General features: G+C 69.4%; 38 protein-coding genes and 1 pseudogene (1 of these 39 running past the window's edge). 17 read left to right on the plus strand and 22 right to left on the minus strand.

The window, feature by feature from the left end; translation table 11 throughout:
• Window positions 1–70 precede the first annotated feature (70 nt).
• The 6 genes from QMO14_RS19405 (at window position 71) to QMO14_RS19430 (ending at window position 21,763) form a co-directional block, all read left to right on the plus strand.
• Window positions 71–13,951: an Ig-like domain-containing protein gene (locus QMO14_RS19405; protein ID WP_301509084.1), complete on the plus strand. Its 13,881-nt coding sequence runs from the start codon at window positions 71–73 to the stop codon at window positions 13,949–13,951.
• Between the two features lie 75 nt (window positions 13,952–14,026).
• Window positions 14,027–15,562, plus strand: a complete 1,536-nt coding sequence (locus QMO14_RS19410; RefSeq protein WP_301509085.1) for a tryptophan halogenase family protein — start codon at window positions 14,027–14,029, stop codon at window positions 15,560–15,562.
• Entirely contained in the window at window positions 15,559–17,019 is a 1,461-nt protein-coding gene (locus tag QMO14_RS19415) for a TolC family outer membrane protein (protein ID WP_301509086.1), read from the plus strand. Before QMO14_RS19410 ends, QMO14_RS19415 begins: the two co-directional genes overlap by 4 nt.
• Window positions 17,016–19,148 carry a type I secretion system permease/ATPase gene (locus tag QMO14_RS19420; protein ID WP_301509087.1) on the plus strand — a complete coding sequence of 711 codons (2,133 nt, stop codon included), beginning with the start codon at window positions 17,016–17,018 and terminating at the stop codon, window positions 19,146–19,148. The genes QMO14_RS19415 and QMO14_RS19420 overlap by 4 nt, the downstream gene beginning before the upstream one ends.
• Window positions 19,120–20,460 carry an HlyD family type I secretion periplasmic adaptor subunit gene (locus tag QMO14_RS19425; protein ID WP_301509088.1) on the plus strand — a complete coding sequence of 447 codons (1,341 nt, stop codon included), beginning with the start codon at window positions 19,120–19,122 and terminating at the stop codon, window positions 20,458–20,460. The genes QMO14_RS19420 and QMO14_RS19425 overlap by 29 nt, the downstream gene beginning before the upstream one ends.
• A gap of 34 nt (window positions 20,461–20,494) precedes the next feature.
• Window positions 20,495–21,763, plus strand: coding sequence for a tetratricopeptide repeat protein (locus QMO14_RS19430; protein ID WP_301509089.1), 1,269 nt, complete (start codon window positions 20,495–20,497; stop codon window positions 21,761–21,763).
• Window positions 21,764–21,787: 24 nt separating this feature from the next.
• On the opposite strand, the gene nadE is transcribed toward QMO14_RS19430, so the two are convergent.
• The 4 genes from nadE to QMO14_RS19450 are packed head-to-tail and all read right to left on the minus strand — an operon-like array spanning window position 21,788 to window position 26,439.
• Window positions 21,788–22,627 carry an ammonia-dependent NAD(+) synthetase gene (nadE, locus tag QMO14_RS19435; RefSeq protein ID WP_301509090.1) on the minus strand — a complete coding sequence of 280 codons (840 nt, stop codon included), beginning with the start codon at window positions 22,625–22,627 and terminating at the stop codon, window positions 21,788–21,790.
• A gap of 25 nt (window positions 22,628–22,652) precedes the next feature.
• Window positions 22,653–23,837, minus strand: a complete 1,185-nt coding sequence (locus QMO14_RS19440) for a phospholipase A (protein WP_301509091.1) — start codon at window positions 23,835–23,837, stop codon at window positions 22,653–22,655.
• A complete protein-coding gene (locus QMO14_RS19445; RefSeq protein WP_301509092.1) occupies window positions 23,834–24,331 on the minus strand; it encodes a hypothetical protein in 498 nt (165 codons plus the stop codon). Before QMO14_RS19445 ends, QMO14_RS19440 begins: the two co-directional genes overlap by 4 nt.
• Before the next feature lie 5 nt (window positions 24,332–24,336).
• Window positions 24,337–26,439, minus strand: a complete 2,103-nt coding sequence (locus QMO14_RS19450; protein ID WP_301509093.1) for an ATP-dependent helicase — start codon at window positions 26,437–26,439, stop codon at window positions 24,337–24,339.
• A 157-nt stretch (window positions 26,440–26,596) separates the two neighbouring features.
• Between QMO14_RS19450 and QMO14_RS19455 the strand changes: the two genes are divergently transcribed.
• The gene (locus QMO14_RS19455; RefSeq protein ID WP_301509121.1) at window positions 26,597–27,616 is read left to right on the plus strand and encodes an AEC family transporter; all 1,020 of its coding nucleotides are present in this window, start codon (window positions 26,597–26,599) and stop codon (window positions 27,614–27,616) included.
• Between the two features lie 22 nt (window positions 27,617–27,638).
• Here the strand turns inward: QMO14_RS19455 and QMO14_RS19460 are convergent, their stop codons facing one another.
• Complete coding sequence (locus QMO14_RS19460; protein ID WP_301509094.1) at window positions 27,639–28,355, minus strand: hypothetical protein; 717 nt, start codon at window positions 28,353–28,355, stop codon at window positions 27,639–27,641.
• A gap of 239 nt (window positions 28,356–28,594) precedes the next feature.
• Between QMO14_RS19460 and QMO14_RS19465 the strand changes: the two genes are divergently transcribed.
• Window positions 28,595–28,804: a hypothetical protein gene (locus tag QMO14_RS19465; protein ID WP_301509095.1), complete on the plus strand. Its 210-nt coding sequence runs from the start codon at window positions 28,595–28,597 to the stop codon at window positions 28,802–28,804.
• A 17-nt stretch (window positions 28,805–28,821) separates the two neighbouring features.
• Here the strand turns inward: QMO14_RS19465 and QMO14_RS19470 are convergent, their stop codons facing one another.
• From QMO14_RS19470 to QMO14_RS19510, 9 genes are all read right to left on the minus strand, one after another.
• The gene (locus QMO14_RS19470; RefSeq protein WP_301509096.1) at window positions 28,822–29,736 is read right to left on the minus strand and encodes a hypothetical protein; all 915 of its coding nucleotides are present in this window, start codon (window positions 29,734–29,736) and stop codon (window positions 28,822–28,824) included.
• A 49-nt stretch (window positions 29,737–29,785) separates the two neighbouring features.
• Window positions 29,786–31,861 carry a primosomal protein N' gene (gene priA, locus QMO14_RS19475; protein ID WP_301509097.1) on the minus strand — a complete coding sequence of 692 codons (2,076 nt, stop codon included), beginning with the start codon at window positions 31,859–31,861 and terminating at the stop codon, window positions 29,786–29,788.
• Between the two features lie 487 nt (window positions 31,862–32,348).
• On the minus strand, window positions 32,349–33,458 hold the full coding sequence (gene hemE / locus QMO14_RS19480; RefSeq protein ID WP_301509099.1) for a uroporphyrinogen decarboxylase: 1,110 nt from the start codon (window positions 33,456–33,458) through the stop codon (window positions 32,349–32,351).
• Window positions 33,459–33,492: 34 nt separating this feature from the next.
• Window positions 33,493–33,930 carry a type II 3-dehydroquinate dehydratase gene (gene aroQ, locus QMO14_RS19485; RefSeq protein ID WP_301509100.1) on the minus strand — a complete coding sequence of 146 codons (438 nt, stop codon included), beginning with the start codon at window positions 33,928–33,930 and terminating at the stop codon, window positions 33,493–33,495.
• Between the two features lie 22 nt (window positions 33,931–33,952).
• On the minus strand, window positions 33,953–34,774 hold the full coding sequence (gene aroE, locus QMO14_RS19490) for a shikimate dehydrogenase (RefSeq protein WP_301509101.1): 822 nt from the start codon (window positions 34,772–34,774) through the stop codon (window positions 33,953–33,955).
• A 10-nt stretch (window positions 34,775–34,784) separates the two neighbouring features.
• Complete coding sequence (locus QMO14_RS19495) at window positions 34,785–36,014, minus strand: CaiB/BaiF CoA-transferase family protein (protein WP_301509102.1); 1,230 nt, start codon at window positions 36,012–36,014, stop codon at window positions 34,785–34,787.
• Window positions 36,011–36,463, minus strand: a complete 453-nt coding sequence (locus tag QMO14_RS19500) for a MaoC family dehydratase (RefSeq protein ID WP_258355227.1) — start codon at window positions 36,461–36,463, stop codon at window positions 36,011–36,013. The genes QMO14_RS19495 and QMO14_RS19500 overlap by 4 nt, the downstream gene beginning before the upstream one ends.
• Before the next feature lie 41 nt (window positions 36,464–36,504).
• Window positions 36,505–36,888: a VOC family protein gene (locus tag QMO14_RS19505; protein WP_301509103.1), complete on the minus strand. Its 384-nt coding sequence runs from the start codon at window positions 36,886–36,888 to the stop codon at window positions 36,505–36,507.
• Window positions 36,885–37,814, minus strand: coding sequence for a ketopantoate reductase family protein (locus tag QMO14_RS19510; RefSeq protein WP_301509104.1), 930 nt, complete (start codon window positions 37,812–37,814; stop codon window positions 36,885–36,887). Before QMO14_RS19510 ends, QMO14_RS19505 begins: the two co-directional genes overlap by 4 nt.
• Before the next feature lie 102 nt (window positions 37,815–37,916).
• On the opposite strand from QMO14_RS19510, the gene QMO14_RS19515 reads away from it, so the two are divergent.
• Window positions 37,917–38,882: a LysR family transcriptional regulator gene (locus QMO14_RS19515; protein ID WP_301509105.1), complete on the plus strand. Its 966-nt coding sequence runs from the start codon at window positions 37,917–37,919 to the stop codon at window positions 38,880–38,882.
• 199 nt (window positions 38,883–39,081) lie between these two features.
• Here the strand turns inward: QMO14_RS19515 and QMO14_RS19520 are convergent, their stop codons facing one another.
• Window positions 39,082–40,017 carry a LysR family transcriptional regulator gene (locus QMO14_RS19520; protein ID WP_301509106.1) on the minus strand — a complete coding sequence of 312 codons (936 nt, stop codon included), beginning with the start codon at window positions 40,015–40,017 and terminating at the stop codon, window positions 39,082–39,084.
• Window positions 40,018–40,118: 101 nt separating this feature from the next.
• Here QMO14_RS19520 and QMO14_RS19525 point away from each other — a divergent pair, with 101 nt between their 5' ends.
• From QMO14_RS19525 to QMO14_RS19540, 4 genes and pseudogenes are all read left to right on the plus strand, one after another.
• Window positions 40,119–40,841 (plus strand): SDR family oxidoreductase, encoded by a 723-nt coding sequence (locus QMO14_RS19525; protein WP_301509107.1) that lies wholly within the window; start codon window positions 40,119–40,121, stop codon window positions 40,839–40,841.
• A gap of 153 nt (window positions 40,842–40,994) precedes the next feature.
• Window positions 40,995–42,017, plus strand: a complete 1,023-nt coding sequence (locus QMO14_RS19530; protein ID WP_301509108.1) for an alpha/beta fold hydrolase — start codon at window positions 40,995–40,997, stop codon at window positions 42,015–42,017.
• 21 nt (window positions 42,018–42,038) lie between these two features.
• Window positions 42,039–43,471 (plus strand): annotated as a pseudogene (locus tag QMO14_RS19535) (aldehyde dehydrogenase family protein).
• A 44-nt stretch (window positions 43,472–43,515) separates the two neighbouring features.
• Complete coding sequence (locus QMO14_RS19540; protein ID WP_301509109.1) at window positions 43,516–45,048, plus strand: YgcG family protein; 1,533 nt, start codon at window positions 43,516–43,518, stop codon at window positions 45,046–45,048.
• Window positions 45,049–45,055: 7 nt separating this feature from the next.
• Here the strand turns inward: QMO14_RS19540 and QMO14_RS19545 are convergent, their stop codons facing one another.
• The 4 genes from QMO14_RS19545 to QMO14_RS19560 all read right to left on the minus strand — a co-directional run bounded on the left by QMO14_RS19545 (window position 45,056) and on the right by QMO14_RS19560 (window position 50,380).
• Window positions 45,056–46,396 carry an MFS transporter gene (locus QMO14_RS19545; RefSeq protein ID WP_301509110.1) on the minus strand — a complete coding sequence of 447 codons (1,341 nt, stop codon included), beginning with the start codon at window positions 46,394–46,396 and terminating at the stop codon, window positions 45,056–45,058.
• 135 nt (window positions 46,397–46,531) lie between these two features.
• Window positions 46,532–47,224 (minus strand): thioredoxin family protein, encoded by a 693-nt coding sequence (locus tag QMO14_RS19550; protein ID WP_301509111.1) that lies wholly within the window; start codon window positions 47,222–47,224, stop codon window positions 46,532–46,534.
• A 94-nt stretch (window positions 47,225–47,318) separates the two neighbouring features.
• Window positions 47,319–49,502 (minus strand): protein-disulfide reductase DsbD, encoded by a 2,184-nt coding sequence (locus QMO14_RS19555; RefSeq protein ID WP_301509122.1) that lies wholly within the window; start codon window positions 49,500–49,502, stop codon window positions 47,319–47,321.
• 104 nt (window positions 49,503–49,606) lie between these two features.
• Entirely contained in the window at window positions 49,607–50,380 is a 774-nt protein-coding gene (locus tag QMO14_RS19560) for an alanyl-tRNA editing protein (protein WP_301509112.1), read from the minus strand.
• A gap of 164 nt (window positions 50,381–50,544) precedes the next feature.
• On the opposite strand from QMO14_RS19560, the gene QMO14_RS19565 reads away from it, so the two are divergent.
• Window positions 50,545–51,918 (plus strand): sorbosone dehydrogenase family protein, encoded by a 1,374-nt coding sequence (locus tag QMO14_RS19565; protein ID WP_301509113.1) that lies wholly within the window; start codon window positions 50,545–50,547, stop codon window positions 51,916–51,918.
• Between the two features lie 25 nt (window positions 51,919–51,943).
• Here QMO14_RS19565 and QMO14_RS19570 read toward each other — a convergent pair whose 3' ends face one another.
• A complete protein-coding gene (locus tag QMO14_RS19570; RefSeq protein ID WP_301509114.1) occupies window positions 51,944–52,993 on the minus strand; it encodes a LacI family DNA-binding transcriptional regulator in 1,050 nt (349 codons plus the stop codon).
• Between the two features lie 146 nt (window positions 52,994–53,139).
• On the opposite strand from QMO14_RS19570, the gene QMO14_RS19575 reads away from it, so the two are divergent.
• The 3 genes from QMO14_RS19575 to QMO14_RS19585 are packed head-to-tail and all read left to right on the plus strand — an operon-like array spanning window position 53,140 to window position 56,666.
• Window positions 53,140–54,474: a uracil-xanthine permease family protein gene (locus tag QMO14_RS19575; RefSeq protein WP_301509115.1), complete on the plus strand. Its 1,335-nt coding sequence runs from the start codon at window positions 53,140–53,142 to the stop codon at window positions 54,472–54,474.
• A 42-nt stretch (window positions 54,475–54,516) separates the two neighbouring features.
• On the plus strand, window positions 54,517–55,956 hold the full coding sequence (locus QMO14_RS19580; RefSeq protein ID WP_301509116.1) for an amidohydrolase family protein: 1,440 nt from the start codon (window positions 54,517–54,519) through the stop codon (window positions 55,954–55,956).
• Window positions 55,953–56,666, plus strand: coding sequence for a sulfite exporter TauE/SafE family protein (locus QMO14_RS19585; RefSeq protein ID WP_301509117.1), 714 nt, complete (start codon window positions 55,953–55,955; stop codon window positions 56,664–56,666). Before QMO14_RS19580 ends, QMO14_RS19585 begins: the two co-directional genes overlap by 4 nt.
• Here the strand turns inward: QMO14_RS19585 and QMO14_RS19590 are convergent.
• Entirely contained in the window at window positions 56,658–57,236 is a 579-nt protein-coding gene (locus tag QMO14_RS19590) for a GNAT family N-acetyltransferase (protein ID WP_301509118.1), read from the minus strand. The genes QMO14_RS19585 and QMO14_RS19590 overlap by 9 nt on opposite strands.
• An 18-nt stretch (window positions 57,237–57,254) precedes the next feature.
• Window positions 57,255–57,671 carry the 3' portion of a zinc-binding alcohol dehydrogenase family protein gene (locus tag QMO14_RS19595; RefSeq protein ID WP_301509119.1) on the minus strand. It continues 594 nt past the right edge of the window, so only the last 417 of its 1,011 coding nucleotides appear in the window; its start codon lies beyond the right edge, outside the window; the stop codon is at window positions 57,255–57,257.

Raw genomic sequence — 57,671 nt, forward strand, 5'->3', positions numbered from 1 at the left:
AGATGGCCTAGATGGCCTCTACACCGTCACGCCTGCCAAGCCGCTGGAAGACGGCGCGAAGATCACCGCGGTGGCCACCGATGCAGCGGGCAACGCCAGCGCCGCGGCCTCCGCCACTGTGGACGCCCTGCCTCCGGCAAGACCCACGGTCGCCCCGACCAACGGTGCCTCGATCACTGGCACGGCCGAATCCGGCTCGGTGGTCACCGTCAAGGACGGTGCCGGCAAGCTGATCGGCAGCGCGACGGCCGATGCGAACGGCAACTACGCCGTCAAACCCGCGACCCCCGTGGCGCATGGCACGACGCTCGGCGTCTCGGCCACCGATGCGGCGGGCAACACCGGCCCTGCTGCCACGGCCACGGTGGACAGCGCCGCCCCGAACGCGCCCACCGTCAAGCCCACGAGCGGCGGCACCATCACAGGCGCGGCCGAAGCGGGCTCGCTCGTTCTCGTCAAGGACGGCGCCGGCAACAGCGTCGGCAGCGCGACGGCGGACGCCAACGGCAACTACGTCGTCAAGCCCGCAACGCCCCCGGCGCACGACACCGAGCTGAGCGTGACCGCCACCGACGCGGCTGGCAACACCAGCGCGCCCGCCACGGCCAAGGTCGACAGCAAGGCCCCCGATGCCCCGACGGTCAAGCCGACCTCGGGCAGCACCATCGCCGGCACCGCCGAAGCAGGCTCGCTGGTCACCATCAGGGACAGCGCGGGCAACCTCGTCGGCAGCGCGACCGCAGGCAGCAATGGCGAATACAGCATCACGCCCGCGACACCCGCGATGAACGGCACCCAGCTGCGCGTGATTGCCACCGACGCGGCCGGCAACGCCAGCCAGCCCGCCATGGCCACGGTCGACAGCGTGGCGCCCGTCATCGCCGTGACGATCGTCAACGACGTCGACAACGACGGCTTCATCAACGCCAAGGAGAAGGGATCCGACGTGACCGTGCGGGTCACCCTCGTCTCCGGCGCCGCTGAAGGCGATGCGATCAGCATCACCGACGGCACCCGCAATCTCGAGCTGAAGCTGTCCGCGACGGATGTCGCCAAGGGCTTCGTCGATGTCTCGTTCCCCAACCCGGCCGAAGGCGCGCCGATCCGCGTCGCTGCGATCAGCCAGGACCTGGCGGGCAATGCCTCCAGGCCGACGGCGAGCGACAGCGCCGTGCTCGACACCACGGCACCGGCCGCGCCGGCCACTGTGTCCGCCTCGGACAACTTCGGTCCGGTGCAGGGCGCGTTCGGCAACGGCGGCTCCACCGACGACACCACGCCGACCTTCGCCGGCAGCGGGGCGACGCCGGGCGATATCGTCAAGGTCTACGACGGCGCGACGCCGATCGGCAGCGCGACCGTCAAGTCCGACGGCAGCTGGGAACTCACGCCGACCGGCCTCGGCCAGGGCGCGCACAGCATCACGCACACCATCACCGACGCGGCCGGCAACACCAGCGCCGCCAGCGCACCGCTGTCCTTCACCGTCGACACGTCGGCGGTGGCCGTCAGCGTCACCAAGGCGGGGGAAACCAGGCAAGGGCAGCAGATCAAGACGCGCCCGGCCGGCTTCACCGACGACGTCATGCCCACGATCGTCGGCACCGCCACGGCTGGCGCCGTCGTGACCATCAAGGAAGGCTCCACGGTCCTCGCCTCCACCACGGCGGATGCCAACGGCAACTGGAACCTCATGCTGCCCACGCAGGCGGAAGGCGCGCACAGCTACAAGGCCACCGCGGTGAACGCCGCCGGCACCAGCAGCGAGACCACGTTCTCGCTGACCATCGACACCACGCCGCCGGCCGTGCCGGTGATCGCGTCGGTCGTCGACGACACCGGTTCGGTGCAGGGCGCGCTTTCCAGCGGCGCCGCGAGCGACGACACCAGGCCCACGCTCAGCGGAAGCGGCGCGACGCCGGGCGACCTCATCACCGTCTTCGACAACGGCAGCGCCATCGGCAGCACCACGGTGCAGTCCGACGGACGCTGGAGCTTCACAACGGCCAGCCCGACCTCGCCGCTGGGTGAGGGCGAGCACAAGCTCACCGTGACGGCCACCGACCCGGTGGGCAACCAGAGCCAGCACTCGGCCGCCTTCGTGGTCAACGTCGACACCACGCCGCCGGCCCGCCCGGACGCCGTGGCCGGCTACGTCGACGACGCCGGCGCGGTCCAGAACGCGGCCAGCACCGCGTCCTTCACCGACGACACCACGCCGGGCTTCAAGATCGCCTCCGTCGCAGCCGGCCTGACGCCGTCGCTGTACGTCGACGGCAACAAGGTCGCCGCCACCTACGACCCGACCACCGGCACGCTCACGCCCGCGTCCCCGCTCGCCGAGGGCGCGCACAGCATCGGCTACACGCTCACCGACGCGGCAGGCAACGAGAGCCCGCGTTCGAATGACTTCCGGCTCACCGTCGACCTCACGCCGCCGCCCGCGCTCGATTCGTCCCTTATCCAGGTGCTGGACGACGTGGGCCCGGTGCAGGGCACCCTGGCCGCCGGCGCGAAGACCGACGACAGCAAGCCCGAGTACACCGGCAAGGCCGACCCGGCGCAGGTCTCGGTCATCAACGTCTACGACAACGGCACGCTCATCGGCAGCACGGCGGTCAACGCCGACGGCAGCTGGCGCTTCACGCCCGACCTGCCGCTGGCCCTGGGCGCGCACAGCCTCACGGCACGCGCCGTGGACGCGGCGGGCAACATCGGCGCCGCCACGCCGGCATCGACCTTCACGCTGGTGGGCGATCCGCCCGCAGCGCCGGCCATCATCGGCGTGATCGACGACAGGGGCAGCGTCACGGGCAACGTCGCTCGCGACGCCAGCACCGACGACACCACGCTCACGCTCAACGGCACCGGCACGGCCGGCACGGTGGTCACCGTGTATGCCGACGGCGTGGCCGTGGGCTCCACCAGCGTCGCCGCCAACGGCACCTGGAGCGTCACCACCAGTCCGCTGAGCGGCGACGGCGTCAAGAACCTGAGCGCCCAGGCGGTCGATGGCGCAGGCCAGGCCAGCCCGCGCACGGGCCTCTATCCGGTCGTGCTCGACACGACGGCTCCGGCCACGCCCGACACGGTCGTCGCCTTCGACGACCAGGGCCCGGTGCAGGGCGCGATCGTGGCCGGTGCCACCACCGACGACACCACGCCCACCTTCAGCGGCAGCGGCCTGAAGGCCGGCGACACCGTGCGCCTGTATGACGGCGGCGCGCTCATCGGCAGCTTCACCGCCGCCACCGACGGCGCCTGGAGCATCACGCCCAGCACGCCGCTGGGGCGTGGCACGCACCGCATCACGCATACCGTCACCGACGCCGCGGGCAACACCAGCGCCGCCAGCGCGGTGCTGGACTTCACGGTCGACTCGAGCGACGTCGTCGTCAGCATCGAGCAGATCGCCGACGACCAGGGCAGCATCAAGGGCAACCTCGCGCCCGGCGCCCGCACCGACGACACCACGCCCTCGCTCGTAGGCAAGGCCACGGCCGGCGCGATCGTGACCGTCAAGGAGGGCTCGACCGTCCTCGGCTCCACCGCGGCGGACGGGGGCGGCAACTGGCGCTTCACGCTGCCCCTGCAGAAGGAAGGCACGCACAGCTACACCGCCACCGCGGTGAACGCCGCGGGCAAGCAGGGCGACGCCACCATCGCGCTGACCATCGACACCACCGCGCCCGAGGTGCCGTCCATCGCCGGCGCCGTCGACGACGTCGGCCTGGTGCAGGGTCCGGTCGCCAACGGCGGTCCCACCGACGACGCCACGCCCACGCTCACGGGCAGCGGTGCCACGCCGGGCGATGTGATCAAGGTCTACGACAACGGCAGCGTCCTCGGCAGCACGACCGTCAAGGCCGACGGCAGCTGGAGCTTCACGCCGACCACGCCGCTGACCGAGGGCACGCACCGCCTCGGCGCCACGGCCGTCGACCCCGTGGGCAACGAGAGCCCGCAGTCGGGCTCCTTCACCGTCAACGTGGACACCACCCCGCCCACCACCAAGGCCACGCTCGCCGCCATCGGCGACGACACCGGCTCGAGCGGCAGCGACTTCATCACCAGCGACCGCACCCTGGTGCTCACCATCAAGGTCGACTCGGCCGTGGAGGCCGGCGCCAAGGTGCAGGTCTCGCTGGACAACGGCAAGACCTGGAACGACGCCACGCCGTCGGGTGGCGGCAGCTACCAGTTCGACAACACGGCCGTCTCGCTGGCTGATGGCAGCTACACCGTGCTGACGCGCGTGGTGGATGCGGCCGGCAATGCGACCCAGCCGGGCTCGCAGCTCGTGGTCATCGACGCAAGCGGCCCCACCACCGGCAATGCCGTCGACATCACGGCCTACACCGACGACGTCGCGCCCAACCTGGGCGACTACGGCAGCGGCACCAGCACGAACGACACCACGCCGGTGCTCAAGGGCACCGTCTCGGGCCTGAAGGCGGGCGACGTCGTGCAGATCTTCGAAGGCTCGGTGCTGCTGGGCACGGCCGCCGTGAACGGCACCGCCTGGACCTTCGCATTGCCGACGCTGGCCAACGGCAGCAGGCACACCTACGTCGCCGTGATCGCCGATGCGGCGGGCAACAAGGGCACGGCCTCGGCCGACTTCTCGCTGGCCGTGAACACCGCCGCGCCCTCGCAGTCCGTCGCGATCGTCAGCTGCACCGACGACCAGGCACCCCAGACGGGCACCTTCGCGTCGGGCAGCGCCATCAACGACACCTCGCCGCTGCTGAACGGCACGATCAGCGGAACGCTCAACGCCGGCGACTCGGTGGTGATCTACCGCGACGGCGTGCGCCTGGGCACCGCCACCCTGTCCGGCGGCTCCGCCTGGACCTTCCAGGACGCCGGCCTCGTCGACGGCAACAGCTACAGCTACACGGCCCGCATCGAGGATGCCGCGGGCAACCAGAGCGGAGCCTCGGCGGTCTTCGCGCTCACGATCGACCAGCGCGCGCCCACCACGGCGCCGGTCGTCGAGAGCTTCCTGGACGACGTGGCACCGGTGACCGGGTCCATTGCCCAGGGCGGCACCACCAACGACGCGCGCCCCGAACTCAAGGGCTCGGGCGCCGAGCCGAACGGCACCGTCAGGATCTACGACAACGGCACGCTGATCGGCACTGCCACGGCGGACGCCACCGGCAAGTGGAGCTTCACGCCCGAAGCCGGCAAGGAGCTCGCCAACGGCGCCCACAGCCTCACGACGAGCAACGTCGATGCAGCCGGCAACGAAGGCCCGCAGTCCGCGGCGCTGGCGTTCACGGTCGACACCGTCGCGCCCTCGCAATCGACCGCGATCGTCTCGATCAACGACGACCGCGGCACGCTGCAGGGCGCCGTGGCGGACGGCGGCTTCACCGACGACGCCGCGCCGCAGGTGGCGGGCACCGTCTCCGCGCCGCTGCAGGCCGGCGAGAAGGTGGTCGTGCTGCGCGACGGCGCCGTCATCGGCACCGCGAAGATGACCGACGCCACCCACTGGACCTTCGACGACACCGGCCTGAGCGACGGCCGCACCTACACCTACACAGCGCGCGTGGAGGACGCGGCCGGCAACCGGGGCGCCGTCTCGGGCAGCTACGCCATCACCGTCGACACCTCCGTGCCGACGCAGGCGGCCACGATCTCGACCGTGTTCGACAACGCAGACCCGGTGCAGGGCGACGTTGCCAGCGGCGGCACCACCAACGACTCCCAGCCTGAACTCAGAGGTACCGTGTCGGGCAGCCTGGCCGGCAACGAGTTCGTCGCCGTCTATCGCGACGGCGTCAGGATCGGCACCGCGTCGATCTCGGGCACGAGCTGGTCCTACACCGACACCAGCGGCCTCGCCAACGCCTCGACCTACAGCTACACCGTGCGCGTCGAGGACGCCGCGGGCGGCGGCGGCACCGCCTCCTCGCCCTACGTCATCACGCTGAAGCTCTCGGGTCCGTCCACCAAGGCCAGCATCACGGCCGTGAACGACGACGTCGATCCGCAGCAGGGCTCGGTGCCGAACGATGGCTACACCAACGACACCGCACCGCAGGTCACCGGCACCATCTCGGCCGCGCTGCAGGCGGGCGAGAAGGTCGTGGTGCTGCGCGACGGCAAGGAAATCGGCTTCGCGACCATGACCGACGCCACGCACTGGAGCTATGCCGACAGCGGCCTCTCCGACGGCGCCACCTACGTCTACACGGCCCGTGTGCAGGACGCGGCTTCCAACTCGGGCGCCGAATCGAACGCGCATGCGATCCGCATCGACACCGCAGCGCCGGCGCCGACGGTGAAGCTGGTCCGCGCCATCGACAACGTCGACCCGGTCTCGGGCGACATCCCCGCCAACGGCACCACCAACGACGACACGCCGACGCTGGAGGGCACCCTCTCTGCGCCGCTGAGCGGCACCGAGCGGCTGAACGTGTTCCGCAACGGCCTGCTCGCCGGCGTCGCCAAGGTCACCGGCACCGCCTGGACCTTCGAGGACGCGGGCCTCGCCAGCGGCACCACCTACACCTACGAGGCGAGGGTCATGGACGCGGCCGGCAATGCCGGAGCCGCCTCCAACAGCCTGCGCTTCACGGTCAACACCTCGGGCGTCACGCAGACCGTCCAGATCCTGAGGGTGGACGACCAGGCCGCTCCGGTGAAGGGCAACGTGCCCAACGGCGGCACGACCAACGACACCGCGCCGACGCTCGGCGGCTCGATCTCCACCGTGCTGAACGCGGGCGACGTGGTCGAGGTGCTGCGCGACGGCAAGGTGGTCGGCAACGCCACCGTGACGGGCACGACCTGGAGCTTCCGCGACACGGGCCTTTCCGACGGAACGACCTACAGCTACGCCGCGCGCGTCGTCAACTCCGGCGGCAACGAGGGCGCGAAGAGCGCGGCCTACGCGATCACGCTCGACCTCGTCGCGCCGAGCCAGACGGCGGCCATCACCGGCTACACCGACGACCAGGCCCCCCAGCAGGGCAGCTTCGCCTCGGGCAGCATCACCAACGACACCACGCCGCAGCTCAACGGCACGCTGAACGCCGCGCTCGCGGCGGGCGAGGCCGTGGTGATCTACAGGGACGGCAAGCGCATCGGCACCGCCACCATGGCCGGCGCCACGGCCTGGAGCTTCCAGGATGCGGGCCTCTCCGACGGCGCCACTTATAGCTACACCGCCAAGGTCGAGGATGCGGCAGGCAACGAAGGCCAGGCCTCGGCCGCCTTCACGCTGACCATCGACCGGACCGCGCCCGCCGCGGCACCTTCAATCGACAGCGTCATGGATGCAACGGCACCGGTCGTCGGCCCGATCACCTCCGGCAGCACGACCAACGAAACCCGTCCCCAGATGAAGGGCGCAGGGGCCGAGCCCAACGGCACGGTGAAGGTCTACGACAACGACACGCCGATCGGCACCGCGGTCGCCGACGGCTCGGGCAAGTGGAGCTTCACGCCCGACGCCGGCAAGCCGCTGGCCAACGGCGCGCACAGCCTGACGGCGAGCAGCGTCGATGCGGCCGGCAACGAAGGACCGAGGTCGGCACCGCTGGCCTTCACGGTCGGTACCACCGCACCGACGCAGGCGGCAACGATCACCGCGATCAGCGACGACACCGGCGCCAGCGCGAGCGACTTCATCACCAGCGACACCACCCTCGTCGTGACGGTGACGCTGGACGCCGCGGCCGGAACCGGCGAGAAGGTGCAGGTCTCGCTCGACAACGGCACGAGCTGGCGCGATGCGACGCTGGTCTCGGGCAACACCTACCGGCTCGACAACACCTCCGTGCCGCTCGCGGCGGGCGACTACGTCTTCCAGGCACGCGTCGTCGATGCCGCCGGCAATGCCGGCAAATCGGCCAGCCAGCGCGTGGTGATCGACACCCAGCACTCGGCGGGCGTCGCCATCGACATCGCGTCGATCAGTACCGACACCGGCGTCGCGGGCGACTTCATCACCAGCGATACCAGCCTGACCATCAACGGCAGGCTGACCGGCACGCTGGCTTCCGACGAAACCGCGCAGATCAGCGTCGACGGCGGCGCCACCTGGGCCAACCTGATCGTCAGCGGCGGAAGCTGGAGTTACGTCGACGGCCGGGTGCTCACCGACGGCAGCCACGAGTACAGGGTGCGCGTGGTCGATACCGCCGGCAACCTCGCCGCGCTCGATGCCCGCACCGTGGCCATCGACACCTCGACGCCGACCGCCGGCAATGCGGTGGCCATCACCGCCTACGCCGACGACATCGAGCCGAATGCCGGCGACTACGCCAGCGGCACGAGCACCAACGACACCACGCCGGTGCTCAAGGGCACCGTCTCGGGCCTGAAGACCGGCGAGGTCGTGCAGATCCTCGAAGGCGGCGTGCTGCTTGGTACCGCTGCCGTGAACGGCACCGCGTGGGAGTTCAAGCTGCCGACGCTGGCCGACGGAAGCACGCACACCTACACCGCGGCCATCGCGAGCGCCGCCGGCACCAAGGGCACCACCTCGGCGAACTTCACGCTGACGGTGGACGCCGTCGCCCCGTCGGCCGCACCGGCGATCGACAGCGTCACCGACAACGTCGATCCGGTCCAGGGCCCGATCGCCCAGGGCGACACGAGCAACGACGCGCGTCCGGAGCTCAAGGGTTCGGGCGCCGAGCCCAACGGCACGGTGAACGTCTACGACAACGGCGTGCTGATCGGCAGCACCAAGGCCGATGCCTCCGGCAAGTGGGGCTTCGAGCCCGCATCCGGCAAGGAGTTGGCCGAGGGCGTGCACAGCCTCAGGGTGAGCAGTGTCGACGCGGCCGGCAACGAAGGGCCGAAGTCGGCGCCGATGGTCTTCATCATCGACACGGTGACACCGTCGCAGACCGTGACGCTCTCGCGCGCCATCGACAACGTCGACCCAATCTCGGGCAGCATTCCTGCCAACGGAAGCACCAACGACGATTCGCCCAGGCTGGAGGGCACCCTCTCCGCCGTGCTGGCCAGATCGGAGCAGCTGCGCGTGTTCCGCAACGGCGTGTACGTGGGCAACGCGACCGTCAGCGGTACCGACTGGGTCTTCAACGACATCGGCCTTTCGAACGGCACCACCTACACCTACGAGGCCAGGGTCATGGACATGGCCGGCAACGCCGGCGCCGCCTCGAACAGCCTGCGCTTCACCGTCATCACCTCCACGGTCACGCAGACGGTGCAGATCGTGCGTGTGCAGGACAACGTCGAACCGGACCGCGGCGCAGTGGCCGACGGCGGGACGACCAATGACGCCGACCCGGTGCTCATCGGTTCGATCTCCGCCGCCCTGAACACGGGCGAGGTGGTCGAGGTGCTGCGCAACGGCGCCGTGATCGGCACCGCCACGGTGACAAACACCAGCTGGCGTTTCTTCGACAAGGGCCTCACCGACGGCGCGACCTACAAGTACACCGCCCGAGTCGTGAGTGCCGGCGGCAACCAGGGGGCGGAGAGCGTGGCCCACTCCGTCACGCTCGACCTGACTGCCCCCGTGCAGAAGGTGGCCATCACCGACTTCTCCGACGACCGCGATCCGCAGAAGGGCAACTTCGCATCCGGCAGCACGACCAACGATGCGACGCCCCAGCTCAACGGCACGCTCTCGGCGCCGCTCGCGGCCAACGAGGTGGTTGCGGTCTACCGCAACGGCACGCGCATCGGCATCGCCGCGGTGAGCGGCAACGCCTGGAGCTTCGAGGACAAGGGCCTCGACGATGGCAGCACCTACCGCTACACCGCCCGCGTCGAGGACGCGGCGGGCAACCAGGGCAGCGCTTCGGCGGAGTTCACGCTCACCGTCGACCGGACCGCGCCCGCGACGACGCCTTCCATCGACAGCGCCATGGACGACGTCGCACCGGTCACGGGAGCCATCGCATCGCGCGGCACGACCAACGATGCGCGTCCCGAGCTGAAGGGCTCGGGCGCGGAGCCGAACGGCACCGTTCACATCTACGACAACGGTACGCTGATCGGCACCGCGACGGCTGATGCGTCAGGCAACTGGAGCTTCACGCCCGCGGCGGGCAAGGAGCTCGCCGATGGCCTGCACAGGCTCACGGCGAGAAACGTCGATGCGGCGGGCAACGAGGGCTCGCAGTCGACGGCGATGGTCTTCACGGTCGACACGATCGCGCCGACGGGCACACCTTCCATCGATCGTGCCGTGGACGATGTCGCTCCGATCACGGGCTCCATCGCGTCAGGAGGCATGACCAACGACGCCCGCCCCGAGCTGAGAGGGACGGGAACCGAGCCCAACGGCATGGTGAACATCTACGACAACGGCAAGCTGATCGGTTCCACGACGGCGGACAGCTCCGGCAAGTGGAGCTTCACGCTCGAAGCTGGCAAGGAACTGGCCGACGGCGCCCACAGCCTGACGGCGCGCAACGTGGATGCCGCCGGCAACGAAGGCCCCGCGTCGGCAGTGCTCGCCCTCACCATCGATACGGTCGCTCCCGCGACCGCGCCTTCCATCGACCGCGCCGTGGATGACGTGGCTCCCGTCGTCGGCGTCATCGCCGCTGGCGGTGCAACCAACGACGCCCGCCCCGACCTGAGCGGCGGAGGTGCCGAACCCAACGGCGTGGTGAAGGTCTACGACAACGGCACGCTGATCGGCTCCGCGACGGCGGACGGCTCCGGCAAGTGGAGCTTCACCCCCGACGCCGACAAGAAGCTGGCTGACGGCGCCCACAGCCTGACGGCGAGCAACGTCGATAGCGCTGGCAACGAAGGCCCGAAATCGGCACCGCTGAGCTTCACGGTCGACACGAAGGTGCCGGCCACCGAGGCAAAGATCACCGGCTACATCGACGATGCGGGCCCGGTCAAGGGCACCTTCGGCAGCGGCACCACCACCGACGACGCGAACCCGGTGCTCACCGGTACGCTGACGGCGGCGCTCGGCACCGGTGACACCGTGAATGTCTACGAAGGCTCCACGCTGCTGGGAACGGCGACGGTGAGCGGCACCGCCTGGACCTACGACCTCGGCGTTCTCGCGGACGGCTCGACCCACACCTATCGCGCCGCCGTGGCGACCGCCGCGGGCACGCAGGGCAGCCTGTCCGGCAATTTCAGCCTGACCGTCGACTACGCCATCACGGTCAACCGCCAGACGACCGTCGACACCACGCCGCTCGTCTCGGGCAGCATCCCCTTCAAGCTGGCCAATGGCCAGTATCTCGAGGTCACGATCGCCGGCAAGACCTACAGCTCGGCCGATGGCTCGGTGGTGGTCGACTCGCAGCACGAGACCTGGTATGTGCAGGTTTCCTCGGCCATCGCAGTGGGGACCTACGACGTCCGCGCGGTGGTCAAGAATGCCGCGGGAGCACAGCTTACCGACGACGCCACCACCGGCGAGCTGATCGTCGCCGCGGCACCGACGGTGACTGTCGGATCGGTGGCGAGCGATCCGAACCAGAAGGCGACCGCGTACACGCTGGGAGAAAACGGCATGTGGCGCATCCACAGCAACCAGACGATGCTCGACGCCAACGGGAGCGACAGTGCTTCGCTGGGCAGCTTCCAGCAGACCTCCCTCTTCAGCAACTACGGCAGTCCCTATGCCGGACGCAACTACGTACAGAACGCCACGTTCATGGACTTCAACCGCGACGGGCACATGGACCTGTTCGCGGAAGACAGCACCTATGACGACGGCCAGCAAGCCTTCATCTTCGATGGCAGCAGGTATACGGCAGTGCAGGTCGGCGCACCGTCCGCGGCGGGCGGCGACAAGCTCACCGCAGGCAGCGCGAACACCTACAGCTGGTTCGGCGGCGTGGTGGCCTTCGACAAGACCGGCGATGGCTTCGTCGACATGGCCTACGGCGACCAGACGCCGAACGACGCCACCAGCGGCGGCGGCTACGACTCGCAGATCGTGCTGAACATGGACGGCAGCATCCTGGGCATGGTGAAGGATGGCGGCTACACCGACGCCAAGGCGTCCAGCTCGAGCGCGCCGTATTCGAGCAACTACTACAACGCCACCTTCGACATGGAACTGTCGGGCGTCGACCTGAACAATGACGGCAAGATCGACCTGGTCTATCACGCGACCGCTGGCACCACGAAGCTCGGCGGGCCGTACGACGACCCCGGCGCCAACGCCTACGTGGCCAGGAGCACGAACCAGTACCGCCTGGTCGTCGCCACCAACAAGGGCGATGGCACTTGGGAGAACACCCAGATCATCGAGAAGACCTTCCAGCGCGCGGACGACGATCCGGGCTATGGCAACGGCATCTCCATGACCTGGGCCGACTTCAACGGCGACGGCTACATGGACCTTTTCCTCAGCCGAGGCTACGGCACCACGACCGATGCGCAGTACCAGAGCCGCATCCTCTTCAACGATGGTGCCGGCAAGCTGAAGATGGACTACGGGTCGAAATATGCCGGTGTCGGCGAACAGCCGTCGGGCATGTACTTGCTCAACGACTCCTACTTCGGATGGAATGGCACCACCCCGGCGATGAAGCGACTGCAAGGCGGACCCTCGATCGCGGTGGACTGGAACGGCGACGGCAAGATGGATGCCATCGAGCTGCCAGGCTTCGGCCCTACCGGTGGCCAGACGATCTATGGCATGTCGGGACCGATCAATCTCTACACGAACACGAGTTCGGCGAGTCAGGTCAAGTTCGACACCACCAACCTGCTCGGTGGGCAGAACGAGATCGGCTTCTGGAACGGCAGCGCGGCGAAAAGCAACCTCGTCACCGGCGCCGTGGCGGTGGACATCGACTGGGACGGGGACCGCGACCTGCTGGCATTCACGCAACTGGGCACCACGAAGTTCATCACCAACACCAACACGGTGGCCGACGGCACGTCGCTGCACTTCCGCATCCTCGATGCGCAGGGCATCAATGCGCTGTACGGCAACACGGTGCAGCTCTTCGATTCGAAGGGCAAGCTGGTGAGCACGCAGATGATCAACCCGCAGTCCGGCAACCAGACCAACGACAGCTCGGCGATCGTCGATTTCTACGGGCTCGATGCGAGCGAGACCTACACCCTCGCACTTCTGCGCATCGCCAACGGCAAGGCGGCGGACGTCGGGGGTGCGGACAGCCTCGGCGGCAACACGATCGAGAACGTCAATACGGCCTGGACCGGCCTGAAGACCGGCGCGGCGAACCATGCCTTCGTGCTGACCGCCGAGTCCGGGACCAACGTCACCAATGCCGACATCGGCAACGGCATCGTCGGCACCGGCTACAACGACACCTTCTTCGCCACCCTCGGCAACGACAAGTACGAGGGCGGCGGGGGCACGGTGACGGTGTCTGGCGTCAGGGCATGGAGCAACACCGGCGGCGTCGACGTCGTTGACTACAAACTCGCCGGCAACACGCCGCTGACGATCGACCTGAGCAAGGGCGGCGCGCAGAACACCGGCTTCGGCACAGCGACCTTCAGCAACATCGAGGGCCTTGCCGGCGGGAGCGGCGCAGACGTCTTCACCGACAACGCTGCCGACAACCAGTTCGAGGGGCGTGGCGGCAACGATGTCTTCAACCTCACGGGAGGAGGCCGCGACACGCTGCTCTACAGGCTGCTCGCCTCCAGCGATGCCACCGGCGGCAACGGCGCCGACTCTGCGAACTCGTTCACGGTCGGAACCTTCGAGGCCACGGCCAATGCGGACCGCATCGACCTGCGGGAACTGCTGGTGGGCTATCAGGCGGATGCCGACGGCGCGGCGCGCTACATCAATGGCGTGGCCACGATGGACGCGGGCGAGACCATCGGCAACTACCTGAGCGTGGTTGTCAGCGGCGGAAATACCACGCTGTACATCGACCGCGACGGATCGGGCGGCGCCTACTCGGCGACGCAGCTGATCACGCTCAACGGCGTGACCACCGACCTCGCGACGCTGCTGGCCAACCACCAGCTCGTGCTGGCCTGAGGCTCCTTGCCGGAAGGGAGAAGGGTGCGCTCCGTGCGCGCCCTTCTTCTCGGCCGGGCCCATGAACCCACGCATATGCTGAATCTTCGCAACATCTCCCGCGCCGTCGTCATCGGCGGCGGGACCGCAGGCTGGTTCTCGGCACTCACGCTGCGCCGTCTGTTCGCGCCGCAGGTCGAGGTGCGCGTGATCGAGTCGCCCGCCATCGGCATCGTCGGTGTCGGCGAGGGCGGCCTGCTCAACCTGATCGATGCGCTGCGCTGCAACGGCATCGGACTCAACGAATTCGTGCGGGAGACCGGTGCTGCCTTCAAGCTGGGCTTCTGCTACGAAGGCTGGCGCACCGGGGACGACGACGACCGCTACTACCATCTCTTCGGCCGGCCCGGCCTGCAGGAGATCGACTGGATGGAAGCCGGCTTCCATCCGCTTCTCTCGGGCATGGTGCACGAGGGCATCGAGCTTCACCGGTACATACCGGGTTTCGCGTCGATCGCCGTCAATGCGTCGCAGCAGCAGGCCGCGGCGATGCTCCAGCTCGGTGCGAGCTCCGGCCTGTCAGCGTCTTTTCATTTCGACAGCCACAAGCTGGCCGACTACCTGCGTCGCGTGGCCGTCTCGCGCGGCGTGGTGCACCAGCAGGCCCGCGTCGAGGAACTCGTTTGCGACGCGCAAGGCATGGCGCGGGCCGTGCGGCTCGAAGGCGCCGAGGAGACCGTCGAACTCGACCTGCTGATCGATGCCTCCGGGCTGGCGCGGCTGGGCATCGGCGGCAAGCTGGGCGTGCGCTGGCGATCGTTCTCCGAGTACCTGCTGCTCGATCGCGCCGTGCCCTTCCACATGCCGCATCCACAGCCCAATCCTTCGCTGGTCACGCGAGCGATCGCGATGCCCGCGGGCTGGATGTGGCAGATACCGCTGGTGGATCGCGTGGGCGCAGGCTACGTCTTCAGCAGCGCCCATGCCGACGAGGCACAGGTCGTCGACGAGATCCATCGCCGCATCGGCCCCGGGATCGAGCCCATGCGCACGCTCAGGTTCGAGCCGGGCCATTTCGAGCAGGTCTGGGTCGGCAACGTCATGGCGGTCGGGCTGGCATCGGGCTTCGTCGAGCCGCTGGAAGCGACCTCCATCGGCCAGATGCTGGAGCAGCTGCGCAACTTCGAGCGCATCGTCGCGGCCGGCGACGGCGTGGTGGCGGGGCACCTGATCGACGACTTCAACGAAGCCAATGCGCGGTGCTGGTCGGGCATCCGCGACTTCCTGCGCATGCACTACGACTGCCCGCGGCGCGACACCGCCTTCTGGCGCGACGTGGCGGAACTGCCGCTGCCGCCCAGTTACGCGGAGCTGTGGGCGTGCTTCCAGCAGCGCACGCCGCGGATGGTCGACGTTCAGAACTATGCGATCAACGGGTGGCAGGGAATCTTCCACGTCATCAACTGGCTTTTCGTGGCCGCGCCGCTGGGCGTGGTGCCGCGCGAGGCGGCCGCTGCCGAACTGCGGGGCCTGCCGTCCGCCAGCCGTGCGCGCGTGGCGGCCTACATCACCCGGATGCGCGAACTCGGCGCAGCCGGCAATTTTTCTTCCAAGGAGGACCGATCCGCGTGAAACCAGGCACACACCTCTGCGCAGCCGCATGGCTGGCCCTTGCGGGCCTGCCCGCGGCGGCGCAGGAATCCGTCGAACTCAAGCCATCGCGGCAGCTCGCACCGAGCGCGCTGGCACGCGAGCTGGGGGCGCGGTCCGGCTCTGCGCTGTCGTCCACGTCGCAGGCCTCGCAGCCCTCGCAGGCCCTGCAGGCCGAGCAAGACTCGAAACCGCTGGAGCTGGCCGATGCCGTGCGCCGCGCGGTGGCGCGCCATCCCTCGATCGCCGATGCCATCGCCACGCTGGCGCAGCAGTCGGGAGGCGTCGAGGTGGCGCGCGCCGGCTACTACCCGCAGGTGAAGCTGGGCATGGGCGCCGGCCTCAACAACAGCGGCGGCTCGGGCGCCGGCCGGGGCCGCGGCAACGGCCTTCTGGCTAGTGCTTCGCTGTCGCAGATGCTCTACGACTTCGGCAAGGTCTCGGGTGCGGTCGAGCAGTCCGAGGCGCAGGTGCGGCGCCAGCAGGCCGTCGTGCTGCGGCAGATCGACGCCGTCGCACAGCAGACCGCCGAGGCCGTGGTGAGGGCGCATCGCTACCAGTCGCTCGCGGCGATCGCGCAGGAGCAGGTCAAGGCCGTCGAGAAGGTGCTCGAAACCGCGCGGCTGCGCGCGAAGTCGGGCCTGAGCACCAAGGCCGATCCGCTGCAGGCGGAGTCGCGCGTCGAGAGCGCTCGCGCCAACCTGCTGCAGGTGAAGTCGCTGCTCGCGCAGTCGCGTGAACGCCTGGCGACGCTGCTGGGCGGCGCGGCTCCGGCGCTGGTCGCGCCGCTTCCGCAACAGCTGGCCAGCGAACTGCGCATCGACCAGGCGCCGGACACCAGCCTCCTTCCCGACGTGCTGACCGCGGAGGCCGACCGGCGCGTTGCCGCCGCCCAGCTCGACATGGCGAAGGCGCAGCGCTATCCGACGCTCAGCCTCGACGTCTCCGCCAACAAGGCCATGGGCGGCGTCAACCCCTCCACGATGGAACGCAATGGCATGCACCACACGGTGATGTTCAACCTCTCCAGCGCGATCTACCAGGGCGGCGCGATGGATGCGCAGGTGCGCTCGGCGACCGCCGCCGAGGAGGCCGCGCGCATGCGCATCGATACCGCCCGCCTGAATGCGGGCGACCAGGCGCGCAGCTTGCGCGAGCAGGTCGCCGGCGCGCAGGCAAGGCTGGGCGTGCTGGCCGAGCGCCGCCGCAGCATCGGCGAGGCGCGCGACCTCTACCGCGAGCAGTACACGCTCGGCACGCGCTCCATCCTCGACCTGCTCAACGCCGAGCAGGAAATCCACCAGGCCGCGGCCGACCAGGAGGCCGTGCTGCACGACCTCTGGGAAAGCCGCATCGGCTACATCGGCGCGACCGGACAGGGCCGCGCCTTCTACGGCCTCGACAACACCACTGTCCAGGGAATGGAACTGCTTCCATGAATCTGCCCCCGCAGTACACCAGCTGGCTCGATGCCATGCTCTACGTCGCCCGCCACTACGGCATCGGCGCCTCGCAGGAGAGCGTGCGGGTCTCGCTGGCCTGGGAACGCGGCGCGCCGCTGGACACGCTGCTCGACCACATGGCGCGGCACCTGGGGCTCGCGCTGCGGCTCGATGCCTTCTCCAGGGCGCAGCTCGACCCCTGGCGGCTGCCGTTGGTGGTGGAGTTCGACAACGGCGAAGTCGGCGTGGTGCGCACGGCCGACGGCAACGGAAAGCTGGGCGTGCTGCTCGGCGGCGACCATGGCCTCGAGACCTCGCTGTCGGCCGACGAACTGAGCCGGCGCGCGAAGCGGGCCGCCATCCTGCGGCCCAACACCGCGGTGCCCGACGCGCGCGTGGACGACTACGTCCGGCCCTACCGCAAGGACTGGTTCTGGGCCATCGCCCTGCGCGACTGGCGCCGCTACGGCGACATCGTGCTGGCCTCGGTCTTCGCCAACGTGCTGGCGCTGGCCTCGACGATCTTCTCGATGCAGATCTACGACCGCGTGGTGCCCGCGCAGTCGGAGGCCACGCTGTGGGTGCTGTTCGGCGGCGTCATGCTCGCCGTGGCCTTCGAGTTCCTGCTGCGCATGTCGCGCACGCACATCTCCGACGTGATCGGCAAGCGCGCCGACCTCAAGGTGTCCGATCTCGTCTTCGGCCATGCGCTGCGGGTGCGCACCGACGCACGCTCCAAGTCCACCGGCTCCTTCATCGCGCAGGTGCGCGAGGTAGAGCAGGTGCGGGAGCTGCTCACCTCCACCACCATCGGCGCGGTGGCCGACCTGCCATTCTTCGTGCTCTTCCTCGTCGTGCTGTGGCTGGTGGCCGGGCCGCTCGCGCTGGTGGCGCTGGCGGCGGTGCCGCTGTTGGTAGTGCCGGGGCTTCTCATCCAGAAGCCGCTGGCGCGGCTGGCCGGCGAGGGCATGCGCGAATCGGCGCTGCGAAACGCGCTGCTGGTGGAGGCCGTCGAGGGCCTGGAGGACATCAAGCTCATGCGCGCCGAGCCGCGCTTCCAGAACCAGTGGAACCACGCCAATGATGTCGCGGCCGGCGTCAGCATGCGCCAGCGCTTTCTCACGGGGCTGCTCATGACCTGGACGCAGGAGGTGCAGACCATCGTCTACGCGGTGATGCTGTTGGCGGGCTGCTTCCTGGTGATGAGGGGCGACATGACGACCGGCGCGCTGGTGGGCTCGTCGATCCTCGCCTCGCGCATGATCGCGCCGCTCGCGCAGCTGTCGGGCGTGTTCGCGCGCTGGCAGCAGGCCAAGGTGGCGCGCGCCGGGCTCGACCAGCTCATGCAGCGGCCAGTGGACCAGCCCGAGCGTGCGCGCCTGGTGCACGTGCCGGCACTGCAGGGGCGCTACAACGTCACGGGCGTGGACTTCCGCTACGGCAAGGACGACAGGAGCCCCGCGTTCATGGCCGCGCAGCTGCAGATACAGCCCGGCGAAAAGGTCGCGCTGCTGGGGCGCATGGGGGCGGGCAAGTCCACGCTGCTGCAGCTGCTGGCCGGCCTGCACGCGCCGCAGCGCGGCCATGTGTCGCTCGATTCACTCGATATCTCGCTGATCGACCCGTCCGACCTGCGCCGCGACGTGGGGCTGCTCACGCAGAACGCGCGGCTTTTCCATGGCTCGATTCGCGAGAACGTCACCATGGGCATGCCGCTGGCGACCGACGGGCAGGTGATGGAGGCCATCACCATGGCCGGCGCCTTGCCCTTCGTGCAGTCGCGCGCCGAGGGGCTGGGCGAGCTGATCCATGAAGGCGGTCTCGGCCTCTCGGGCGGACAGCGGCAGGCGCTGCTGCTCGCGCGCACGCTCATACGCCAGCCCGCCGTCGTGCTGCTGGACGAGCCCACCGCGCATTTCGACGAGGTCACCGAACGCCAGGTCATCGATTCGCTGGAAGACTGGCTGGCGCCGCGCACGCTGGTGGTGGCAACGCACCGCATGCCGGTGCTGCATTGGGTGGATCGCATCATCGTGATCGACGGCGGACGCGTGGTGATGGACGGTCCGAGGGACCGGGTTATTGGGGAGCTTTCACATGGCAACAACAGCAACAACAATGCCTGAGGCGGGCACCACCCGGACCGCGGGCGGCACCGTGGTGGTGGCCGACGCCGGGCGCAAGAAGACGGCCGAGCTGCCCGCGCGGCCGGATGCCACGCCGCCGGGCGCCCCCGTCACTCCGGTCTCGCAGAAGAACCCACCGGCCGTGCCCCCGGCCAGGCGCTACTCGCCGCCCGAGCCACCGCTGCCGCGCTCCTCGCTGATCGTCTGGATCGTCAGCGCCGCGCTCCTGGGGCTGCTGTCGTGGGCCTGGGTCTTCGAGCTCGACGAGGTGTCGACCGGCACCGGCAAGGTGGTGCCCTCGTCGAAGGAGCAGATGGTGCAGTCGCTCGAAGGCGGCATCCTGGTCGACCTGAAGGTGCGCGAGGGCGACATCGTCGATGAAGGGCAGGTGCTGGCGCAACTCGACCGGACCAAGACCGAATCGACGGTGCAGGAAAGCGCTTCCCGCGTGCGCGCGGCGCTCGCCATGTCGGCGCGGCTGGCGGCAGAGGTGGGCGGCACGGCGCTGGAGTTTCCGCCCGAGGTGCAGTCCGACACCGACCTCGTGCGCACCGAGACCGCGCTCTACCGCTCGCGCCGCGAACAGCTCGCGAGCAGCCTCGCCGGCGTGACGCAGGCGCTGTCGCTGATGCGCAGCGAACTCGCGCTGACCGAGCCGCTGGTGTCGCGCGGCGCCGCGAGCGACGTGGAGGTGCTGCGCCTGAAGCGGCAGATCAACGAGGCCGAGAGCAAGGCGGCCGACATCCGCAGCCAGTACTACGTGAAGGCGCGCGAGGAACTCGCCAGGGCCAACGCGGAGATCGAGGCCCAGCGCTCGGTGACGCGCGGGCGCTCCGACTCGCTCACGCGCCTGACCTTTTCTTCGCCGGTGCGCGGCATCGTCAAGGACATCGCCGTGACCACGGTGGGCGGCGTGCTGCCGCCGGGCGGCAAGCTCATGGAGATCGTGCCGCTCGACGAGAAGCTGCTGGTGGAGGCGCGCATCTCTCCGCGCGACGTCGCGTTCATCCACCCGGGGCAGGACGCGACGGTGAAGGTGACGGCCTACGACTACGCCATCTTCGGCGGCCTGCCGGGCAAGGTGACGACGATCTCTCCCGACACCATCCAGGACGACGTGAAGCGCGACGTGTACTACTACCGCGTGTACATCCGCACCGACGCCGACCACCTGATGAACAGGAGCGGCAAGAGCTTTCCGATCGTGCCCGGGATGATCGCCTCGGTGGACATCCACACAGGCAGCAAGTCGGTGCTCGACTACCTGCTCAAGCCGCTCAACAAGGCGCGCGAAGCACTGCGCGAGCGCTGAGGCGAAAAATCGGAGAGGCGAAGGGAGCACGACGATGGCGAAGACAGGCACGAAGAAGATGAAGGCAACGGTTCCGGCGCGCTGGCCGGCGGTCACGCAGCAGGCGCTGGATGTCCTGGGCACGAGGTTCCGCGCGGCCTTCGCGCAAGGAGACTACGAAAAGGCGCGGGGCTTCGCTGCGCAGGCATGGCAGGCCACGCACAGCCCGCAGCCACTGGCCGACGTCGCGCTGTGCCTGTTGCGTCTCGGCCAGCCGCAGCAGGCCTACCACCTCTACCTGCGCATCGTCGGCGAACTCGGAACCGCCAACACCTATGACGGCCTGGCGGAAGCGGCCGGGCAGCTCGGCAAGGGCGACGAGGTGCGCAGGTTCGGCTCCGAGTCGCTGCGGCTGAAGCTGCAGGAGGCCGACAAGGAGCCGGCCGCCGCGACCGTCAGCCTGCCGGCTCCTCGCTGCTTCGACGAGCGCAACCGCCATCGCAACCTCATCACCTTCAGCCTCTTCGGCGGCGATCCGCGCTACTGCGAGATGGCGGTGCTCAACGTGCGGGCCGCGCGCGAGTTGTTTCCGGCGTGGGTGTGCCGTTTCTACGTCGACGACTCGGTGCCCGCCGATGTCTGCGGGCGGCTGCTGCGCGAGGGCGCGTCGGTCATCGACGTGCGCTCCACCGGCGGCCATGACTTGCCGGGCACCATGTGGCGCTTCCTCGCGCTCGACGATCCCGGGGTCGACCGCGTGCAGTTCCGCGACGCCGATTCGCTGCTCTCCACGCGAGACCAGGCGGCGGTGCGCGCGTGGTGTGCCTCCGACCGCTGGTTCCACGTCATGCGCGACTACCACTCGCACACCGAGCTGATGCTCGCCGGCATGTGGGGCGCGTGCGCGGGCGTCTTCTGGGACATGGCGGGCGACATGCGCGCCTACCTGCGCAGCCGGCCTTTCTCCTCGCGTTATGCCGACCAGCATTTCCTGCGGCACCGGGTGTGGAAGGTCGCCCAGCGCAGCCTGCTCATGCACGACGAGTGGTTCGACCTGCCGGGCAGCCAGCCCTTTCCGCCCCATGTGCCCATGACCGTGGACGCGCGCTACGCCCACGTGGGCGCCAACATCGGCGCGCCCTCGATGCAGGTGGTGCACGAGGCACCCGACGGCACGCAGGTCCGCTGGACCCTGTACGACGCCGCCGGCCAGGCCGTCTGCAGCTACGACGCCGTCGTGCGCGACAACGGCTACGAGGCCGGCATTCCCGCGCCCTATGCGGCGGAGATATCGGCCGGGCGCTGGAAGGTGGTCACGCGCTGAGCCTGCGCGGCAAGGCGGAAGCCGTCAGAACGGCTCGACCGGCAGCGCGCGCTTGTGCGCGCTCTTGCGATGCGTGGAGAGGATGATCCGGCGGGCCTCGGCCGACACCGGCTTGCCTTCGAGGAAGTCGTCGATCTGCTCGTAGGTCACGCCGAAGGCGTCTTCGTCGGGCTTGCCGGGCACCAGCGATTCGAGGTCGGCGGTCGGCACCTTGTAGACCAGCGCGTCGGGCGCACCCAGCAGCTGGGCCACCGCGCGCACGCGGCGCTTGTTGAGGCCGGTCAGCGGCGTGATGTCGGCCGCGCCGTCGCCGAACTTGGTGAAGAAGCCCATCAGCGCCTCGGCCGCGTGGTCGGTGCCGATGACGATGCCGTCGTGCGCGCCGGCCACCGCGAACTGCGCGATCATGCGCTGGCGTGCCTTGATGTTGCCCAGCACGAAGTCTTCGTGCGCCGCGTCGCGGAACGTCAGGTCGCCGGCCTTCAGCGCCGCGAGCATGCCGTCGGCGGCGGGGCGGATGTCCACCGTGATGGTGCGGTCGGGCTTCATCACCGCGAGCGAGGCCTGCGCCTCGGCCTCGTCCTTCTGCACGCCGTAAGGCAGGCGCATCGCGATGAAGGTGGCGTCGTAGCCGGTGGCGCGCAGCTTCTCGACCGCGCGCTGTGCGAGGCAGCCGGCGGTCAGCGAATCGACGCCGCCGCTGATGCCCAGCACCAGCGTCTTCAGGCCGGTCTGCTTCAGGTAGCTTGCGAGAAAGTCGACGCGCCGCTCCAGTTCGCGGGCTGCATCGAAGACGGGCGCGACGTGCAGCGCCGCGATGATTTCGCGCTGCGTGTCGTCGACGGGGGACAGATCTGCACTCATGGTGTGTAAGGACGTGTGAAGTGAATCAGAAATCGACCAGACTGAGACCGATGCTCAGGACCGTGCGCTTGCGGTTGTAGTCCACCAGCGTGTCGCCGTAGCCCGAGAACAGCTGCGTGTGGAAGCGCAGGTTGCTCTTGGCCGGATCGCCGATGGCCTTGAGCCATTCGAGGCGGATCGAGCCGCGGCCGCTGTCGCGCAGGTTGTTGCGCACGGTCACGGCGAGCTGGTTGTCGCGGTTGAGGTTCCAGCGCCCGGTGATCTCGGCACGGCCGTAGTAGTCGGCGATGTCGGGGTTGTCGTCCTTCGCGGCGCTCTCGGATATGCGCTTCCAGATGCGGCCGGTGATGGTGAAGCGGTCGTCCAGCTCGGCGCCGCCCATCAGGTACACGCGATTCCAGCTGCGCGACAGCGGCAGGCTCTGGCCGTTCGACTGGTGCACGATGCCCAGGCCCGAATAGCGCCAGCGCCAGCCGCCCGGCAGCTTGAAGTCGGTCGGGTAGACGTACATCAGCTCCGGTTCGTGGTCGGTGGTTCGGAAGGGCCGCGAGATCGCGCCGTTGAACAGCTGCCAGGTCGACTGCTGGCTGTAGGCGAACCACAGCGAGTCCTTCTTCACAGGGTCGTTCTGAGTGAGCATGCCCTGCGCGAGCTTGGTGCGCACCGAAAGGCCGATGCGCATCTCGTTGGCCTGGTAGGCCACCGGGTCGGCGGTGTGGTCGGCCGAGGGCGAGGTCGGCGTCTCGGGCTTCTTCGTGGCGGCCGAGACCGACACGTTGAGCGGGCGATAGCCGCGAAAGCCGAAGGTGCCGCAGTCGGTGGCGTTCTCCAGTTCCCAGAAGCGCGAGAGCGCAGAGTACTGGCGGTCGCGGCAGCCTTCGGTGGTGGCCACCGAGACCACGCGCGTGGCGGGAACCGATGCGTCGACCGGCGGCTGCGTGCTCGCGAGCACCGGCGGCGCCGGGGGCACCGCCGCGGCGGGCAGCGTCTGCTGCTGCGCCCAGCGGTCGAAGCAGGCCAGGCGGGCTTCGTTGTTGGCGCCCAGCGCGGTGCACTGCTGCCAGGTGAGTTGCGAGTCGGCCAGCGGGCTCGCGGGCTTGTCCACGGCCTGCGCATGGGCCATGCCGGCCGCGCCGCCGAGGCATGCGGCCACGGCGGTGAGCGTGCTGAATCTGAAGCGAGTTCGCGAGATGGTGGTCTTCTTCGTCATTGCTTCTTTCCTTCCTGTGACGCTGGAGGCGCCGTCTTGCTGAGCACGAACGGGTGCGTGCTCTCGTCGGCCGCGTTGCGCCAGGTGCCCCTGAATTCGCGCCCGCAGGAGGCGGTCTGCAGCTTGCCCGACCAGACGCCGCTGATGGCGCGGCCGTCCAGAGATTCGTCGATGGCGAGCGCGCCTTCGTCGTTCACGTCGCCCGCGAGCTGCGCGACCGTGGCCTTCGCGGGATTGGCGCCGTTGCGCGTGATGGTGCCGCGCACGCCGTCGTAGTCGGGGTGCTTGCCCAGCTGCACGACCGCCACGGCCGGCATGTTGTCGAAGCGCGCTTCCCAGTTGCCGTAGAGCGACTCCAGCGGCAGGTCGCGCGCATCGGTGGGGCAGTCGGCGCTGCCGCCGCGCATCGAAGCGCAGCCCGACAGTGCGATGAGCGCGCCGGCCAGCAGCGCGGCGGTTGCGGTGGTCTTCTTCGTCATCGTCGTCATCTTCATCGTCGTCACGATCCAGCGGCGGCGGCCTTGGCCGCGCTGTCCTGCGCCTTGCGCGCGAACTCGGCGCGCAGCGCCTTGAGCTTCTCGCGCGGGTCTTCCCTGGTGGTGGTCTTGTCCAGCCCCATCTCGGCGATGAAGCGGCTGGGCACGCAGGGCACCATCTCGCGGCCCTGCTTGCGCTTCTTGGTCCAGCTCACGGCCAGGCTGCGCTGCGCGCGCGTGATGCCCACGTACATCAGGCGGCGCTCTTCCTGCAGGCGCTGCAGCGTGTCTTCGCTCACCTGCTGCTGGCGGCCGTTGTCGTCGTCGAGTTTGAAGGGCAGCAGGCCCTCGCTCACGCCGATCAGCATCACGTGCGGCCATTCGAGGCCCTTGGAGGCGTGCAGCGTGGAGAGCGTGACCACGTCCTGGTCCTGCTCGCGCTCGCTGATGGTGGACAGCAGCGAGATGGTCTGCGCCACCTCGAGCAGGCTCTTGCGCTCGCTCTCGATGCCGCCGCTGTCGGCGCCGGAGGTGTCGTCGAGCGTGCCGCCGGCGCGCTGCGACATCCAGTCGACGAACTCCAGCACGTTGGTCCAGCGCGATGCCGCTGCGGCCTCGCTGTCCTCGCCGTCGTACAGGTGCTTCTCGTAGTCGATCTCCTTCAGCCAGTCGAGCATGAAGGTGCGCGAGTCTTCGGCGCCCATGGTGCGGCGCGCGCGGTATTCGAGGTCGTTGATGTAGCGGCCGAACTCGTGGATGCCCTCGAGCGTGCGCTTGGGCATCACGCTGGGCAGCGAGGGGCTGAACAGCGCCTCGAACAGGCTCAGCTTGTACTGGCTCGCGAAGCTGCCCAGGCTCGCCAGCGTGGTGTGGCCGATGCCGCGCTTGGGCGTGGTGATGGCGCGCAGGAACGCCGGGTCGTCGTCGTTGTTGACCCACAGGCGGAACCAGCCGCACAGGTCCTTGATCTCGGCGCGGTCGAAGAAGCTCTGGCCGCCCGAGACCTTGTACGGAATCTGCGCCTTGCGCAGCGCCTGCTCGAACACGCGCGCCTGATGGTTGGCGCGGTAGAGGATGGCGAAGTCGCGGTACTCCTTGTACTGCTTGCCCTGCGTGGTGGCCTCGCCCGCGCGGATGCTCACGATGCGCGCCACCGCGCGCTCGGCCTCGTGCACCTCGCTGTCGGCATCGACGATGCGCACCGGCTCGCCTTCGCCGAGCTCGGAGAACAGCGTCTTGGGAAACAGCTTGGGGTTCGGTCCGATCACGTTGTTGGCCGCGCGCAGGATGGCGCTTGTGGAGCGGTAGTTCTGCTCCAGCTTGATGACCTTGAGCGTCGGATAGTCCACCGGCAGCTTGCGCAGGTTGTCCAGCGTGGCGCCTCGCCAGCCGTAGATGGACTGGTCGTCGTCGCCCACCGCGGTGAAGTGGCCGCGCTCGCCGGCCAGCGCCTTGAGCACGTCGTACTGCGTGGCGTTGGTGTCCTGGTATTCGTCCACCAGGATGTGGCCCATCATGGCCTGCCACTTGGCGCGCACTTCCGGAAATTCGTAGAGCAGCTTCAGCGGCATGCCGATGAGGTCGTCGAAGTCCACGCTCTGGTAGGCCAGCAGCCGCTCTTCGTAGCGGGCCATGATCTTCGCGGTGATGCGCTCGTTGTCGTCGGCCGCCTGGGCCTCGGCCTGCGCCGCGTTCAGGCCCATGTTCTTCCACTTGCTGATGGTCCACTGCCAGATGCGGGCCGTGGCTGCGTCGGTGGTGCCGCCTGCGTCCTTCAGGATCTTGGTGACGTCGTCGCTGTCGAGGATGCTGAAGGCCTTCTTCAGGCCGAGCACGGCGCCGTCCTCGCGCATCATGCGCACGCCCAGCGCGTGGAAGGTGCACACCACCACCTTGCGCGCGTCCTTGCCGATCAGGTGCTTCGCGCGCTCGCGCATTTCGGCGGCGGCCTTGTTGGTGAAGGTGATGGCCGCGATGCGCTGCGGCTCGATGCCCGACTGGATGAGCCGGCCGATCTTGTGGGTGATGACCCGCGTCTTGCCCGAGCCCGCGCCTGCGAGCACCAGGCAGGGACCGCTCATGTAGTTGACCGCTTCGAGCTGCGCGGGATTGAGACCGTGGGACATGGGAGAAAAAGAGAACCGAAGGAACCGGAAGAGCCGAGAGAAACGCCGTGGGGAACGGCTGGCGCAAAGCGGCCAATGATACGGGGCCGGCCTTGCCGGGGTTGTAGGCCGCGGACGCCGATCCGGCCCACCGGCGGTGGGCAACGACAATGCGGCGGTGCTGCCTGTATTCCTTGTTACTTTCCCTTTCTTCGCGCTGATCGCGGCCGGCTACGGCGCCGCGCGCGCCCGCGTCCTGCCGCTGGATGCCATTCCCGGCCTCAACACCTTCGTGCTGTATTTCGCGCTGCCGTGCATGCTGCTGCGCTTCGGCGCGGGCACGCCCATCGGGCAGTTGCTGGACGGCAGCGTCGCACTGGTTTGGGGCATCTGCGCGCTGGTGGTGGTGGCGGGCGTGGTGGCTTTCACCCGCAACGCGCGCGTGGGCTGGAACGACGCGGCCTTCGGCGCGCTGGTGGCGGCGTTTCCGAACACCGGCTTCATGGGCGTGCCGCTGCTGGTGGCGATCCTGGGGGCACAGGCGGCTGGACCGATGATCATCGCGATTGCGTTCGACATGGTCGTCACCTCGTCGCTGTGCATTGGGCTTTCGCGGCTCGACGGGATGGGGGCGGGCGCGGCGGGCGGCGGCGCACAGGCCGCGCGCAAAGCGCTGCGCGGCATCCTGGTCAACCCGATGCCGTGGTCGATCCTGCTGGGCGTGCTGTTGTCGGCCGCGCGCTGGCAATTGCCGGGGCCGCTGGAGCGCACCGTGGCGATGCTGGCCGATGCCGCATCGCCGGTGGCGCTGTTCACCATCGGCGCGGTGCTGGCGCGCTCGGCGCTGCTGGCGCGCGAACACGACGCCAGCGCGGCGGTGGCCGAGGCGCTGGGCACCGGCGTGCAGCCCGCGCCCAGGGCGCCCTGGGGCGACGTGCTGCCCGTGGTGGTCGTGAAATTGCTGGTGCACCCGCTGCTGATCTGGGGGCTGGGGCAGGGCGCCATCGCGCTGGGGCTGCCGCTCTCGCCCGCCGCGCTGGTGGTGATGGTGCTGGTGGCGGCATTGCCGAGCGCCAGCAACGTGTCGATGCTGGCCGAGCGCTTCGGCGCCGACAACGGCCGCATCGCCCGCATCATCCTGTGGACGACGGTGCTGGCGTTCTTCGGCTTTCCGCTGGCGGTCGGCCTGCTGCGCTGAGGCGGGCTGCGGGTGGCGATGGCTACGGTGTCAGCACGCCGAGCTTGTACGGGTCGGCATCGGGCAGGCGCTCGCACTTCGAGAAGTCACGGCCCTGCGTGCCGTCGCAGTAATAGGTGTTGTAGATGCGGCCGAACAGCGAAGGGCTGGCCGTGAAGAGCACGCCGTGCTCGGGCTGCCAGTTGTCCTTGGGCGCGGGGGCGTTGGCCTCCATCGGCATGGCCTGCGCCTGGGTGGCGCTCGATGCCGCCGTGGTCACGGTGGCGGCGGCAGGTGCGGGGGCAGGCGTGAAGTCGGCCAGTGTCTTGTGGGCTTCGTCGCCGCGCCAGCGCACCGCGAGCTCGGCCGCCGTGGGCCGCGCCGCCACCGGCAGCATGATGCCGTTGACCTGCAGGCCGTAGCCGAAGCGGTGTGTCTTGCCCGCGAGGAAGGCATAGGCGCAGGCGGCCATGCACTGGCCTCGCACCTCGGTCTGCACGCCGCTGGCGCGGATGGCGTCGGCAAAGGCTCCGGCTGCCTCGGCGGTGCCGCCGAACGAGTCTTCGAACACCACCGTGCGGACCGTGCCGCTGCCCAGGCGTTCGTTGAATTCCTTGATGGCGCTGCCGTCGAGCGTGCCCGACACCACCAGCCGGTTGCCCTGCAATTCCAGTTCGGCAGCCGATGCCGTGGATGCCCCGACTGCGCAGGCGAGGGCAGCCAGAGACAGAACCCAACCAGGGAAAGATGGCGGTTTCACGGCGACCCCTTGCAGTGAGCGAGCAATTTTTGAACGTGGATTCCGCGCGGAGTTCGCGCGTTTACTCTGTAACAGCTTGAGCAGCGCCAAGGCCTCCCGTCAATCTTTCTTTCACAAATTTTCGGGTAAGCCATGGGTGGCCTTAAGGCATAGCGGCGTCTACTGCTTCAGTTGAATGCTTGAGTTTGCAAAACCGCTGCTACAGTGGTCGCAAGTCAAAGATGTGAATGGGGCGCGCGATGGCAATACTGGTTCGCATCCTGTTGTGGTTTTTCTGGCTCGCCAGCGTCGGCTGGCTCTGGCATGCCGGCAAGCTCGGTACGGCCACCGCCATCGCGCTCGCCGCGCTGAGCCTGGTGGTGTTTGCGTGGCCCGTGAGCATCGCGCGGCGCCGACATGACGAACTGCGCTACGTCGATATGGGCAAGGAGCCCACCAGCTACCACTGAGAATCGCGCTTGTTGGTTCAGGACGCCGCGCGCAGGCGTTCGAACTCGCGGTGCTTCATCGCCAGGTAGTCGTCGCGGTCCATTTCGTGCAACTGCTGCGGGTATTGCTCGGTGGCATCGAACCATGCGCCCAGGCGCTGGTCGAGTTGCCCCGGCGCCGGGGCGCCGAGGTAGCTGTCGATCGCCAGGTAGTAGCGCATGGTGTTGCGCTCCACCACGCCGCGCACGCCGCCGATGTACGCGCCGTCCTGGCCCTGCTTCGTGAAGCCCACCTTGTCGCTGCCCAGCGTGGCCAGGTAGCTCTTCATCGCGAGGCGCGCGGCGGTGCCGTAGGAATAGGCATAGCTCAGGTGGATGGCGGTCTTGCCGTTGTCGGCCGGCGCGGCCTCCAGCACGATGCTGTAGTCGTGCGTGGAAAGCGGGCCGTCGGCCGCGCTCAGGCGCACGTACAGGTAGCCGGCATCGGTCTTGGCGAGGCTGTAGCCGAAGGTGATCTTCCGGGTGTCCGACAGCGGCTGGTCGAACTTGCGCCCGACGGCCAGTTCGAGTTGTTCGCCCCCGTTCTTCACGGCGCAGCTCTTGGTGTTCAGGTGCAGCATCAGCACCTGGCACCAGGCCGCGGGCGTGCGCAGCGCGCCGCTCACGCTGTTGAAGGGGTGATCGACCAGCGCGTAGACGTCGCCGCTCAGCCGGTCGGAGGCCTCGTTCGACTCGATGGCCAGCGGGCGCTTGAAGGCGTTGCGCGCCAGCTGCGGCGCCAGCGCCTGCAGCTTGCCGCGCAAAGCGCTCGCGCCGCCGGCCGGCGCGGCCGTCTGCGCGGGAGCCGCCGCGGGCGCCAGCGCCAGCGCCGCTGCCAGCAGCAAGGCCGGCATCGGAAGGCGGCGGGCCGTGTTCGTCATGTTCATGATCCAGTGGGCGCAACGGGTGTTCATGCATGGCACCTTGGCGGCGGTTGCCGCACGGGCGTGCAGGACAAGTCGCTCAGATGCTGTGCGGATCGACGTCGATCAGCCAGCGGATCACGCCCTTGCCCTCGGGCGTGCGCCGCAGCTCGTGCAGCAGCGGCTGCCACGCTGCAAGCAGCTTCTGCAGCGCGGCGCGCGAGGGGCTCTCGATCAGCATCTGCGCACGCTCCACGTTCGCCACGCGCTGGATCGCCAGCGGCACCGCCGGATAGCGCGTGACGATGTCGGCGCCCGGCAGCGACTCGGCCTGGTCGGCCGCCGTGTTCAGGAAGCCCTGCGCCACCGACTGCTCGCGCGCGTCGGCCCGCAGCAGCGCCTGGAAGGCGAAGGGCGGCATGCCGGCGGCGCGGCGCTCGTCGAGCTGCTGCGCGGCGAAGGCGGTGTAGTCGTGCCTGCGCAGCGCCATGAAGAGCGGGTGCTGCGCGTGGTGCGTCTGGACCCACATCTCGGCTTTCGCGCCCTGCGCCGCGAGGTATGCGGCGTCGCGGCCCGCGCGGCCGGCCGACTGCATCAGCAGGCTGAACAGCCGCTCGGGCGCGCGGAAGTCGCTGGAGAACAGCGCGCCGTCGGGGTTCACCGCCGCCACCAGCGTGATGCGGCGGAAGTCGTGGCCCTTGGCGATCATCTGCGTGCCCACAAGCACGTCGACCTCGCCCGCATGCACGGCCGCGAGCTGGGATTCGAGCGCGCCCTGCTTCTTCGTGCTGTCCGCGTCGATGCGTGCGATGCGCACCGCGTTGCCATCGGGCCGCTTCACCGTGGCGAACAGCTCGGCCAGATGCTCTTCGAGCCGCTCGGTGCCGCGGCCCACCGGCGCGATGTCGGGGTTGCCGCAGGCCGGACATGCGCGCGGCACGCGTTCGGTGAAGCCGCAGTGGTGGCAGCGCAGCGTGCGGTCGATCTTGTGGAACACGCGGTACGCGCTGCAGTGCGGGCATTCGCTCTTCCAGCCGCAGTCGCCGCAGGCCAGCACCGGCGAATAGCCGCGCCGGTTGAGAAAGATCATGCTCTGCTCGCCGCGCGCGATGCGCTGGCCAATGGCGTCCAGCAGCGCGCCCGATATCACCGTCTTCGGCGGCTGCAGGTTCATGTCGACCAGCCGCACCGCCGGCAGCTCGCCCGCGCCGATGCGCGAGGGCATGGCAAGCCGAACGTAGCGCCCGCCCGGGTCTTCGCCCTCGGCGGGGCGGCTCTGGTGCCAGCTCTCGAGCGACGGCGTGGCCGAGCCCAGGATCACCTTGGCCTTCTCGCGCTGGCCGCGCCACACGGCGAGGTCGCGTGCCGAATAGCGCGCGCCTTCCTGCTGCTTGTAGCTCGGGTCGTGCTCCTCGTCGACCACGATCAGCTTCAACGCCGGGATCGACGCGAACACCGCCATGCGCGTGCCCAGCACGATGCGCGCCGCGCCGCAGTGCGCCGCCAGCCAGCTCGCCAGGCGCTGCGGGTTGGTCATGCCGCTGTGCAGCGACACCACTGCCTCGTCGCCGAAGCGCGCCTTGAAGCGGGCTTCGAGCTGCGGCGTGAGATTGATCTCGGGCACCATCACCAGCGCCTGCGCCTCGGGCTCGCGCGCGAGCAGGTCGGCCACGCAGCGCAGGTACACCTCGGTCTTTCCGCTGCCGGTGCTGCCGGCCAGCAGGAAGGTTCCGGTTTCGGCCTCGATGCGCGCCAGCACGGCGGTCTGCTCGGCGCTCGGCGCCACGGGGTTCGACGATTCGGCCGTCTGTGCCACCGGTCCGGCCGCGCTCTTGCGTTTGAGACGGCGCGCCAGCTGCGCCGTCGACAGGTCGCGCAGCTGCGGCGGCAGGGCCGCGAGCGCGATCTCTCCGATCGAGCGCTGGTAGTAGCGCGCCGCGAAGGCCACGAGGTCGCGCCAGCCTTCTCCCAGCGGGGCCAGCGCATCGAGGGCCGCGCCCACCGGCTTGAGCGCCATGTCGGGCTCGGTGCCCGCCAGCGACACCGGCTCGTTCCAGACCACGCCCAGCACCTCGCGCTTGCCCAGCGGAACGCGCACCAGCGTGCCGGGCGGCATCGGCTCGGCGCTGGCGTAGCTCAGCAGGTCGCCGAGCGCGGCGTGCGCGGGCGTCTGCACGGCGATGTCGAGCCGCCAGGGCAGCGCCGGCGCGATGCCGTTCGTCGGATCGGGGGCCTCGTCGAGGGGGAGGCGGGCGGTGGAGATGGACAGTCCTCCTTGGAACGGTTTGTTAAAAATTCTCTGAGCAAGAACGCTTAAGTCGTTGATTCTTCAGCGCTTTGGCCTTCGTCCAGAGTTTCTGTGGATAACTTTGTTGACAAGCAGGCTGGACTCGCTGCCAAGCCTTGAAAATCAAGGCTCCGGCTGGAATGCCCGGAAAAAAAGCAAAGTTCAAATCCTATATAAATCAATGACTTAGCTTTGCTATCTCTTTGGAAGCAAGGAAGATGGGTAACCCGGAAATCTTGCGCACTGCAACACGTGTTTTGTGCATAAGTGCGGTTGCGTATACCGTTTTTGCGCTTGACAAACCGCCGCGAACCGCTTTTCCGGGCCGCCGCAACGGCGCTGGGCCGGCTCCCGCTGTTAACAGTCTCAGGCCCGCTCAGGCCCGCATCGCCCGCGACTTCGCATGCACCGCCGCCACCAGCGCCGCCACGTTCTCCGTCGGCGTGAACTGGCTGATGCCGTGGCCCAGGTTGAAGATGTGCGTCGGGCCCTGTGTCGCGGGGTCGGCGTGCGGCTTGCCGAAGGCTTCGAGCACCTTGCCCACCTCGGCCTCGATCCGCGCGGGCGGCGCGAACAGCACGTTGGGGTCGATGTTGCCCTGCAGCGCCTTGGCCTTGCCGTCCGTGCCCTCGGCGACCCGGCGGCGCGCGGCGGCGAGGTTCACGGTCCAGTCGACGCCCAGCACCTGGCAGTCGAGCGCGCGCATGTCGTCCAGCCACAGGCCGCCGCCCTTGGTGAACACGATGCGTGGCACCGGCTGGCCGTCGGCGCCGGTGCGCTTGAGGCCGGCCAGCACGCGGGTCGTGTAGGCGAGGCTGAATTCCTGGAACGCGCCGTCGGCCAGCACGCCGCCCCAGCTGTCGAACACCATCACGGCCTGCGCGCCGGCATCGATCTGGGCGTTGAGGTACGCGGCCACCGAGTCGGCATTCACGGTCAGCACGCGGTGCATGAGGTCGGGGCGGCCGTAGAGCATGCTCTTCACCAGCCGGTAGTCGCTGGAGCCGGCGCCTTCCACCATGTAGCAGGCCAGCGTCCACGGGCTGCCCGAGAAGCCGATCAGCGGCACCCGGCCGTTCAGCGCCTTGCGGACGGATGCCACGGCGTCGAACACATAGCGCAGCTTTTCCATGTCGGGCACTTCGAGCGCCGCCACCGCCGCCTCGTCGCGCACCGGACGCGCGAAGCGCGGGCCCTCGCCGGCCTCGAACGACAGGCCCAGGCCCATCGCGTCGGGCACCGTCAGGATGTCGGAGAAAAGAATGGCCGCGTCCAGCGGATAGCGCTCCAGCGGCTGCAGCGTGACCTCGGTGGCGTAGCCGGTGTTGGTGGCCAGCCCCATGAAGCTGCCCGCCTTGGCGCGGGTGGCCACGTATTCCGGCAGGTAGCGGCCGGCCTGGCGCATCAGCCAGACGGGCGTGTGGTCGGTGGCCTGGCGCCAGCAGGCACGCAGGAAAGTGTCGTTTTGCAGGGGGGCGAAAGGCATTCCCCCATTGTCGCAGGCACCTCGGCTCGCTGGTTCAGCCTCGCGCCGCCGTCACCGCCGCGCGCAGGCCGAGCAGGTAGCTGTCCACGCCAAAGCCGCAGATCTGTCCTTTCACGATCTCGGCGAACACCGAGTGATGGCGGAACGCCTCGCGCGCGTGGATGTTCGACATGTGCAGTTCGACCACGGGCACCGTGAGGATCGCCAGCGCGTCGCGGATGCCGTAGCTGTAGTGCGTCCATGCGCCGGCGTTGATGAGCACCGCGTCCACGCCGTCGGCAAAGGCGCGATGGATGCGCTCGCACATCTCGCCCTCGCTGTTGGTCTGGAAGCTCTCGACCTCGGCGCCCAGTTCCTTGCCGAGTGCCTGCAATTGCGCGTCGATCTCGGCCAGCGTCACCGTGCCGTATTGCTTGGGGTCGCGCTTGCCGAACATGTTGTGGTTGATGCCGTGCAGCATGAGGATCTTCATGTGGCTGTCTCCAGTCGTCGGGTCAGACCAGGGGGATGGTCATTCGGTCGATGAGGCTGCGCGTGTCGGGCCGCACGCCGCGCCACCACAGGAAGGCTTCCGCCGCCTGTTCCACGAGCATGCCGACGCCGTCGGCCAGCTTCGGCACGCCGGCGTTCTGCGCCAGGCGCAGGAAGGGCGTCAGGCCCTTGCCGTAGGCCAGCTCGTAGGCCAGCCTCGCACCCTGCAGCGCCTGTGCGGGCAGGGGCGGTAATTCGGCCCTGAGGCTCGCGGAGGTGCCGTTGATGACGATGTCGAATTGCTCGCCCGCCAGATCGCCGTAGCCGCAGCCTTGCACGCGGCCATGCCCGGCAAACTGTTTCGCGAGGTCGACGGCCTTGGCCTCCGTGCGGTTCGCCAGCACCACCACGGCCGGTTGTTGCGCGAGAAACGGCTGCAGTGCGCCACGCACCGCGCCGCCCGCGCCGAGCACCAGCATGCGCGCGCCCTCGAGCGGGAAGCCCAGGTTGCGCTGAATGTCGTTGGTCAGGCCCACGCCGTCGAAGTTGTCGGCAAGGATGCGTTCGCCTTCGAACTTCAGCGCGTTGGTGGCGCCGGCGAGCTCGGCGCGTTCGAGCCGCTCGGTGGCCAGTGCATAGGCCTGCAGCTTGAACGGGGCGGTGACGTTCATTCCACGTCCGCCCGCCTTGTGGAATGCGTGCACGTCGTCGGCGAAGCGCTCCAGCGAGCCTTCGATTGCGCTGTAGTCGATGTCCTGGCCGGTCGCCTGCGCGAAGCTGCCGTGGATCATCGGCGACTTGGTGTGTCCTATCGGGTTGCCGATCACGGCGTACTTGTCGGTCATGGCTGCTTCCTTACTTGCTGTAGAGCACGCCGTCGGCCTGCATCTCGGCGATCTGCGCGGCGTCGAAACCGAGGCTCGCCGCGATTTCCGCGTTGTGCTCGCCCAGTTCGGGCGCCACCTGCGTGACCGAGGTGTCGCAGCCCGACATGTGGAAGGGCAGGTTCGGCAGGCGGATCTTTCCGAGCACCGGATGCTCCTGCTCGATCACCATGCCGCGCGCGCGGATCTGCAGATCGGCCAGCACTTCGTCGATGCGCTGAACCTTGGCGGCCGGCACGTCGATGCCGTCCAGCATCTTCAGCACCTGCGCGACCGGCCGCGCAGCAACCCACGGCTTCACCACCTCGAGGATCCCGGCGCGATGTGCATTGCGCCCGGCCGAAGCGTGCAGCCGCGTGTCGCTGCCGAAACCCGCGGGGCCGCCGTTCTGCTCGACCAGCGCGGCAAAGCGCTTCCAGGCGTCGTCCACCTGCGCGGCGATCACGAGGTCGCCGTCCTGCGCGCGGAACACGCCGTAGAGCGTGGAATTGGGCATGTCGTGCCCGGTCTGCACCGGCACCTCCTGGCCATTGGAGAGCGTGTAGCACTGCACCGCGTACTCGTGCATGGACACCAGCGTGTCGTACAGCGCCATGTCGATGTGCTGCCCGCGGCCGGACTTCACCCGCCCCAGCAGCGCCGCGTTGATTGCGGCGACCGCGTGGATGCCGGTGTACATGTCGCCCAGCGAGATGCGCAGCAGCGGTGGTGCTTCGCCCGGATTGCCGACCATCTGCATGATGCCGCTCTTCGCTTCCGCGATCAGGCCGAAGCCGGCGCGGTGCGAGTCGGGGCCGGTGTGGCCATAGGCCGAGATCGAGCAGTACACCAGGCCAGGATTGGTCTCGGCGAGTTCGGCATAGCCCAGGCCCAGCTTGTCGAGGGCGCCGGGGCGGTAGTTCTCGACGAACACGTCGGCGCTGTCGACCAGCTTCTTCATCAAGGCCCGGCCGCGTGGGTCCTTCGTGTTCACGCTGAGGCCCTTCTTGCCCATGTTCTGTTGCAGGAAGTAGCCGCTGTGGTCGCCGACGAACCACGCGTGCTGGCGCCCGGCGTCGCCCGTGCCGGGGCGCTCGACCTTGATGACTTCCGCACCGAGCGCGGCAAGGCAGCGGCCGACGTAGGGGCCGGCCAGGAAGTGGCTGTAGTCGATGACGCGCAAGCCTGCCAGCGGCAGCGCCTGTTTCGGTGACGTGCTCATGCCGGCTTCCTCGGCACCATCACGCGGTGCTCGCCCTTTTGCACGACCTCGTCGCGCTGGTTGATGAGTTCGGACGGCAGCACGAGGATGCCCCAGCCCGGCTTGCTCTTCGATTCGCGCTTGCTGCCGACGTGGAATTTCACGCGCACCGTGTCGCCGAGCTTGATGGGGGCCACGAAGCTCCATTCCCAGCCGAGGGACATGCCCGGCATGAAGCGCATGTCGCTCTTCGTCTTGAGCCCGTCGGCCACCGACAGGCCGAACAGCCCGTGCGCCACGCGGGTGCCGAAGGGCGTGGTGCGCGCGTAGGCTTCGTCGGTGTGAACGGGGGTGTGGTCGCCGGTGAGGTCGGCATACGCCATCACGCGCGCCTCCGTCACTTCATAGGGCGGGCTGATGCACTCCTGGCCGACGACAGCGTCGTCCCAGTACTTGTCTTCGATGGTCAAGGCGGTCATGGTGTGTGTCTCTCTGTATTGGTGACTGTTCTTCAGGCGCGGGGATCGATGGCGAGCGCGCGCGCCACGGCGCCGGCGCTGGCCTGGATGAATTCGACGGCCAGGCCGTCCGGCAGGCGCAGCCAGTTGCGGCCCTGCGGCATCTCGGTCACGCCGAAGGCCTGCGCGGCGGCGAGCGCGGCTTCGAGGTCTTCGCACATCACGCCGATATGGCCGAGGCGGCCTTCAGGCCCTGCGTGGTCCGGCTTGGCCATGAACTGCATGCCGCCGAGGGTCCAGTACTGCACCGGCTCTTCGAGCGTGCCCTGCACTTCGCGCATCGTCATGCCGCAGACGTCGTGGAAGAACCTGATGTGCCAGTGGATGTCCTTCACCCAGATGGCGACGTGCTCCACATAGGCGCGCGGCGTGCTCATTTCGCCTCCAGCCGGCGTTCGATGCCCTTGATGGCCGCAACCAGGGTCTGGTTGACCGGCGTCGGCACCTTGTGCTCGAGCCCTGCGCGCACCACCGCGCCGTTGATGAAGTCGATCTCGGTGACGGAGCCTTTCTCCAGGCTCTGCAGCATCGAGGTCTTGAACTCGTAGGGCAGGCCTTCGGCGGCCATCACCCATGCATCGCGCGGCGATTTGATCGAAAGTTTCACGCCGATGGCCCGCGCGACGGCCATGGCCTCAGCCACGGCAGCGATGGCCGTGGCCTCGATCTCGGGCACCCCGTAGAGGCTGCCGTACACCTGGCCCGTGATACCGCTGAGCGCGCCGGTCGAGACGTTGATGAGCAGCTTGTCCCACATCACGCCCATGATGTTGTCGCTGACCTCGCAAGGGAGTTGGGCGCGCTCGAACTCGGCCGCGATGGCCCTGGCGCGTTCGCTCAGGCTGCCGTCGAGTTCACCGATCACCGTGCGCTTGCCGCGCGTGCCGGCAATGACGCGGCCCGGGCCGAGCAGGACGCCGCCGACGTAGGTCTTGCCGGCGAGCACGTGCGCGCGGCCGGCGACGTCGGCCAGGATCTCTTCGTGGCCCATGCCGTTCTGCAGCGACATCAGCGCGGTGTCGGGTCCGACGATCGACAGCGCGCCTTCGATGGCCGAGCGCGTATGGAAGGATTTGACCAGCACGATCACCAGGTCGGCCGGCGGCAGGCCCTCGACGCTGGTCGCTGCGCGCACCTTGACGCGGCGCTCCGAATCGCCTTCCTTCATGAGGAGTCCGTCGCGGTTGATGGCGTCGACGTGCGCCTGGAAAGGGTCGACGAGCGTGACGTCCGACCCGCCGGCGGCGAGCGTGCCGCCGATGGCGCAGCCGAGGGCGCCAGCGCCCAGGAAATAGATCTTCATGCCTGTCTCTCGAAGGGGTGTCTCGAATGGATGCCGTGAAGATAGGTTTCGGTGAACATCTCGTCCATGACATGGGGCGAATGGTCTACATTCCGTTTTGAAATGAATGCCGATGACGACAACCTCGATGCGAGCGCGGGCCTGCTCAGCCTCAAGCTGCTGCGCCTGTTCGACCTGATCTACACCACGCAGAGCGTGACGCGCGCGGCCGACCAGCTCGGCCAGAGCCAGCCGACGGTGAGCAACTGGCTGGGCCGGCTGCGCAGGCACCTGGGCGACGAGCTGTTCGTGCGTACCGCCGCAGGCATGCAGCCGACGCCGCGCGCGGACGAGCTGATCGTTCCGGCGCGCGAGGCACTGGCGGCGCTGCGCCGCGTGGCCGCGCCGCAGGAAGTGTTCGATCCGTCGAGCGCCACAAGGCGCTTTCGCATCTGCATGACGGATGCCAGCCACATCACGCTGCTGCCGCAACTGCTGGCCCATGTGCGCGCCGTGGGCCCGGGCATTCGCCTGGAGGCCGCGCGCATCGACGAGCAGACCGGGCAGGCGCTGCAGTCCGGTCAGGCCGACCTCGCGATCGGACTGGTGCCATGGCTCGAATCAGGCTTCTATCAACAGGTGCTGTATCCGCAGGATTGGGTGTGCCTGGTGAATGCACGGCATCCGCGCGTCGGCGCGAAGGGCATGGGCCTGCGCGACTACAGGGCCGAGGCGCACATCGGCATCGTCGGCGGCACGGGCGTGCAGTTGCTGGAGGCGGCGCTGCTTCGGCACCGCGTCGAACGGCGCATCCTGCTGGAGCTGCCCGGCTTCCTGGGCCTGGCCGCCATCGTCTCGACCACCGACCTCATTGCCACCGTGCCCCGCCAGATCGGCGAGACGCTGGCGCGCACCAACGGGCTCGCGGTGTTCGACTGCCCGGTGCCCGTGCCGCCATTCACCGTCAAGCAGCACTGGCACGCGCGCTACAACCAGGACCCCGCGAATCGCTGGCTTCGCGGCCTGTGCGAGGGACTCTTTGCCAGGAAGTCCAAGGCTCGCAAACAAGAGGAAGGCCGCAGAGCCTAGTGCGCAAGCATCGCCTGAGCCGTTGCGCCCCTGGCCTCGCGCCGCTGGAACGCGCGGGGCCTCGCTGCAGCGCTCGATCCGTGGAGGGCGCACGCAAGCGCTTCCGCAGGACAGGCACGCGGCGGCGCGACATCATCGGTGTCTCCACCCGGGACACCGCGGGTGCTGCGCTCCCGGTCCACGCACGGTGCGCGCTGGATCAACGCACGGGCTTCTCGCCGAACACCTCGGCCATGAGGCCGACCAGCCACCGCAGGCCTGGATCGCCGTCGCGCGCCGCCGCCCACAGCAGCGACACCTCGTAGGCCGGTGTTTCGAAAGGCAGCGGGCTCACCGCGAGCCCGAGCGTGTCGCGCCACGTGGCGGCGGCGAAGGTGGGCACGGTGGTGATGGCGGGCATCTGCCGCACGATGAAGGGGCTGGTCGCGAAGTTGCGGCTGGAGAAGACCACCTTGCGCGCACGCCCCTGCTCGCGCAGCAGCTCGTCGAGGAGGCCGCTGAGGTCGGCGCTGAACGAGGTCAGCAGGTGCGGGTGGCGCAGGTACTCCTGCAGCGTGATGCGCTTGCCGCGCACCTTCACCAGCGCCGGGTTGTAGACGCAGACGAAGTGCCAGCCGAACAGCGCGCGCCGCCGGTGCCACGCGGCGCTGTCGGTGAAGACGCCCACCGCCAGTTCGATCTCGGCCGCGTCGAGCATCGCCGGCGCGTTGGTGCGCTCGGCCGCGCGCGCCACCAGTCGCACGCCCGGCGCCTCTTCGGAAAGCCGCTGCATCAGCCGAGGCATCAGCGCCACTTCGAGCGCATCGCTCAGCCCGACGCGGAACACGCGCTCGGCCTTCGCCGGATCGAACGCCGGCCGGGCATGCAGCGCCTGCTGCAGCGACAGCAGCAGCGGCTCGATGACGCGCGCGAGCTCCAGCGCGCGCGGCGTGGGCGTCATGCCGTGCGAGGTGCGCACGAACAGCTCGTCGCCCAGCGCGGCGCGCAGGCGCTTGAGCGCGCCGCTCAGTGCCGGCTGGCCGATGAACAGCCGCTGCGCCGCGCGCGTGACGCTGCGTTCGTGCAGCAGCGCGTGGAACACCAGCAGCAGGTTCAGGTCGAGCCGCCTGAAATCACTTTCGTTGATGTATTCCATGGTTCCAAACGATTTGAATGATAGGCCCGGTGTTCCTAACCTGAAGGCTCTTTCTCTATTTCTCTCTTTCCTTCTTTCATCGGACATTCAAAGGAGTCGTCATGGCCTTGGAACAGCAGCAGACAGTGGTGGTGGTCGGTGGCTCGTCGGGCGTGGGCCTCGAGACCGTGCGGCGCATGGCGGCCACCGGCGCGCGCGTGATCGCGACCGGCCGCGACAACGGCAAGCTGCAGGAAGCGATCGCCGGCATGGGCGCGAACGTGAGCGGCGCAGCCTTCGACGCCTGCGACCGCGGCGCGCTCGATGCCTTCTTCGACAACACCGGCCCCGTCGACCACCTGGTGCTGACGCTCAGCGGCGGCGAGGGCGCGGGCGAGTTCGCGCAGCTCGATCTTCAATCGCTGCGCCGCGGCTTCGAGGCCAAGTTCTGGCCGCAGCTCGAAGCGGCCCAGGCCGGCGCGCGCGTGCTGCGCAAGGGCGGCAGCCTGACCTTCGTGACGGCGATCTCCGCGCGCAACTCGCTGCCCGGCACGGCGGGGCTGGCGGCGATCAACGGCGCGATCGAGGCGATGGTGGGCAGCCTGGCGCGCGAGCTGCGGCCCAGCCGGGTGAATGCCGTGTCGCCGGGCCTGGTCGACACGCCCTGGTGGAACCGCGTGCCCGCCGCGATGAAGGACGACCTGTTCCGCCAGCAGGTCGGGATGCTGCCCGTCGGCCGCGTGGGCCGGCCGCAGGACGTGGCGCATGCGATCCAGTTCCTGATCGAGAACGGCTACACGACGGGGACCGTCATCGAGTGCGATGGGGGGCTGCGGCTGGTGTGACGTGACGGGTGCGCCGGCTCGCACAACGAAAAGTTTTGTTGGAAAAACAGCGGCAGATACAGAGCGATACGCAGGACCGGGTGAATGGCGGTTCGAGGGGCGACATTGGGACCTGTCAGCCCTTCCACCACCTTCAGTCACTCAGGAAATCCAATGTCAACGTCGTTCCAACTGCCCCGCAGAAGCTTCCTCGCCGCAACGGCCCTCGGCGCCGCGGCCGCCCAGCTCGCAGCGCTCACGCCGGCCTTCGCGCAGGCCGCCACCGGCGCATCTTCCAGGCGCCTCGAGCCGCTCAAGAGCATCGATGCGGGCACGCTCAGCATCGGCTACTACGAAGCGGGTCCGGCCGATGGCGCGCCGGTGATCCTGCTGCATGGCTGGCCCTACGACATCCACATGTTCGTCGACGTGGCGCCGGCGCTCGCGGCGGCGGGCTTCCGCGTCATCGTGCCGTACCTGCGCGGCTACGGCACCACGCGCTTCCTGTCGGCGGACACGCCGCGCAACGGGCAGCAGTCGGCGGTTGCCGTCGACATCATCGCGCTGATGGATGCGCTGAAGATCCAGGTTGCGACCGTCGCCGGCTGCGACTGGGGCGCGCGCACGGCCTGCATCATGGCGGCGCTGTGGCCGGAGCGCGTGAAGGCGCTGGTCTCGGTGAGCGGCTACCTCATCGGCAGCCAGGAGGCCGGCAAGGTGCCGCTGCCGCCGCAGGCCGAGCTGCAGTGGTGGTACCAGTATTACTTCGCGACCGAGCGCGGCCGCGCGGGCTACGAGAAGAACCGCCACGACTTCGCCAGGCTGATCTGGCAGACGGCATCGCCCAGGTGGAACTTCGACGCGGCCACCTTCGAGCGCAGCGCGGTGGCGCTGGACAACCCCGACCACGTGGCGATCACGGTCCACAACTACCGCTGGCGACTCGGCCTCGTCGAAGGCGAGGCGAAGCACCAGGCGCTGGAGAACCGGCTCGCCAAGGCGCCGGTGATCGCCGTGCCCACCATCACGCTCGAAGGCGATGCCAACGGCGCGCCGCATCCGGAGCCCAGCGCCTATGCGAAGAAGTTCTCGGGGCGCTACGAGCATCGGCTGGTCAGCGGCGGCATCGGCCACAACCTGCCGCAGGAAGCGCCCGAGGCCTTCACGAAGGCCGTGATCGACGCTGCGCGAGGCTGATAAAGCGCTGGAGCAACGGCCATGTGGAACATCCATCAGGCATACATCGACGGCGCCTTCGTGCCCGTGCAGGGCGGCGAGCGGCTCGAGATCCTCGACCCGGCCACCGGGCAGCCGATCGGCACCGTGACGCTGGCGAACCGAGACGACGCGAAGCGCGCCATCGAAGCCGCGAGCCGGGCGCAGCCAGTGTTGGCGGCCAGTACCAAGGCGCAGCGCAGCGCATCGACATGCTCAGGCGCCTCGAGGCCGCCATGCTGGCGCGCACCGAGCAGATCTGCGACGCCACCATCGAGGAGTACGGCGGCCCGCTGGCCCGCTCGCGATGGGTCAGCAACTACGCCTCGCAATGCTTTGCCGACACGGCGCGGATGCTGGAGGGCTACGAGTTCGAGCGCCGCATGGGCGACGCCGTCGTGCGCATGGAGCCGGTCGGCGTCGCCGGCCTCATCGCGCCCTGGAACAGCACGGCCGGGAGCATCTGCAGCAAGCTGGCCTCGGCCATCGCCGCGGGCTGCGCATCGGTGATCAAGCCCAGCGAGTTCAGTCCGCTGCAGGCGCGGGTCGTGACCGAGGCGTTGCACGAGGCCGGCTTGCCGGCGGGCGCGGTCAACGTGCTGCTGGGGCGCGGCGGCGACGTGGGCGATGAGATCGCCACCCATCCGGCCATCGCCAAGATCTCGTTCACCGGCTCCACGGCCACCGGCAAGCTCATTGCACGCGCGGGCCTGGACACGCTCAAGCGCGTGAGTCTCGCGCTGTCGGGCAAGTCGGCCACCGTGGTGCTGGACGATGCCGACCTGCCGACGGTGCTGCCCATGGCGCTGGGCGCGGCCTTCATGAACAACGGCCAGGCCTGCGTGGCGGGCACGCGCCTGCTGATTCCGAAGGCGCAGATGGCGCAGGCCATCGAGGGCCTGCGCGCGGCGGCGGCTGGCATGCGCGTGGGTGATCCGCGCGACCCCGCCACCGCCGTCGGGCCGCTGGCGAGCAAGGCGCAGTTCGAGCGCGTGCAGCACTACATCCGCCGGGGGATCGAGCAGGGCGCGACGCTCGTGACTGGCGGCGAGGGGCGCCCGGAAGGCTTCGACAGGGGCTGGTTCGTGCGCCCCACCGTGTTCGCGGGCGTGCGCAACGACATGGACATCGCGCGCGAGGAGATCTTCGGGCCGGTGCTCTCGGTGATCGGCTACGACGGCGAGGACGAAGCGGTGCACATCGCGAACGACTCGCCATACGGCCTGCAGGCATATGTCTTCTCCTCGCGGCAGCAGCGCGCGTTGAGCGTGGCTTCGAGGCTGCGCGCAGGCACGGTGCTGGTCAACCGCGTCACGCCCGAGCTGAGCGCGCCCTTCGGCGGCGTGAAGCAGTCGGGCATCGGCAGGGAGTTCGGGCTCTTCGGCATGGAGGCCTTCCTGGAGCCGAAGACCGTGGCCGTGGCGCAGCCCGGCTGAGATCGCGCCCGATGGCGCGGATGGGGCAGGCGTTATCCTGCCTCATGCTCCTGACAGACTCCGTGCCCTGCGCGTTCGCCCGATCAGCACAGGCGAGCGCCGGCAAGAGGCCGCCGAAGCCCTGGGCGTGGCTCGGCTTCGTTCTCTTCTTGTATATCGCGATCTGCGCATGCCCTGCATTCGCGCAGGCCAAGACCAGCCTCGTGCCCGTGCCGCCGATGAAGACGCGCGTGATCGATCTCACCAACACGTTGAGCGCGGGCGATGCCGACGGGCTGCGCCAGGAGATCGCCGAGCTCGAGAGCAGCACGCAGGCGCAGCTCGCTGTGCTGATCGTGCCGACCACCGGACAGGAGTCGATCGAGCAATACGCCACGCGCGTGTTCGCGCGCTGGAAGCTGGGCCGCAAGGACGAGGACGACGGCGTGCTGGTGCTCGTTGCGCTGAAAGACCGGAAGATGCGCATCGAGGTCGGCAAGGGCCTGGAGGGCACGATCACCGACATCCAGGCGGCCGCGATCATCGACAAGCAGATGGCACCGCGCTTTCGTGGCGGCGACTACGCGGGCGGCGTGCAGGCCGCGGTGCGGGCGCTGTCGGAGCTGATCGGCGCGCCGGCGGCGCCGGCATGGCCCGACACGCTCGCGTCGGACACCGCGTCCACGCCGCTGCCGATGGATGAGGAGGCAGCGCGCGAACCGGCTGYAGGCGGCGGAGGCCTCACGCCAGAAGGAAAGGCCTTCCTCGGCGTCATGCTGTGGAGCATCGGCGTGGGGGCATGGCACGGTCTCGGCGCGGGGCCCCTCGTCGGTACGCGGCGCCGCACCGCGCGGCCTCCTTCGCGCGGCAAGCGTTCGGGCAAGCGCGGGCGCCGCATCCAGCGTCCCGAGCCCTGGGCCGAGTCGCTGCAGGAGATCGAGCCTGAAGCGCCCCGCCGGCCGCGCGACTGGCGGCTCGTGCTCGGCCTGGTCGGCGCGGGTCCGGTGGGCGGGGCCGCCATGCTGCTGAACCCGTTCATGGCGGGGTTCCTGGCGATTCCGGCGCTCTTCCTGTACGGCCTGGGGTATCTCTGCGGGCGCGTGAAGGAAGTGGCCTATGTGCTCGGCAGCATCGCCGCGGTGATCGCGGCGCTGGTGTGCATCGCCTTCATGGTCGGCGGCGACGTGTTCTGGCCGGGCTTCCTGTGGGCGCTGGCGATCGGCGGCGCGGGCCTCCTGGTCACGGTCATCGTCTTCGGCATCCGCAACACCTGGCGGGACGGCGGCGCGCTCGGCTTCGTGATCCGGTGGATCGTCGTGCTGGGGGTGGTCGGCACGGTGGTCGTGATCACCGAGCCCGGCCCGTTGCCCGACGAGACATGGATTCCGACCGCGATCGCGACCGTTCTCGCGCTGCTGTTCATGTTCGTCTTCCCGACCTTCGCCACGGGCAGTGGCGACGGCGACAGCTCGGACAGCGGCTGGAGCAGCGGCTCGTCGAGCAGTTCCTCGAGCAGCAGCAGTAGTTCGTCGTCAGACAGCTCCTCGTCCGGCGGTGGCGGCTCCAGCAGCGGGGGCGGCGCCTCCGGCAGCTGGTAGCGGCCGGTCAGACCACCGGCACGCGCCTGGCGTCGGCCGGGTTCACGTTGCGGCGGTAAAGCACCAGCGTGGCGATCAGGCCGCAGACGGCGGCGCCCGTCATCCACAGGCCCGGCGCGCCCTTGTCGCCGGTCATCTCGATCAGGCCGGTGGCGATGGCCGGCGTGAAGCCGCCGAAGATCGCCGTGGCCAGGCTGTAGGCCAGCGAGAAGCCGGCGGTACGCACGTTGACCGGCATCACCTCGGTGAGTGCCACCACCATCGCGCCGTTGTAGCTCGCATAAAGGAAGGACAGCCACAGCTCCACTTCGAGCATTCGCGCGAAGCTGGGCGCGCCCACCAGCCACTTGAGGGCCGGGTACGCGGTGAGGATGGTCAGCACCGTGAACACGATCAGCAACGGCTTGCGGCCCACGCGGTCGGACAGCCCGCCCATGACCGGCAGCCAGAAGAAGTTGGAGATGGCCACGCACAGCGTGACGATCAGCGCGTCGGTGGTGCTCAGGTGCAGCACGGCCTTGCCGAAGGTGGGCGTGTAGACGGTGATCAGGTAGAACGATACGGTGGTCATCGACACCAGCATCATCCCGGCGATCACCAGGCCCCAGTTGGCGACCATCGAGCGGAAGATCTCGCGCGCGTCGGGACGATGCTTGCGCGCCATGAACTCCTCGGTCTCCTGCAGCGAGCGGCGGATGATGAACAGCACCGGCACGATCAGGCAGCCCACGAAGAAGGGAATGCGCCAGTAGAAGTCGCCGATCTCCTGCGGCGTGAAGGTCACGTTGAGCCAGTAGCCCAGCGCCGCCGCCACGACGATGGCCACCTGCTGGCTGGCCGACTGCCAGCTCACGTAGAAGCCCTTGTGGCCCGGCGTTGCCATTTCCGACAGGTACACCGACACCCCACCGAGCTCCACGCCGGCCGAGAAGCCCTGCAGCAGCCGGCCGATGAGCACCAGCAGCGGCGCCGCGAGGCCGATGGTCGCGTACGAAGGCACGCAGGCGATCAGGAGCGTGCCGAGCGCCATCAGCGCGAGCGTGACGATCAGGCCCTGGCGGCGGCCCACGCGGTCGACGTATGCGCCCAGGAAGATCGCTCCCAGCGGCCGCATCAGGAAGCCGGCGCCGAAGGTCATGAAGGTCAGCATCAGCGATGCGAACTCGTTGCCCGACGGGAAGAAGGCCTTCGAGATCTGCGTGGCGTAGAAGCCGAACAGGAAGAAGTCGAACATCTCCATGAAGTTGCCGCCGGTCACGCGCAGGACGGTGGCGAACTTGGAGGATGAGGCAGTGGAGGTGTGCGATCCGACAGCGCCCTTCGGCGCGTTGGAAGGCGCGGGATTCATGTCGTTGTCCCCTGTGGCATGTGTGACCGCCAAGGGTAGGCCGGGCTCCCCGACCGCAACCTGACTGCGGCGGTCAGGTAGCTGTCACTCTCCGGACGCGGCGGGTGGGCGGCGGGGGCGCTCAGGCCCTGCCGCTCAGGTCTTGTACTTGATCGAGCAGCCGTAGGGCCGCGTGGCGGAGGCCGAGATCGGCTTGCCGCCGAAGGCCTCGCCCAGCGCCTGGTTCACGTAGTTGGTCGCGGTCTTGATGTCGTCGGCGCGCGCCGAGGCGATGCTGTCGATGCCGCCCGCGTAAACCAGCGTGCCCTTGGGGTCGATGATGAAGATGTGCGGCGTGGTGCGCGCGCCGTAGACCTGGCCGATGACGCCGTCCTCGTCCATCAGCACGGCGGTGGGCGCGGCCTTCTGCGACTTCATCCAGGCGTCGAGCGCGTCGGGCTTCAGGTAGTCGGTGGCGGCGCGCTCGGTGGAATTGATGGCCAGCCACACCACGCCCTTGTCGGTCGCGGCCTTCTGCGTGGCGGGCATGTTGCCGCTGCCGTAGTGCTTGCGCACGAAGGGGCAGCCGGGGTTGGTCCATTCGAGCACGACGAACTTGCCCGCGAAATCGGAGAGCTTGTGCTTGGCGCCGGTGGTGTCGACGGCGACGAAATCGGGCGCCTGCTGGCCCACGGCGGGGGCCGCGGCGGCGTTGCTGCCCATCAGGAAGGTGGCGCCCAGCGCCACGGCTGCGGCGACGACGGCACGGCGGGAGGCCCGGCTCAGGGCGGCGCGGGCGTTGCGCGCGGCGCGGAAGGAACGCGAGTCGGCGGTTGGCGAAAGAGACATGGCCAGCTTGAACTCCAAAACAAAATTCCAAACAACAACTGCAGCTTAGAACGGTTTCTTCAAGTGCTTGTGACAACCCATGTCACGCCGGTGGTCAAAGCGCGGCCAGCGCGGCGCGGACTTCGTCCTTGCCCAGTATCTCCGTCAGCACGACCGGCGGCTTGCCCGGCGCCTGCAGCACGTACACCGGTACGCCGCTGCGGCCCAGCGCGGTGAGCGCGGCGGTGATGGCCGGATCGCGCCGGGTCCAGTCGGCGCGCAGCATCGCGACCTTCTTGGCGTCGAAGTCGGCCAGCACCTGCGCGTCGGACAGGGTGCTCTTCTTGTTGTACTGGCAGGTCACGCACCATGCGGCGGTGAAGTCGATGAACACCGGCCGGCCCGAGTCCGACAGCTGCGCCGCGCGCTCGGCGGACCAGGGCTGCCAGCGCTGGCCGGCCCCGTCCGTCGTGCCGGCCGATGCCAGCTTCGCCGGCTCCACCACCTGCAGCACGTTGCGGCCGATGGCGGCGGTAAGCACGGCGGTGAAGGCGATCAGCACGCCGGCGATCACCAGCCGCGTGCGCCCGCGCAACGTGAGCGCCCAGACGACGGCGGCCATGCACACCAGCAGCGCCAGCAGCGTGCCCGCGCCGTCGATGCCGCTTTGCTGGCCCAGCACCCACACCAGCCACGCCACGGTGGCGAACATCGGGAAGGCGAGCAGGCGGCGCAGCGTGCCCATCCAAGGGCCGGGCTTGGGCAGCAGGTAGGCCACGGCGGGCACGAAGCCGGCCACCAGGTACGGCAGCGCCAGCCCGAAGCCCAGCGCCGCGAACAGCAGCAGCGCCTGCGAGGCCGGCAGTCCGATGGCGAAGCCCAGCGAGGCGCCCATGAACGGCGCGGAGCAGGGCGATGCGATCACCACGGCGAGCACGCCCGACAGGAAGTCGTTGGCCAGCGGGTGCCTGGCCTGCGCGCTGCACACGGACGAGGGCGCGGCGCGGCCGAACTCGAACACGCCCGCGAGGTTCAGCCCGATCAGCGTGAAGAGTGCGGCAAGAGCAGCCACCACGCCCGGCGACTGCAGCTGGAAGCCCCAGCCCAGCCCGGCGCCCGCCGCGCGCAGCGCCAGCATGCCGCCGCCGAGCGCGAGGAAGGACAGCATCACGCCGCCCGTGTAGGCCAGCCCGGCCTTGCGGTGCGCGCTGGCGTTGCCCGCCTGCCGCGCAAAACCCAGCACCTTGATCGCGAGGATCGGGAACACGCAGGGCATCAGGTTCAGCAGCAGGCCGCCGAGCAGGGCGCCCAGCAGCGCGGCCATGAAGGTGGTGGAAGACGGCGCGGGCAGTTCAGCGGCCTTGGCCGCACCGGCATTGGCGGCATTGGCCGCGAGCGCCGCCTGCAGCGCGGCCGGCACCTCCGCGGCGCGCGGCGCGGCCGCCGCGGGCCAGGCGCCCGAGACAGGCGCCTCGGCGCGCCAGGCCACCGGCCGGCCGGGCTGGCGGTCGGCCTCGGGCAGCGTTACCACCACCGGCATGACGGTGGGGCTCGCGCTGCGCTGATCCGCCAGCGGCACGGTGGCGGTCCAGGTGTCGCCCTGCCAGGATTGGGTCCAGTCCTTGCCCGAGACGGCCGCGGTGCGGATCACCTCGGGGGTCTCGGGGAAGAACTCCAGCGTCTTGCCCTGCGCGGCGGCGGGCAGGCCCTCGAGCCGCACCTTCAGGCTGTGGCCGTCGACCTCCACGGCGCCCGGCTTTGCCAGCGGCTGGGGGGCGGAGGCGAGGGCTGCGTCGAACTCGGCCTTGTGCAGCGCGGTGGACCCCTGCAGCGGCAGGGCCAGCGTGAAGGTGCCTTCCTCGGGAATGCATTCCTTGCGGCAGACCAGCCAGGAGGCCTTGAGCTGGATGTCCATGGCCGGGGTGCCGCCCAGCGCCACCGGCGGCTTGTAGAGCGTGGACACCTCCAGCGGCACCGGCAGCAGCACCGTGTTCTCGTAGCCGTAGTTGGCGAGGCTGCCGACCGGGATCTTCCCGGGCGCCGGCCATGCGGTCTCGCCGGCCGAGACGCCCGCCGGCAGCGTCCACGTCATCTCGGTGGGCAGGCCGGAATCGCCGGCGTTCTTCCAGTAGGTGTGCCACTCGGGCTGGTGCGCGATCTGCAGGCCGACCCACACCGGGGCGCCGGGCGTCACGCCGTCGGGGGCGTGTGCGATGAGTTCGGCGCGCACATGGGGCGTGGTGACCACGGCGCCCGGCTTGGACCCCAGATCGGGTGTCGATTGCGCCATGGCCGGCATGCTGGCTGCGGCTGTTGCTATCAGAAGCGTAGCGAATTGGATGCGCGGGAAGATCATGCCGTCAGTCGGAGCAGTCGGTGGAGGCGAAGTTCCGGGTGTTTCGTTCAGGCAGCCGCGGCGCCCTGGGGAGCCCAGCCCAGCACCACGCGGCGGCTGCTGGCGCTCTTCTTCTCGATCTTGGTGACAACCATCGCGCCGATCTCGGCGGTGTTTGCAACATGCGTGCCGCCGCAGGGCTGGAAGTCGATCGCCGTCTCGCCCTCGCCCGCGCCGCCGATGCGGATGGTGCGTACCGTGCCCGTGCCGCGCGGCGGCTGCACGCTCATGCTCTTGACCAGCGCGGGGTTGGCGTCGAGCTCCTCGTCGGTGATGGCGCCCACCGTCAGCGGGTGGGCCGCCTCGACCAGCCGGGCGAGGCCGGCGGTCAGCGAGTCCTTGTCCAGCGGTTCGGTCATGTGGAAGTCGAGCCGTGCGTACTCGGGGGTGATGGAGCAGCCGTTCACCGGCTGCGGCACCAGGTGGCACAGGAGGTGGGTGGCTGTGTGGAAGCGCATCAGGCGGTGGCGGCGCTCCCAGTCGATGCGGGCGGCGAGCGCGTCGCCGGGCTTCAGCGCGGCCAAAAGTTCCTCTTGCCCGGGGGCCGGCACGTGGATGAACTCGTCGGTGGGCCGGCCTTCCGCGTCCTTGGCCTTGCGGGTGTCGGCGATGACGACTTCGCGGCCATCGGCCAGGGCCAGCACGCCGCTGTCTCCAGCCTGTCCGCCACCCAGCGGGTAGAACACCGTGCGGTCCAGCACGATGCCGGTGTCGTCGATTCGCACGATGCGGGCGTCGCAGCTGCGCAGGTAGGCGYCGGCGCGGAACAGGTCGTCGGTCATCCGGCGATGGTAGCGGCGATGCGCGAATGAGGTGCGCCCACGCCAGAAAGCGCCCACGGCCGACACTCCCCGGTGGGCCGGACTGTGGAAGATGTGCCGCAGGCGGCACGCCGCCGCCACGGCGCCGCATCAGTGCCGCATCAGTGCCGCATGAAGGAACACGCATGGAACGACAGCAGCAAGCACCCACCCGCATCGCGCCCTTCTGGCCCAAAGTCACTGCCGTGACCTTGGCCGCCGCGCTGCTCCTCGCCGGCTGCGGCGAGGCCGCCAAGCTCGCGCCCGAGCTGACGACCGGCCCGCGCCCGCAGCTGGCCGAGCCGAACAAGACCCTGATTCCCACCGTCAACGTCGCCCCCGCCGTCGGCTGGACCGACACCGCGACGCCCGTTCCCGCCGAGGGCCTGAAGGTGACGGCGCTGGCGCGCGGCCTCGATCACCCGCGCTGGGTCTACACGCTGCCCAACGGCGACATCCTGGTGGCCGAGAGCAACAAGCCGCCCAGGCCCGCCGACAGCAGCGACGGCGGCAGCGGCCCCGTCGCCGCCATTCGCAACTGGGTCATGGGCAAGGTCATGGGCCGCGCCGGCGCGGGCGTGCCCAGCGCCGACCGCATCACCCTGCTGCGCGATGCCGACGGCGACGGACAGGCCGAGGTGAAGCAGGTGTTCATGAGCAAGCTGCGCTCGCCCTACGGCATGGTGCTGGTGGGCAACGAGCTCTTCGTCGCCAACGCCGACGCGCTCGTGAAGGTGCCCTACACCGAGGGCCAGACATCCATTGCCGCCAGCCCCACGCTGGTGACGCAGCTGCCCGCCGGCATCAACCACCACTGGACCAAGAACGTGATCGCCAACGCCGACGGCAGCAAGCTCTACGTGACGGTCGGCTCCAACAGCAACATCGGCGAGAACGGCCTGCCGGCCGAGGAAGGCCGCGCCGCCATCTGGGAGGTCGACACCAAGAGCGGCGAGAAGCGCCTCTTCGCCAGCGGCCTGCGCAACCCCAACGGCATGGGCTGGGAGCCCGACACCCAGGTGCTGTGGACCGTGGTGAACGAGCGCGACGAGATCGGCAGCGACCTCGTGCCCGACTACCTCACCTCGGTGAAGGACGGCGCCTTCTACGGCTGGCCCTGGAGCTACTACGGCGGCGTGGTCGACGCGCGCGTGCAGCCGCAGAACCCTCAGATGGTGGCCAAGGCCATCGCGCCCGACTACGCGCTGGGCTCGCACGTCGCGCCGCTGGGCATGGTGTTCTCGCGCCCGGGCGGCATGCCCGAGCAATTCGCCAGCGGCGTCTTCATCGGCGAGCACGGCTCGTGGAACCGCAAGCCCAAGTCGGGCTACAAGGTGGTGTTCGTGCCCTTCATCGGCGGCAAGCCCAGCGGGCCGCCCATCGACGTGCTGACCGGCTTCCTCAGCGCCGACGAGAAGGCGCAGGGCCGCCCGGTGGGCGTGGCGCTCGACAAGGGCGGCGCGCTGATCGTGGCGGACGACGTGGGCAACACCGTGTGGCGGGTGTCGAGGGCCAGGTAGCCATTCGAATGGCCCCTCGCCGCGTTCAGCCCCGACGGGCCGACGACAGCCGTGGCACGAGCTGCGCCGCCGGCCCGTCGACCTTGCGCCGTGCCGTATCGCCGCGAAGGTGGTCGAAGAGCAGCGCGATGGCCTGCTGCGCCACCTCGTCCAGGTGCAGGTCCACGGCCGTGAGCGGCGGCACGCTGGTGCGCGCGCGAAGGCCGTCGTAGCGGGTGGCGACCATCACGTCCTCGGGGATGCGCCGGCCGGTCTCGAGAACCGCGGCGACGGCGCCCGTGGCGAAGGCATCCACCGGCACGCAGAAGGCATCGATGCCGGGGTGGGCCGCCAGCAGCGCCAGCGCGGCGTCGCGGCCGCCGCCTTCGCCGCTGGCCTCGTCGACCAGCGACAGCAGCGGCGCCTGCCCGTGCGCGGCGGCGAAGGCCAGGTAGGCAGTCTGGCCTTCGAGGTAGGAGTTGCGCTGCGCCGAGCCCAGGATCATCGCGATCCTGCGCGCACCCTGCGCATGCAGGTGCTCCAGCAGCAGCCGGGTGGTGTCCCCGGAATGGATGTCGACGTAGGGCGGCATGGCCGTCCCGCTTGTGGCGGCATCGGCCGCCTCGGCGGGCTTGCCGATGGCCACCACCGGCAGGCCGCGCCGCAGCAGGTAGTCCATGTTCGGGTCTCCGGCCGAGGGCTCGATGACCAGCGCCCCGTCCACGTCGAGCAGTTCCATCGGCACGCGCCCCGTTTCCATGGGCGGAGCCAGCACCAGGGCCAGGCTCCGGTCGAGCGCAGCGGAGGCCGCCACGGCCGCCACCTCCATCAGGAAGCCGAGCCGCGAAGGGCCGCCCGCCACAGCGAAAGGCATCGACGACAGCAGCACGATCATGTGCGCCTCGCCCGTGCGCAGCCGCTGCGCGTTGCGGTTGGGCCGGTAGCCCAGCTTCAGGGCGGCCTTCTCGACGCGCGCGCGGGTTTCGGCGTCCACCTGGCCGCGGGCGTTGAGCGCATGGGAGACGGTGGTGGGCGATACGCCCGCCTCGCGCGCCACGTCCTTGATGTTCGCTCGCGGCGATGGCTCGGTACTCATCCCGTTGACCTTTTCGAAAACCGGTGCTTCAATCCCCAAATCGTTTTGGGCGCGTTGTCCCGGAATGTACTTCACCCGCCTCGGCGGATTTTTTTGCGAGCACGCCCAAATCGATTTGGGCGCCAATCCGGTCAAAGGATTCGATCATGTCCCGTGTATCCGACGCCCCTGCCGTCGACGCCGTGCTGCCCGTTTCGCAACTGCTCCTGTTCGGCCTGCAGCATGTGCTGGTGATGGCTGCCGTGCCCATCACCTCGGTTTTCCTGGTGGCCAAGGCGCTGGGCCTGCCTGCCGCGCTCACGGTCAACCTGATCAGCGCCACCTTTCTGCTGTGCGGCGTGGGCACGCTGCTGCAGTCCTTCGGGCCATGGAAGTTCGGGGCGCGGCTGCCCTTCGTCATGGTGCCGGGCGGCGCGCCCATCGTGATGTTCGTGACCATCGCGCAGCAGCGCGACCTGCAGACCGCCTCCGGCGCGGTGATCCTCACGGCGCTGTTCTATTTCCTGGTGCTGCCGGTGTTCGCGCGCTGCCTGCGCTACTTTCCGAAGATCGTCATCGGCACCTTGCTGCTGCTGGTGTCCATCAACCTCGTGAAGGTGTACGGCGGCATCATCGCGGGCAAGGCCGGCACGCCGACCTTCGCCGACCCCGCGAACATCGGTCTGGCGCTGGCGACCATCGGCTTCACGGTGCTGTTCGCGCGGCTGTTCAAGGGCATGCTCGGGCAGCTGGCGGTGCTGCTGGGGCTGCTGGCGGGCACCTTGCTCGCGGCGGCCTGTGGGCTGATGGATTTCGGCGCCGTCGCGGCCGGCCCCTTCTGGAGCGCGCCGACGCTGCTGCCCTTCGGCATGCCGCATTTCGACGTGGTGGCGGCCGTGCCGTTGCTGATCTTCAGCGTGATCTCGATGGTCGAGGCCACGGGCCAGACGGTGGCGGTGGCCGAGGTGGTGGGCCGCAGGATCGATCCGCGCGACGCCGTGCCGCGCACCATCCGCGGCGACGCGCTGGTGTCGCTGGCGGGCGGGCTGTTCGGCACCTCGATGATCATCACAAGCGGCGAGAACATCGGCATCGTGCGCGCCACCAACGTGCGCTCGCGCTACGTCACCGCCACGGCCGGGGCGATCCTGATCCTCATCGCGCTGTCGGCGCCGCTGGGCCGCCTGGCCAGCGCCATTCCCTCGGCCGTGGTGGGCGGCACCGCGATGGTGGTGTTCGCGATCATCGGCACGATGGGCATCGACATGCTGCGCAAGGTCGACCTGCACGAGCGCGGCAACATGTTCGTGCTGGCCGGCGCGCTGACCATGGGCCTGCTGCCCATCGTCGTGCCGGGGCTCTACAGCCGCTTTCCCGACACGCTGCAGCTGGTGCTGGGCAACGGGCTTGCCATGGGATCGCTCACCGCGGTGGTGCTCAACATGGTCTTCAACCGCGTCCACGCGGAGCGCGCCGAGCTGGCGCCGGCTTCGCAGGCATGAGCCCGGCCGCGCTTCCTTCCCTTTCTTCTTTTCCTCTTCGACATGTCTCCTGACCTCGACGCCGCGATGCTCGCGGCCGACGAGCTGCTGCTCGTTCCCGATCACCTGATGCTGCGCGACGGCCCCGTCGCCGGCCATGCCGTGCTGGTGGCCGGCGGCCTGTTCCGCGATGTCGGCCCCGCCGGCGTCCTTGCCGCGCGCCACCCGCATCTCGCGCCGCTGGCCCTGCCCGGCAAGCTGCTGATGCCCGGCATGATCGACGCGCACCACCACCTGACCCAGTCCTTCGGCAAGTCGCTGGCCTATGGCGAGCCCTCCGAGATATTCCGCCGGGTGTGGGTGCCGCTCGAATCCAGCCTGGACGACGAGTTCGTCTACCTGGCCTCCAAGCTCGCGGCGCTCGAGTCGCTGCGCGGCGGCTTCACCACCGTCTGCGACGCGGGCACGCGCGCGCCGGGCGACATCGGCGCCATCGCGGCCGCCGTGCAGGAAGCGGGGCTGCGCTGCGTGCTCGGCCTGATCTGCAACGACGGCGGCAACGACAGCAGTGCCGGCGAGCGCCGGGAGATCCTGGCACGGGCCGGGCAGTTCCTCGGCCGCTGGCCGCGCGAGGGGCTGGTGCATCCGTCGCTCGCCATCTCGGTGCCCGAGGCCGCCTCCGACGAGATGCTCGCGAGCGTCTCGGCCCTTTGCGCCGAAGCGCGCACCGTGTTCCAGACGCACGTCAACGAACACCTCGCGTCGGTCGAGCGCTCGGTGGTCCAGCGCGGCAGCCGGCCGCTCGAGCTGCTGGCGCGGCTGGGCGCGCTGGGCCCCCAGGTGCTCATCGCGCACGGCACGCTCGTCACGCCGTCCGAACTGGTGCTGCTGCGCGACACCGACACCGCCGTGAGCTACAACCCCGTCGCCAGCCAGTGGAAGGGCAACGCCGTGGCGCCCGCGAACCTGATGGCGGCCATGGGCATCCGCTTCGGCCTGGGCACCGATGCCACGCGCAGCGACGCCTTCCGCCTGATGGATGCGGCCGAGGCGGCGCAGAAGCTGGCCTTCGGGCTGGCCATCGGCGATGCGTCGAGCGGGGGCGGCTGGACCTGGTTCGACCATGCCACGCACGAGGGTGCGCGCGCCGTGGGCCTGGACCACCTGAGCGGCGAGATCGCAGCGGGCAAGCAGGCCGACTTCCTGGTCGTCGACGTCGACACGCCCGAAATGTGCACCTCCGTCGATCTCACCTGGGACCTGGTGCGCCTGGGCAACCGCGACCAGATCACCGCCGTGTTCGTGGCCGGACGCCTGCGCCTGTGGGAAGGATGGCCGCCCGACTGGGACGCCCGCGCGCTGCAGCGCCGGCTCGCGGAGCTCGCGCATGCGGCGATGGACCGCGCGCCCATCCTGCGCCTGCATCCGACGGCGGCCGAGCATCGGCGCCTGTGCCGCACGCGCGCCGACGGCGGGCTCGGGCTTGGGATGGGGCCGCAGTGAGCGCGCAGCATCTTCTTCTCGTCTCCGCCGCCGTGCTGTTCGCCGCCTTCGTGCAGGGCGCGACCGGTGTCGGATTCGCATTGATCGCCGCGCCGGTGATCGGCATCGTGCGCCCCGACCTGCTGCCGGTGTGCGTGCTGGTGCTGATGCTGCCGCTGAACTTCTACGTGATGTGGCGCGAACGCGGCGCGATCGACCGTGTCGGCGCCGGCTGGATCAGCGGGGGGCGCCTGCTCGGCACCGGCGGCGGGCTATGGGTGCTGGCGGCGTTGAGCGCGAGCCACCTGTCGCTGTTCGTCGGCGCATCGACCATCGCGGCGGCGCTGGTCACGCTGATGATGCCGGCCTTCTCGCCCGGGCGCGGCGCCTTCGTGGCGGCCGGCCTCGTCACCGGCGTCACCGAGACCGCGACCGGCATCGGCGGGCCGCCGCTTGCGCTGGTCTACCAGCACCAGCCGGCGCCCGCCATGCGCTCGACCATCGCGCTGTGCTTTCTGGTCGGCGAGCTGGTGTCGCTGGTCACGCTGATGGTGGCTGGGCGCATCGACGGTTCGCAGCTGCAGGCCGCCGCGCTGCTGCTGCCCGCGCTGGTGGCGGGCGCGGTGCTCAGCCGCGTGGTGCACCGGCACGTCAACGGGCGGGTGCTGCGCGTCTTCGTGCAGGTGTTCGCGATCGTGTCGGGCGCGGCCCTGCTGCTGCATTCATTCTGAGTCGCCGTGCGCGGCCAGCCAGGCCGCGCGGCCGAGCCTGTAGAGCCGGTGCCGGCGCAGCGCGTGGCCTTCGGGCACCAGCGGATGGTCGAAGGCGCCGGCCACGTCTTCCTTCATGCCGATACGCTGCATCACCGCCGCCGAGCGGGTGTTGTTCCATGCGGTGAAGGCGACGATCTCGTCCAGCCCGAGCCGTTCGAAGCCCACCTGCAGCGCGGCGCGCGCCGCCTCGCTCGCATGGCCGTGGCCCCACCACTTGCGCGCGAAGCGCCAGCCGATCTCCACGCAGGGCGAGAAGGGCAGCTCGGCCATGGGTGAGTTGAGCCCGGTGAAGCCCATGAACTCGCCCGATTCCCTGTGCTCCACCGCCCAGAAGCCCCAGCCGTTCCCGGCGATGCGCGAGCGCGTGCGCGCGACCGCCGCGTCGCTGTCGGCGCGCGTGGGCAGCGGCAGCAGGAACTCCATCAGCAGCGGGTCGCCCGCGAGCTCGTAGAAGGGGGCGAGATCGCTGTCGCGCCATTGGCGCAGACGCAGGCGGGGCGTGTCGAATTCGATGATGTCGGCGGTCATGCCGCCGATTGTGCTGGCTCAGAATCCGGCCAGCACCACCTTGCCCTGCGCCTTGCCGCTCTCGATGAGCGCATGCGCCTTGCGCAGGTTGGCGGCGTTGATGGTGCCGAAGCTCGCGTTCGCCGTGGTGCGGATGCGGCCCGCGTCGACCAGCGCGGCCACCTCGGCCAGCAGCGCGCCCTGCTCGGCGATGTCGGGCGTCTCGAAGCGCGAGCGCGCGAACATCATTTCCCAGTGCAGCGAGATGCACTTGGTCTTCAGCGGCATCGCGTCGAGCACCTTCATGTCGTCGATCACCGCGAGCTGGCCCTGGGGCTTGAGGCTTTCGATGATCTGCGCGTAGTGCTGGTCGGTCTGCGTGAGGCTGGCGACCATGTCGACCTCGCCGATGCCCGCGGCCTTCAGCTCGGCGGCCAGCGGCTTCGAGTGGTCGAT

Origin of the sequence: Variovorax sp. CAN15, assembly GCF_030462475.1 — a bacterium.
In the GTDB taxonomy this organism is placed as follows: Bacteria; Pseudomonadota; Gammaproteobacteria; order Burkholderiales; family Burkholderiaceae_C; genus Variovorax.

Bases quoted from the DNA above. Each gene is read 5' to 3' on its own strand.
- QMO14_RS19410 (WP_301509085.1), top strand. From the start codon at position 14,027: ATGCTGAATCTTCGCAACATCTCCCGCGCCGTCGTCATCGGCGGCGGG.
- QMO14_RS19420 (WP_301509087.1), top strand. From the start codon at position 17,016: ATGAATCTGCCCCCGCAGTACACCAGCTGGCTCGATGCCATGCTCTAC.
- QMO14_RS19425 (WP_301509088.1), top strand. From the start codon at position 19,120: ATGGCAACAACAGCAACAACAATGCCTGAGGCGGGCACCACCCGGACC.
- QMO14_RS19430 (WP_301509089.1), top strand. From the start codon at position 20,495: ATGGCGAAGACAGGCACGAAGAAGATGAAGGCAACGGTTCCGGCGCGC.
- nadE (WP_301509090.1), bottom strand. From the start codon at position 22,627: ATGAGTGCAGATCTGTCCCCCGTCGACGACACGCAGCGCGAAATCATC.
- QMO14_RS19440 (WP_301509091.1), bottom strand. From the start codon at position 23,837: ATGACGAAGAAGACCACCATCTCGCGAACTCGCTTCAGATTCAGCACG.
- QMO14_RS19445 (WP_301509092.1), bottom strand. From the start codon at position 24,331: ATGAAGATGACGACGATGACGAAGAAGACCACCGCAACCGCCGCGCTG.
- QMO14_RS19450 (WP_301509093.1), bottom strand. From the start codon at position 26,439: ATGTCCCACGGTCTCAATCCCGCGCAGCTCGAAGCGGTCAACTACATG.
- QMO14_RS19465 (WP_301509095.1), top strand. From the start codon at position 28,595: ATGGCAATACTGGTTCGCATCCTGTTGTGGTTTTTCTGGCTCGCCAGC.
- QMO14_RS19470 (WP_301509096.1), bottom strand. From the start codon at position 29,736: ATGAACACCCGTTGCGCCCACTGGATCATGAACATGACGAACACGGCC.
- hemE (WP_301509099.1), bottom strand. From the start codon at position 33,458: ATGCCTTTCGCCCCCCTGCAAAACGACACTTTCCTGCGTGCCTGCTGG.
- aroQ (WP_301509100.1), bottom strand. From the start codon at position 33,930: ATGAAGATCCTCATGCTGCACGGCATCAACCACAACATGTTCGGCAAG.
- aroE (WP_301509101.1), bottom strand. From the start codon at position 34,774: ATGACCGACAAGTACGCCGTGATCGGCAACCCGATAGGACACACCAAG.
- QMO14_RS19495 (WP_301509102.1), bottom strand. From the start codon at position 36,014: ATGAGCACGTCACCGAAACAGGCGCTGCCGCTGGCAGGCTTGCGCGTC.
- QMO14_RS19505 (WP_301509103.1), bottom strand. From the start codon at position 36,888: ATGAGCACGCCGCGCGCCTATGTGGAGCACGTCGCCATCTGGGTGAAG.
- QMO14_RS19510 (WP_301509104.1), bottom strand. From the start codon at position 37,814: ATGAAGATCTATTTCCTGGGCGCTGGCGCCCTCGGCTGCGCCATCGGC.
- QMO14_RS19515 (WP_301509105.1), top strand. From the start codon at position 37,917: ATGAATGCCGATGACGACAACCTCGATGCGAGCGCGGGCCTGCTCAGC.
- QMO14_RS19520 (WP_301509106.1), bottom strand. From the start codon at position 40,017: ATGGAATACATCAACGAAAGTGATTTCAGGCGGCTCGACCTGAACCTG.
- QMO14_RS19525 (WP_301509107.1), top strand. From the start codon at position 40,119: ATGGCCTTGGAACAGCAGCAGACAGTGGTGGTGGTCGGTGGCTCGTCG.
- QMO14_RS19530 (WP_301509108.1), top strand. From the start codon at position 40,995: ATGTCAACGTCGTTCCAACTGCCCCGCAGAAGCTTCCTCGCCGCAACG.
- QMO14_RS19545 (WP_301509110.1), bottom strand. From the start codon at position 46,396: ATGAATCCCGCGCCTTCCAACGCGCCGAAGGGCGCTGTCGGATCGCAC.
- QMO14_RS19550 (WP_301509111.1), bottom strand. From the start codon at position 47,224: ATGTCTCTTTCGCCAACCGCCGACTCGCGTTCCTTCCGCGCCGCGCGC.
- QMO14_RS19555 (WP_301509122.1), bottom strand. From the start codon at position 49,502: ATGCCGGCCATGGCGCAATCGACACCCGATCTGGGGTCCAAGCCGGGC.
- QMO14_RS19565 (WP_301509113.1), top strand. From the start codon at position 50,545: ATGGAACGACAGCAGCAAGCACCCACCCGCATCGCGCCCTTCTGGCCC.
- QMO14_RS19570 (WP_301509114.1), bottom strand. From the start codon at position 52,993: ATGAGTACCGAGCCATCGCCGCGAGCGAACATCAAGGACGTGGCGCGC.
- QMO14_RS19575 (WP_301509115.1), top strand. From the start codon at position 53,140: ATGTCCCGTGTATCCGACGCCCCTGCCGTCGACGCCGTGCTGCCCGTT.
- QMO14_RS19580 (WP_301509116.1), top strand. From the start codon at position 54,517: ATGTCTCCTGACCTCGACGCCGCGATGCTCGCGGCCGACGAGCTGCTG.
- QMO14_RS19590 (WP_301509118.1), bottom strand. From the start codon at position 57,236: ATGACCGCCGACATCATCGAATTCGACACGCCCCGCCTGCGTCTGCGC.